62 protein-coding genes (1 of these 62 only partly in view) are annotated in these 55455 nt (G+C 58.5%); 29 read left to right on the top strand and 33 right to left on the bottom strand.

Features of this window, described 5'->3' with window-relative positions; translation table 11 throughout:
- Positions 1 to 266 (bottom strand): SAM-dependent methyltransferase (locus B2A78_RS20995; RefSeq protein WP_240502620.1); only part of this gene is annotated, 266 nt, incomplete at its 3' end.
- Positions 267 to 303: 37 nt separating this feature from the next.
- Here B2A78_RS20995 and B2A78_RS21000 point away from each other — a divergent pair.
- The 4 genes from B2A78_RS21000 to B2A78_RS21015 all read left to right on the top strand — a co-directional run bounded on the left by B2A78_RS21000 (position 304) and on the right by B2A78_RS21015 (position 4666).
- On the top strand, positions 304 to 2199 hold the full coding sequence (locus B2A78_RS21000; RefSeq protein WP_240502621.1) for a penicillin-binding protein activator: 1896 nt from the start codon (positions 304 to 306) through the stop codon (positions 2197 to 2199).
- Between the two features lie 10 nt (positions 2200 to 2209).
- Entirely contained in the window at positions 2210 to 2572 is a 363-nt protein-coding gene (locus B2A78_RS21005) for a YraN family protein (protein WP_077732014.1), read from the top strand.
- Between the two features lie 113 nt (positions 2573 to 2685).
- Positions 2686 to 3273 (top strand): phosphoheptose isomerase, encoded by a 588-nt coding sequence (locus B2A78_RS21010; RefSeq protein ID WP_077732015.1) that lies wholly within the window; start codon positions 2686 to 2688, stop codon positions 3271 to 3273.
- A gap of 4 nt (positions 3274 to 3277) precedes the next feature.
- On the top strand, positions 3278 to 4666 hold the full coding sequence (locus tag B2A78_RS21015) for an FAD-linked oxidase C-terminal domain-containing protein (protein ID WP_077732016.1): 1389 nt from the start codon (positions 3278 to 3280) through the stop codon (positions 4664 to 4666).
- A gap of 10 nt (positions 4667 to 4676) precedes the next feature.
- Here B2A78_RS21015 and nadC read toward each other — a convergent pair whose 3' ends face one another.
- The 16 genes from nadC to B2A78_RS21095 all read right to left on the bottom strand — a co-directional run bounded on the left by nadC (position 4677) and on the right by B2A78_RS21095 (position 18879).
- Positions 4677 to 5507, bottom strand: a complete 831-nt coding sequence (nadC, locus tag B2A78_RS21020; RefSeq protein ID WP_077732017.1) for a carboxylating nicotinate-nucleotide diphosphorylase — start codon at positions 5505 to 5507, stop codon at positions 4677 to 4679.
- 22 nt (positions 5508 to 5529) lie between these two features.
- Positions 5530 to 5907, bottom strand: a complete 378-nt coding sequence (locus B2A78_RS21025) for a DUF1499 domain-containing protein (RefSeq protein WP_168175505.1) — start codon at positions 5905 to 5907, stop codon at positions 5530 to 5532.
- A 49-nt stretch (positions 5908 to 5956) separates the two neighbouring features.
- Positions 5957 to 7063: a substrate-binding domain-containing protein gene (locus B2A78_RS21030; protein ID WP_240502622.1), complete on the bottom strand. Its 1107-nt coding sequence runs from the start codon at positions 7061 to 7063 to the stop codon at positions 5957 to 5959.
- Between the two features lie 163 nt (positions 7064 to 7226).
- Positions 7227 to 8258, bottom strand: coding sequence for an OmpA family protein (locus B2A78_RS21035; RefSeq protein ID WP_077732019.1), 1032 nt, complete (start codon positions 8256 to 8258; stop codon positions 7227 to 7229).
- A gap of 128 nt (positions 8259 to 8386) precedes the next feature.
- Positions 8387 to 9352, bottom strand: coding sequence for a substrate-binding domain-containing protein (locus tag B2A78_RS21040; protein WP_156881161.1), 966 nt, complete (start codon positions 9350 to 9352; stop codon positions 8387 to 8389).
- A gap of 77 nt (positions 9353 to 9429) precedes the next feature.
- On the bottom strand, positions 9430 to 10755 hold the full coding sequence (gene phoR / locus B2A78_RS21045) for a phosphate regulon sensor histidine kinase PhoR (protein ID WP_077732021.1): 1326 nt from the start codon (positions 10753 to 10755) through the stop codon (positions 9430 to 9432).
- A gap of 200 nt (positions 10756 to 10955) precedes the next feature.
- Positions 10956 to 11648, bottom strand: coding sequence for a phosphate regulon transcriptional regulator PhoB (gene phoB, locus B2A78_RS21050; protein ID WP_077732022.1), 693 nt, complete (start codon positions 11646 to 11648; stop codon positions 10956 to 10958).
- Positions 11649 to 11789: 141 nt separating this feature from the next.
- Positions 11790 to 12332, bottom strand: a complete 543-nt coding sequence (locus B2A78_RS21055) for a disulfide bond formation protein B (protein WP_077732023.1) — start codon at positions 12330 to 12332, stop codon at positions 11790 to 11792.
- Between the two features lie 75 nt (positions 12333 to 12407).
- Positions 12408 to 12617, bottom strand: a complete 210-nt coding sequence (locus B2A78_RS21060; RefSeq protein ID WP_077732024.1) for a dodecin — start codon at positions 12615 to 12617, stop codon at positions 12408 to 12410.
- Positions 12618 to 12653: 36 nt separating this feature from the next.
- Positions 12654 to 13700: a formate dehydrogenase subunit gamma gene (locus B2A78_RS21065; RefSeq protein WP_077732025.1), complete on the bottom strand. Its 1047-nt coding sequence runs from the start codon at positions 13698 to 13700 to the stop codon at positions 12654 to 12656.
- A 1-nt stretch (position 13701) separates the two neighbouring features.
- Complete coding sequence (locus B2A78_RS21070) at positions 13702 to 13884, bottom strand: hypothetical protein (protein ID WP_077732026.1); 183 nt, start codon at positions 13882 to 13884, stop codon at positions 13702 to 13704.
- Between the two features lie 5 nt (positions 13885 to 13889).
- Positions 13890 to 14507: a formate dehydrogenase FDH3 subunit beta gene (fdh3B, locus tag B2A78_RS21075; protein WP_077732027.1), complete on the bottom strand. Its 618-nt coding sequence runs from the start codon at positions 14505 to 14507 to the stop codon at positions 13890 to 13892.
- A 414-nt stretch (positions 14508 to 14921) separates the two neighbouring features.
- On the bottom strand, positions 14922 to 15491 hold the full coding sequence (locus B2A78_RS21080; RefSeq protein ID WP_077732028.1) for a Uma2 family endonuclease: 570 nt from the start codon (positions 15489 to 15491) through the stop codon (positions 14922 to 14924).
- Between the two features lies 1 nt (position 15492).
- A complete protein-coding gene (locus B2A78_RS21085; protein WP_077732029.1) occupies positions 15493 to 15723 on the bottom strand; it encodes a hypothetical protein in 231 nt (76 codons plus the stop codon).
- Positions 15692 to 15982 carry a BrnT family toxin gene (locus B2A78_RS21090; RefSeq protein ID WP_077732030.1) on the bottom strand — a complete coding sequence of 97 codons (291 nt, stop codon included), beginning with the start codon at positions 15980 to 15982 and terminating at the stop codon, positions 15692 to 15694. Before B2A78_RS21090 ends, B2A78_RS21085 begins: the two co-directional genes overlap by 32 nt.
- Positions 15979 to 18879, bottom strand: a complete 2901-nt coding sequence (locus B2A78_RS21095; protein ID WP_077732031.1) for a formate dehydrogenase subunit alpha — start codon at positions 18877 to 18879, stop codon at positions 15979 to 15981. The genes B2A78_RS21090 and B2A78_RS21095 overlap by 4 nt, the downstream gene beginning before the upstream one ends.
- A 705-nt stretch (positions 18880 to 19584) precedes the next feature.
- Between B2A78_RS21095 and B2A78_RS21100 the strand changes: the two genes are divergently transcribed.
- From B2A78_RS21100 to B2A78_RS21120, 5 genes are read left to right on the top strand one after another with little or no spacing between them, the layout of a single operon-like run.
- On the top strand, positions 19585 to 19896 hold the full coding sequence (locus B2A78_RS21100) for a nucleotidyltransferase family protein (RefSeq protein WP_077732032.1): 312 nt from the start codon (positions 19585 to 19587) through the stop codon (positions 19894 to 19896).
- Positions 19871 to 20251 carry a HepT-like ribonuclease domain-containing protein gene (locus B2A78_RS21105; RefSeq protein WP_077732033.1) on the top strand — a complete coding sequence of 127 codons (381 nt, stop codon included), beginning with the start codon at positions 19871 to 19873 and terminating at the stop codon, positions 20249 to 20251. Before B2A78_RS21100 ends, B2A78_RS21105 begins: the two co-directional genes overlap by 26 nt.
- Positions 20248 to 20472, top strand: a complete 225-nt coding sequence (locus tag B2A78_RS21110; protein WP_077732034.1) for a DUF4007 family protein — start codon at positions 20248 to 20250, stop codon at positions 20470 to 20472. The genes B2A78_RS21105 and B2A78_RS21110 overlap by 4 nt, the downstream gene beginning before the upstream one ends.
- A gap of 51 nt (positions 20473 to 20523) precedes the next feature.
- Positions 20524 to 20907, top strand: a complete 384-nt coding sequence (locus B2A78_RS21115) for an HIT family protein (RefSeq protein WP_077732035.1) — start codon at positions 20524 to 20526, stop codon at positions 20905 to 20907.
- Between the two features lies 1 nt (position 20908).
- The gene (locus B2A78_RS21120) at positions 20909 to 21886 is read left to right on the top strand and encodes an HNH endonuclease (protein WP_077732036.1); all 978 of its coding nucleotides are present in this window, start codon (positions 20909 to 20911) and stop codon (positions 21884 to 21886) included.
- Between the two features lie 122 nt (positions 21887 to 22008).
- Here B2A78_RS21120 and B2A78_RS21125 read toward each other — a convergent pair whose 3' ends face one another.
- From B2A78_RS21125 to B2A78_RS21135, 3 genes are all read right to left on the bottom strand, one after another.
- On the bottom strand, positions 22009 to 22386 hold the full coding sequence (locus tag B2A78_RS21125; protein WP_077732037.1) for a type II toxin-antitoxin system VapC family toxin: 378 nt from the start codon (positions 22384 to 22386) through the stop codon (positions 22009 to 22011).
- Positions 22383 to 22628 (bottom strand): type II toxin-antitoxin system Phd/YefM family antitoxin, encoded by a 246-nt coding sequence (locus B2A78_RS21130; RefSeq protein WP_077732038.1) that lies wholly within the window; start codon positions 22626 to 22628, stop codon positions 22383 to 22385. The genes B2A78_RS21125 and B2A78_RS21130 overlap by 4 nt, the downstream gene beginning before the upstream one ends.
- A gap of 94 nt (positions 22629 to 22722) precedes the next feature.
- A complete protein-coding gene (locus tag B2A78_RS21135) occupies positions 22723 to 25278 on the bottom strand; it encodes a DNA phosphorothioation-associated putative methyltransferase (protein ID WP_143735261.1) in 2556 nt (851 codons plus the stop codon).
- Positions 25279 to 25405: 127 nt separating this feature from the next.
- Here B2A78_RS21135 and B2A78_RS21140 point away from each other — a divergent pair, with 127 nt between their 5' ends.
- The 4 genes from B2A78_RS21140 to B2A78_RS21155 are packed head-to-tail and all read left to right on the top strand — an operon-like array spanning position 25406 to position 28624.
- A complete protein-coding gene (locus B2A78_RS21140; RefSeq protein WP_143735262.1) occupies positions 25406 to 25828 on the top strand; it encodes a DUF3306 domain-containing protein in 423 nt (140 codons plus the stop codon).
- Positions 25829 to 25842: 14 nt separating this feature from the next.
- On the top strand, positions 25843 to 27492 hold the full coding sequence (locus B2A78_RS21145) for a 4Fe-4S binding protein (RefSeq protein ID WP_077732040.1): 1650 nt from the start codon (positions 25843 to 25845) through the stop codon (positions 27490 to 27492).
- Complete coding sequence (locus B2A78_RS21150) at positions 27489 to 28100, top strand: molecular chaperone TorD family protein (RefSeq protein WP_077732041.1); 612 nt, start codon at positions 27489 to 27491, stop codon at positions 28098 to 28100. Before B2A78_RS21145 ends, B2A78_RS21150 begins: the two co-directional genes overlap by 4 nt.
- Positions 28097 to 28624 carry a CAP domain-containing protein gene (locus B2A78_RS21155; RefSeq protein WP_077732042.1) on the top strand — a complete coding sequence of 176 codons (528 nt, stop codon included), beginning with the start codon at positions 28097 to 28099 and terminating at the stop codon, positions 28622 to 28624. Before B2A78_RS21150 ends, B2A78_RS21155 begins: the two co-directional genes overlap by 4 nt.
- A gap of 136 nt (positions 28625 to 28760) precedes the next feature.
- On the opposite strand, the gene B2A78_RS21160 is transcribed toward B2A78_RS21155, so the two are convergent.
- From B2A78_RS21160 to B2A78_RS21185, 6 genes are all read right to left on the bottom strand, one after another.
- On the bottom strand, positions 28761 to 29201 hold the full coding sequence (locus B2A78_RS21160) for a molybdenum cofactor biosynthesis protein MoaE (RefSeq protein WP_077732043.1): 441 nt from the start codon (positions 29199 to 29201) through the stop codon (positions 28761 to 28763).
- Between the two features lies 1 nt (position 29202).
- On the bottom strand, positions 29203 to 29436 hold the full coding sequence (moaD, locus tag B2A78_RS21165; RefSeq protein WP_077732044.1) for a molybdopterin converting factor subunit 1: 234 nt from the start codon (positions 29434 to 29436) through the stop codon (positions 29203 to 29205).
- Positions 29437 to 29616: 180 nt separating this feature from the next.
- Positions 29617 to 30237: an amino acid kinase gene (locus B2A78_RS21170; RefSeq protein ID WP_168175506.1), complete on the bottom strand. Its 621-nt coding sequence runs from the start codon at positions 30235 to 30237 to the stop codon at positions 29617 to 29619.
- Complete coding sequence (gene pabB / locus B2A78_RS21175) at positions 30215 to 31621, bottom strand: aminodeoxychorismate synthase component I (protein WP_077732045.1); 1407 nt, start codon at positions 31619 to 31621, stop codon at positions 30215 to 30217. Before pabB ends, B2A78_RS21170 begins: the two co-directional genes overlap by 23 nt.
- Complete coding sequence (locus B2A78_RS21180; RefSeq protein ID WP_077732046.1) at positions 31618 to 32676, bottom strand: hydantoinase/oxoprolinase family protein; 1059 nt, start codon at positions 32674 to 32676, stop codon at positions 31618 to 31620. Before B2A78_RS21180 ends, pabB begins: the two co-directional genes overlap by 4 nt.
- A 1-nt stretch (position 32677) precedes the next feature.
- Complete coding sequence (locus tag B2A78_RS21185) at positions 32678 to 33676, bottom strand: ATP-grasp domain-containing protein (protein WP_077732047.1); 999 nt, start codon at positions 33674 to 33676, stop codon at positions 32678 to 32680.
- 11 nt (positions 33677 to 33687) lie between these two features.
- Here B2A78_RS21185 and B2A78_RS21190 point away from each other — a divergent pair, with 11 nt between their 5' ends.
- A complete protein-coding gene (locus B2A78_RS21190) occupies positions 33688 to 34407 on the top strand; it encodes a HisA/HisF-related TIM barrel protein (protein WP_077732048.1) in 720 nt (239 codons plus the stop codon).
- An 82-nt stretch (positions 34408 to 34489) separates the two neighbouring features.
- Here the strand turns inward: B2A78_RS21190 and fae are convergent, their stop codons facing one another.
- The 6 genes from fae to B2A78_RS21220 all read right to left on the bottom strand — a co-directional run bounded on the left by fae (position 34490) and on the right by B2A78_RS21220 (position 40137).
- Positions 34490 to 35002 (bottom strand): formaldehyde-activating enzyme, encoded by a 513-nt coding sequence (fae, locus tag B2A78_RS21195; protein ID WP_077732049.1) that lies wholly within the window; start codon positions 35000 to 35002, stop codon positions 34490 to 34492.
- A gap of 107 nt (positions 35003 to 35109) precedes the next feature.
- Positions 35110 to 35997: a triphosphoribosyl-dephospho-CoA synthase gene (locus B2A78_RS21200; RefSeq protein WP_077732085.1), complete on the bottom strand. Its 888-nt coding sequence runs from the start codon at positions 35995 to 35997 to the stop codon at positions 35110 to 35112.
- Positions 35998 to 36008: 11 nt separating this feature from the next.
- A complete protein-coding gene (locus B2A78_RS21205; protein WP_240502624.1) occupies positions 36009 to 36923 on the bottom strand; it encodes a RimK family alpha-L-glutamate ligase in 915 nt (304 codons plus the stop codon).
- Position 36924: 1 nt separating this feature from the next.
- Positions 36925 to 37920 (bottom strand): methenyltetrahydromethanopterin cyclohydrolase, encoded by a 996-nt coding sequence (gene mch, locus B2A78_RS21210; RefSeq protein WP_077732051.1) that lies wholly within the window; start codon positions 37918 to 37920, stop codon positions 36925 to 36927.
- Between the two features lie 42 nt (positions 37921 to 37962).
- Positions 37963 to 39078, bottom strand: coding sequence for an ATP-grasp domain-containing protein (locus tag B2A78_RS21215; RefSeq protein ID WP_143735264.1), 1116 nt, complete (start codon positions 39076 to 39078; stop codon positions 37963 to 37965).
- Positions 39079 to 39123: 45 nt separating this feature from the next.
- The gene (locus B2A78_RS21220) at positions 39124 to 40137 is read right to left on the bottom strand and encodes a beta-ribofuranosylaminobenzene 5'-phosphate synthase family protein (RefSeq protein ID WP_077732053.1); all 1014 of its coding nucleotides are present in this window, start codon (positions 40135 to 40137) and stop codon (positions 39124 to 39126) included.
- A gap of 408 nt (positions 40138 to 40545) precedes the next feature.
- On the opposite strand from B2A78_RS21220, the gene B2A78_RS21225 reads away from it, so the two are divergent.
- Positions 40546 to 41010, top strand: coding sequence for a hypothetical protein (locus B2A78_RS21225; RefSeq protein ID WP_077732054.1), 465 nt, complete (start codon positions 40546 to 40548; stop codon positions 41008 to 41010).
- On the opposite strand, the gene B2A78_RS21230 is transcribed toward B2A78_RS21225, so the two are convergent.
- Positions 41007 to 41198 (bottom strand): hypothetical protein, encoded by a 192-nt coding sequence (locus B2A78_RS21230; protein ID WP_143735265.1) that lies wholly within the window; start codon positions 41196 to 41198, stop codon positions 41007 to 41009. The two genes, B2A78_RS21225 and B2A78_RS21230, sit on opposite strands and share 4 nt — an antisense overlap.
- A 63-nt stretch (positions 41199 to 41261) precedes the next feature.
- On the opposite strand from B2A78_RS21230, the gene B2A78_RS21235 reads away from it, so the two are divergent.
- The 14 genes from B2A78_RS21235 to fhcD all read left to right on the top strand — a co-directional run.
- Positions 41262 to 43058, top strand: a complete 1797-nt coding sequence (locus B2A78_RS21235; protein WP_143735266.1) for an SBBP repeat-containing protein — start codon at positions 41262 to 41264, stop codon at positions 43056 to 43058.
- A gap of 27 nt (positions 43059 to 43085) precedes the next feature.
- Entirely contained in the window at positions 43086 to 45407 is a 2322-nt protein-coding gene (locus B2A78_RS21240) for an Ig-like domain-containing protein (protein WP_077732057.1), read from the top strand.
- An 11-nt stretch (positions 45408 to 45418) separates the two neighbouring features.
- On the top strand, positions 45419 to 46114 hold the full coding sequence (locus B2A78_RS21245) for a hypothetical protein (RefSeq protein WP_077732058.1): 696 nt from the start codon (positions 45419 to 45421) through the stop codon (positions 46112 to 46114).
- A complete protein-coding gene (locus B2A78_RS21250; protein ID WP_077732059.1) occupies positions 46111 to 46515 on the top strand; it encodes a hypothetical protein in 405 nt (134 codons plus the stop codon). The genes B2A78_RS21245 and B2A78_RS21250 overlap by 4 nt, the downstream gene beginning before the upstream one ends.
- A gap of 9 nt (positions 46516 to 46524) precedes the next feature.
- Complete coding sequence (locus B2A78_RS21255; protein ID WP_077732060.1) at positions 46525 to 47373, top strand: hypothetical protein; 849 nt, start codon at positions 46525 to 46527, stop codon at positions 47371 to 47373.
- Positions 47374 to 47382: 9 nt separating this feature from the next.
- Positions 47383 to 48063: a carboxypeptidase-like regulatory domain-containing protein gene (locus B2A78_RS21260; protein WP_077732061.1), complete on the top strand. Its 681-nt coding sequence runs from the start codon at positions 47383 to 47385 to the stop codon at positions 48061 to 48063.
- A complete protein-coding gene (locus tag B2A78_RS21265; protein ID WP_077732062.1) occupies positions 48060 to 48377 on the top strand; it encodes a hypothetical protein in 318 nt (105 codons plus the stop codon). Before B2A78_RS21260 ends, B2A78_RS21265 begins: the two co-directional genes overlap by 4 nt.
- Before the next feature lie 37 nt (positions 48378 to 48414).
- The gene (locus B2A78_RS21270) at positions 48415 to 50277 is read left to right on the top strand and encodes a hypothetical protein (RefSeq protein WP_143735267.1); all 1863 of its coding nucleotides are present in this window, start codon (positions 48415 to 48417) and stop codon (positions 50275 to 50277) included.
- Positions 50278 to 50296: 19 nt separating this feature from the next.
- A complete protein-coding gene (locus B2A78_RS21275; protein ID WP_077732064.1) occupies positions 50297 to 50665 on the top strand; it encodes a hypothetical protein in 369 nt (122 codons plus the stop codon).
- A gap of 61 nt (positions 50666 to 50726) precedes the next feature.
- Positions 50727 to 51272 (top strand): hypothetical protein, encoded by a 546-nt coding sequence (locus B2A78_RS21280; protein ID WP_077732065.1) that lies wholly within the window; start codon positions 50727 to 50729, stop codon positions 51270 to 51272.
- A gap of 130 nt (positions 51273 to 51402) precedes the next feature.
- Positions 51403 to 51627, top strand: a complete 225-nt coding sequence (locus B2A78_RS21285; protein WP_077732066.1) for a hypothetical protein — start codon at positions 51403 to 51405, stop codon at positions 51625 to 51627.
- A gap of 167 nt (positions 51628 to 51794) precedes the next feature.
- The gene (locus tag B2A78_RS21290) at positions 51795 to 53078 is read left to right on the top strand and encodes a formylmethanofuran dehydrogenase subunit B (protein ID WP_077732067.1); all 1284 of its coding nucleotides are present in this window, start codon (positions 51795 to 51797) and stop codon (positions 53076 to 53078) included.
- A 601-nt stretch (positions 53079 to 53679) separates the two neighbouring features.
- Positions 53680 to 55350, top strand: a complete 1671-nt coding sequence (locus tag B2A78_RS21295; RefSeq protein WP_077732068.1) for a formylmethanofuran dehydrogenase subunit A — start codon at positions 53680 to 53682, stop codon at positions 55348 to 55350.
- An 84-nt stretch (positions 55351 to 55434) separates the two neighbouring features.
- On the top strand, positions 55435 to 55455 hold the beginning of the coding sequence (gene fhcD / locus B2A78_RS21300; RefSeq protein ID WP_077732069.1) for a formylmethanofuran--tetrahydromethanopterin N-formyltransferase. The gene runs 876 nt beyond the window's last position; only the first 21 of its 897 coding nucleotides appear in the window; the start codon lies at positions 55435 to 55437; the stop codon falls past the right edge of the window.

The raw sequence follows: 55455 nt of genomic DNA on the forward strand, positions 1-55455 counted from the left end.
CCGGCATCCGAGATAAGGGCAATGGACTCGCCCCGCTGCAAGCGTTCGACCAGCCGCAGCGAAGCGACATCCTCGTTATGCTCGTGGAATGCCGCGGTCGGCGTGGAAATCCCGTAGTGGTCCAGAAGCGGCCGGCTATGCCGGGTGTCTTCGCAAGCGATGAGATCGACTTGCTGCAGAACGTCGATGGCGCGGAACGTAATATCCCTTAGATTGCCGATGGGCGTCGCTACTAGGTATAGTATGCCGGGTTCTGTTTGCCTCACTATCAAACTCCTCGCTTTCTCGAACGGAATCCCGCCTATGTCTCTATTGATCCGCCTCTGTCTCGCTCTCCTCATACTGATGGCAGCCGCTTGCGCCCGCGACACCACCAGACGCGGAGCCATGAATGCGCGCGCCGCGCAGGCCGAAAGCCTGCTCCAGAGCGGCGACTATGCAGGAGCGATGAGATTATTTCAGCAGCTCGCGGAAACGTCGGGCGATCCCGATTACTACCGGCTTCGAGCCGCCGATTCGGCTCTCCGGGCGGGCGATGGAAGAACGGCGAAACGGCTGGCCGATGCCGTCGCTCCCGACGAACTGGAGACCGTGGACCGGTACGATTACACGCTTCTGCAAAGCAGGCTGGATCTCAACGTGGGCCGAGCACGGGAGGCCTTGGCCAAGCTCGATAGCCTGCCCTCAGGCCGGCTGGAGCCGTCGCAAAAGGTGCATTATCACACACTGCGCGCCTCGGCTTATAACCAACTGGGCAACATGCTGGAAAGCGCCAGGGAGCGTGTCAGGCTCGGCCAACTTCTCACGCGTCCCGACGCTGTGCAGAAAAATAATGAGGCCATTTATGACGCGCTGAACCGGATTCCCGAAAAAGTCCTGACCGCCATGCAACCTCCCCCGCCCGATATATTGGGCGGCTGGATGAATTTGACCCAGATCGTCAAGTCCACGCCTCCGGCCGGATTGAACACGGAATTGGCCAAGTGGCGGATTCGCTTTCCCGGACATCCCGCCGACGGGGCATTCCTGCAAGGGCTATTGAGCCAGCGTCAAAGCCCGCCTCCGGGCCTGGCTCAAACGGGAACGACACCGCCTACGGCAGCCGCGCCCGGCTCCGGAGCGTTCATTGGCGTAATGCTGCCTCTGTCAGGTTCCTATGCTCCCGCTGCCCAGGCCCTGCGCACGGGCATGCTTGCCGCCTACTATGCGGATACCAATACCGCAAAGCCGCCTTTGCGGTTCGTCGACACCCAGTCGGGAGACATCTATCAGCTCTACCGGAAATTCGCCGATGGAGGCGCGAAAGTGATCGTCGGCCCCTTGATCAAGGACGACGTGGCCGTCTTGGCCAAAGCTGGGGATTTGCCCGTCCCCGTCCTAGGACTCAACCAAACGCCGGAGGTCAGCAATGACCGGGTCTATCAGTTCGGCCTCACCCCGGAGCACGAGGTCGAGCAAGCAGCCGGGAGCGCCTGGTTCGACGGTCGTCAGAGTGCACTGGTGCTGGCGCCGGCGAATCAGTTCGGCCAGCGCATGATCAAGCACTTTGCGGCCTATTGGAACCAGCTCGGGGGGAACATTCGTGCGATCAAGACCTATCCGTATCACGGCGAGGATTTCACCGCCTCGGTAAAAGAACTGATTTCCGCGGCACCTTCTGCCACGCATGCCCAGCTTTCCTTCCCGACCGTTCCGTCGGTCACCAAACAAGGCGCGGATTTCATCTTTCTCATCAGCGACGCCCGCGATGCTCATCTGATTCTGCCTCAAATCGCCTTTCACAATGGCGAGCATCTCCCGGTCTACGCTACCTCTCACGTGTACGGCGGCAGGGCCGACTCGGAAGCCGATCGAGATTTGAACGGACTGATTTTCTGCGACATTCCGTGGTTACTCGATCCGGCCGAAAGTGGTCCACTGTCCCATCAAGCGCTGAGCAAGCAGATTCAACAAACGCCGTCGGATTACGTGAGACTTGTCGCGCTGGGGATCGATGCTTACCGTTTGCTTCCGGAACTCGAACGATTCAAGACAGAACCGCAGTTTCGGTACACCGGCGCGACCGGCACGCTCTCGCTGGGCACCGGCAACCGCATTCAGCGCCAGCTCCATTGCGCCCAATTTGAAGACGGAGTTCCGCAACCACGGGGAATCGCACCGCTTCTGAAACCGGGCGATAGTGCTCCGGGGCTCCGGTAAAGGCGCTGAAATGACCACCCTTGGCCAGGCCAAAGGGCGTATCGCCGAGGAAGAAGCGCTGACTTTTTTGCAGACCCATGGCCTGCGGCTGATAGAGCGCAATTACCGCTGCCGATACGGTGAAATCGATCTGATTATGGAAGACGGGTGCGCCATCGTGTTTGTGGAGGTCCGCTATAGGGGAAGTATCCAGTTCGGCGGTGCACTGGAGAGCGTGGATCGGCGCAAGCAAGCAAAGCTGTTGGCAAGCGCCGCCCACTTTCTTCGGGAAAAGCGGATGGATCGGCCGGCTCGTTTCGATGTGGCGGCGCTGGCCCCCGCAAACGGCGGGCTTGCTGTAAAATGGGTGAAAGATGCTTTTCAGGCGACTTAGAGCCTATCCCAGTAGGCCGTTCGCCCTGAGCTTGTCGAAGGGTTTCTTGAGCCTACTGGGATAGGCTCTTAACCGATTTTAAGGTTTTCGCTACGCAACCTTGATAGCAGGGCATGAATTTACAAGAACGAGTCTTTCGTCAATTCGAGACCAGCGTTGAAGCAAGCCGCGAATCGCTGGCCAGGCTCGGAGAGATCATCGAAATTGCCGGAGTCAGGCTGGCTCAGTGTTTACTCAGCGACGGCAAAATTCTTTGTTGCGGCAACGGCGGATCGGCAGCGCAAGCGCAGCATTTTTCTTCCGAGATGCTGAATCGCTTCGAGCGGGAGCGCCCCGGCCTGCCCGCTATCGCGCTCACTTGCGACACATCGACCTTGACCTCGATTGCCAACGATTATCGGTTCGACGACGTTTTCGCCAAGCAAATCAGAGCCTTGGGCCACAGCAACGATCTTCTCGTCGTCTACACCACCAGCGGCAATTCCTCCAGTATTTTGAGCGCGGTTACTGCCGCCCATGATCGGGACATGTCGGTGCTGGCCCTGAGCGGCCGGGACGGCGGAGCGCTGTCGCCCTTGCTGCTGGAAACCGATATCGAGATCCGCGTACCCTCGGAGACCACGGCCCGAATACAGGAAGTCCACCTGCTGATCACGCACTGCCTGTGCGATTTGATAGACCACCAATTGTTCGGGGACTGATTTCTTGGCTTTACCCAGCGCCTTTTTGAACCGGTTGGCGCAAATTTTCCCACCCGGCTCGCTTTACACGGACCCCGCCGATTGCTGGGCTTACGGCTACGACAACAGCCGCCGTCAAGCTCTGGCGGAAGCGGTCGTTTTCCCGACCAGCCACACCCAGACGGTCGAACTGGCCCGCTTGTGCAACGAGCATCGGGTGCCTTTGACCGCGCGCGGCCGCGGCACCGGCACGACCGGCGCGACAGTGCCTTTACGGGGTGGAGTTGTGGCTTCGTTCGAGCGGATGAACCAGATTGTGGAATTCTCGCCGGGCAACCGCTACATCGTCGTCGAACCGGGCCTGACCAATCAGGCGCTACAGGACTTTCTCAAACCGCACGGCTTCTTCTGGCCGCCCGACCCGACCAGCGCCGCCTTTTGCAGTGTAGGCGGGAATCTCGCCTACAACTCCGCCGGCCCACGCGCGGTGAAATACGGCACTCCCCGCGAAAACACCCTCGCCTTGCGAGCTGTGACCGGTTTGGGGACGGAGATCCGTACCGGCGTCTTCACCACCAAGGGCGTCGTCGGGTACGATCTGACCCGGCTGCTATTGGGCTCGGAGGGAACGCTTGCGCTGATTACCGAGGCGACGCTCAAGCTGACGCCGTTGCCCGAAGCCAAACGCACCATGCGGGCGATCTATGCCGATTTGGACCATGCTACGGAAGCCATCACCCGAATCATGGCTCAACCTGCGGTTCCTTGCGCCCTCGAATTCATCGATGGAAACGCAATCGAACTGATTCGCCGTTACTCTCGCGCCGACTTGCCGGAGCGCGCCGGTGCTTTACTAATGGTCGAAGTGGACGGATTTGCCGAGGGAATGGCGGTACAGATCGAGAGCGTGCGGCGCGCTGCTCAAAACGAGGGGCTTCTGGAGTTTCGCGTTGCGGCGACCGCCGATGAAGTCGAAGCCTTATGGCAAACGCGCAAGGCACTGTCGCCGGCGCTGCGGAAGGTCGCGCCGAAGAAAATCAACGAAGACGTGGTAGTGCCCGTCACCGAGTTGCCTTTGCTGATCGCCGGACTAAACGAGCTGTCGCAGCGGTATGACTTGGCGATCGTCAACTTCGGCCATGCGGGAAACGGGAATATTCACGTCAACCTGCTGTTCGATCCCGCCAAACCCGGCGAAACCGAAAAGGCTCACGAGTGCCTGGGGGAGATTTTTTCGCTGGTGCTACGGCTGCGCGGTACCTTGTCCGGGGAGCACGGCGTCGGCCTCGAAAAGCGGGATTACGTTGACCGGGAAATCGACGCCGGCGCCCTGGAATTGATGCGCGCCGTCAAACGTCAGTTTGATCCGAACGGCATTTTGAATCCCGACAAAACCTTGCCTTTGGCCGACTGACTCGCAGAGCTCAGGCGGTAATCGAGATTCGCATCGACAAATCGGTTGCTCGAACGTTCTTGGTCAGGGCACCGACCGAAATGTAATCCACCCCGGTCTCGGCGATCTGCCGGATGGTATCCAAGGTCACGTTGCCCGATACCTCGAGCTTGGCGCGGCTTGCGGTTTCGGTAACCGCTTCCCGCATCATCGCAATCGTGAAATTATCCAGAAGAATCCGCTCGGCGCCGGCCGCCAAGGCTTGCTGCAATTCATCGAGATTTTCCACTTCGACTTCGATCGGCACGTTAGCGCCCAAGGCTTTCGCGGCGTGCACGGCTTTTTCGATGGACCCGCAAGCCAGGATATGGTTTTCCTTGATCAAAATGCCGTCGTAGAGTCCCATCCGATGGTTATCACAGCCGCCGCAGCGGACGGCGTATTTCTGTGCCTTCCTGAGGCCGGGAATGGTCTTGCGAGTGTCGAGGACCTTCGCCTTGGTGCCGTCCACGGCTTTGGCATAAGCACGCGCCAAGGTCGCGGTGCCCGACAGAGTCTGTAGAAGATTGAGCGCCGAGCGTTCGCCGGTCAGGAGCGCTCGGGCGGGGCCTTGCATCGCGCACAGCTCGGCGCCCGCCTCGACTTGTTCGCCCTCCGTCACCAGCCAGTCGATTTGAACCGAACCGCCGAGCCGGGCGAAAACGGCGGCGAACCAGGCCTGCCCGCACAGCACCATGGACTCGCGGGTGATCACGCGCGCTCTCGCCGTTGCGTGCTTCGGAACAATCGAAGCGGTCAAGTCGCCTGAACCGACATCCTCTTCCAAGAAACGGTCGATTTCGCTTAAATCCAACGGATACATCGTCACTTCCACCGCGTCGCGGTTATCGCCACAAGCCCTCACGCTTCAGCGCTTCGCGCAAGCGCTCGACCCGCCGGCGGTTGACGCCCAAATCCCAATAGCCGACCCGCGACGCGGAGCGAACGTGCATGAGGTGCTCCTCCGGAATAAGCTGGAATTCCACGTCGTCCACGAATCGGAAAAGACGGCTCGTGGCCTCGGCGCGGAGATACCATCGCTCGTTGTCCTCCTCGACAACCCGGGTGCGGGGTTCCGCCCCCAATACGCGCTTCAGGGCCGCCCAAGCTTCGTCAGGCGCTATGTCCACGCGAAAGGGACTCGCGTAATGATCCTGATCCCGAGAGAGACTGGACACACAATTGGGACTATCCGGACAATCTGAAATTCTCGACGAAGCCATGGAACCTCCTCGACTCAGTGCTAACGCCGTCAAGGCGAACAGCACGACCTTAGCGAGCCACGCGCTGCGCATCCGGCAAGCTTCGGCTTGCGGCGACCGTGTCGATCGGTGCCGACATCGGCTTTCGCTTCTTCACATCTGCTGCGTAGAGTTTACGTTCTTCCGCGGACATCGGGACCAATCCCAGCTGAGCAAGATAGCCTTTCTCGCCCCACGCTTTGTCATTCGTAAACTCGGCGAGATATTGTTGCAGCCCCTTCACTTTGCCGACATGATCCGCCTTGAAATAGAGGAACAAGGGTCTGGCGATGGGGTAACGGTTTGCCGCAATGCTCTCGACACTCGGGACGGCTCCGTCGATACGAGCGGCATTTAGCCGATCGGTATTGCCCGCATATTGTTTGTACGACACAAACCCCAACAGCCCGGGGTTCTTGGCCAACATGGCCGCTATCGCATTTCCGCTTTCTTCGATATAGGCGCCATCGCTGCGGGCGGTGAAGCAGACTTCCTTATACTTGGCCTTCTGCGTTTCCTTCCAAGCGGCAATGAAGGGAAAACTCTCGCACCCAGCCTTCGAGACGGCCTCTTCGAACAGTTCACGTATGCCGGAACCGATCGGCGGAGCGACGACTTCGATCTTCGTATCGGGCAGCGACGGATTGATGTCTTTCCAGGTCTTATAGGGATTCGGGACCAGCGTGTCGCAATTCTTGCATTTAGGATCAGGCACCTTTTTTCCTAAAGCCAAAAACAACTCTTTCCGGGTGATATCCAGCGCCGGCACCTTCTTGGAGTGCGCGAGCACTAGGCCGCTATATCCGATCTTTACCTCGACGATGTTCTTTATGCCGGATGCCTGACAGGCTTCGAATTCCGATTTTTTCATCGGCCTCGAAGCATTGACGATATCGGGAGATTCGCCGGTTTCGGGCTCGCAAAACAACTGAATTCCACCGCCGGTACTGTTCGACTCGACCCATGGCCGTTTGATCTTGCCGGACTTGCTGATTCGGTCGGCCACTGCATCGGCAAACGGCCTAACAACATTCGAGCCGTTAATATGCACAAAGCCGCGCATTTCGGCAGCGGATGCAGCCTGCATCATCAGAGGCGCTGCAAACAATGCAGCGAAAAAATTAACACGCTTATTCACAATTTACCTGCGGACGGGTTGCACGAGGAACGAACCAGCACAATAGCCTAGTTCCACGACATTTTAGTATTAAAACGAGCAGAAAAAACCCGCTCCGGGGAGCGGGTTTTTGATTGACGGCGGTTGCTATCAGGCAACCATGCCGCTTGATATTGCGGTGTATTTATTCACCCATAAAGACCAGCTGAACGCGGCGGTTCTGCTCGCGACCGGCTTCCGTGCTGTTGTCGGCGATCGGATAGTCCTCGCCGTAACCTTTCGCATACAGTCGGTTCTTCAAGCCTGCGGACTTCAGGTAATCTGCCACCGATTGAGCACGGCGCTGCGAAAGCTTCAGATTGTACTGAGAGCTTCCTTCGCTGCTGGCGTGTCCCTGGACTTCTATATCGCGCATTTCGTTTGAAGCAACGAGCTGCTCAACAACACCGTCCAGAATGCTTTTCGCGTTCTCGGTGAGCTCGTCCGAGTTATATTTGAAGTTGACGCCCTTAAGCTCGATTCTGATCGGACAGCCTTGGTCGTCGACTTTCGAGTCAGCCATGGTGCCGGGGCACTTGTCGTCGCAATCGTTCACGCCGTCACGGTCAGAGTCGCGGGCAGCACAATCGTCTGCGGGCGCGGGAGTAGGTTCTGCTTCTGCCACGGCTCTCGGTTTCTCGCCGAAGGGAACAACAAAGCCGAGATTGACGACCATGTCGTGGAAATCGTCTTCGTTCCGGTATACGCCGCCATTTCCTTCGTAGACGTAGCGATAACGGACATCGCCGCGGAGCAGGAAGTTGTCGTGCAACTCATAAGTCGCACCGACGCCAGCCTCGCCGATGAACGATGCGCCGCTTCTGCCGGCTGCGCTGGTATTCATGCCACCGGCGCCGATAACCGCATACGGCGAGAACACATCGCGCATGAAGTAATACTGCAGGTCCACGGTGCCGCCGGTAAGATCGCCGTTATAGCCCTTGCCATTCAGGTGTTGCCAAAAACCTCTGACCTCGGCATTGAAATATTCGTTGATGATCTTACCGATTCCCAAGCCAGCGCCCCAATCGTCTTTCGCATTACGGTCGCCGCCCGGATTGAAGTATGTGCCGAACGGGGCGACATACCACCGATCATCCATAAAATGCTCCTCGGCCTGCACTGCTGTCGCCGCGACGCTTGCTATGCCCAAAGCAATTAGAATTTTTTTCAACATATCCATCTCCCTGTAGTTGGAATACCAACAAGATTTGAAAACTTACAACAGGCACAATCTTAGTCGCGGATCAGCCGCGGCGCAACTGAATTGAAGGAAAATGCTCAATTCAATAGTTCGGCCCAACCTCAGGGTTGCCCTGTGCCAATCAATTTCTGTTCCTTTTTTGCAACATCCGGGGTAACCGGGATGTATCCGTAGCGGCTGGCAATTTGCTGACCTTCCGCCGACAGCACAAATCGGACGAAGTCCGCTTGCACACCCGCTAGCGGTCTATTCGGGCTCTTATTGACATATATATGGAGAAACCGCGTCAGCGGGTAAGCACCGCTAACGGCATTGCGCTCGCTCGGCGCAACAAAAGGCATATTCGCGTCTACCGCCAGCGGTACTGGCTTCACGGATACAGTTGTCGAGTCGCCTCGGCCGTAACCGATGGCATTCAAGGATTCACTCACGGCACCGGCGACCGATCCGGAATCGGGCCGCACCTGAACGAATTCACCCAGTGCGCCTCCGCACAGGACTTGCTCGCTAAAATAATCGTACACATCGTCGGCGGATCCGATCGCAAATACCTGTAACGGCCGGGTTCGCCATTCCCCGATCAAGCCCAACGCTCCCCAGGTCGCCAGGTACTGAGCACCTCGACACATCGGCGAACGCGAGAAAACTGAGCCGGCCTGGGCCAGCGTCATGCCTCGGATCGGATTATCCCGGTGTACGAAAATCGTTACCGCATCGAGAGCGACTCGAATCGGGGTTGGCTTGTAACCGAGTTTTCGCGAAAAACCATCGATTGCCTCGCGGTTCAGCCGATAGCCGACGTAAATCGCATCGCCGCGCGCCTCGTCGAATGCGCCCGGTGAAGCGAGCGAGCGGGCCGGGCGCAAGCGAAGCGTAGCCCCGGCATGATCTCGCTGAAACGCGCTGGTCCAATCCCGGATCAGCCTGCCGAGGTCACTCGCCCCGAGCTCGTCGCTGCCGGCATCCCCGCTGATGGTCTCCGCCCCTTCGGATGATCCGTAGACGGCACCGGCGCCTCCAGCCAAAAGCACCGCAGCGAGAAAGAGGTGAATTCCCTGCCGTATCAAACCCGAAAACCGACGGCTCGGCTGCCCACGCGAGCCGAGACGGACGGAACCGGCAACTCGTCTATCCGCTCTGGATATCACATTCTTTGCGCGAGCTTGGCATCGGTGCGGGAGTCGACCCGCACGATTCGATCTTCGGGGAAACTACAGCTGAAGCAACTGCCCCGCCCGAGCGTGCTCGCAATTTTGAGCTCTCCGCCGTGCCGGGACAGCGCATGCTTGACGATAGCCAATCCAAGCCCGGACCCGCCTTTATTCTTACATCCGTCAACGGCAACCCGGTAAAACCGTTCGGTAAGCCGCGGCAGATGGTGTTGCGCGATGCCCGGCCCGGTGTCCTCGACGTCCAGCCTAGCTCCCTTGCCCTCGCAGCGCCAACGCACGGTAACCCGGCCCGTGGCTGGCGTATATTTCACCGCATTGACGATCAGGTTTGAAAACGCGCTGCGCAATTCCTGCTCGGCGCCCAGCAAATGGGCGTCGGTTTCGAGGACCAGCTCGATGGCGGGGTGTTCGTCGGCCAAGAGCTTGACCTCGTCGCAAATGTCTTGCAGCATCGCCGGAACGTTTATCCGCTTTTGCACCGTCTGATGCGCCGCCGACTCCAATCGCGTCAGTGCAAGAAGGCCGTCGACCAAGCTTTCCATCCGGGCCGTCTGTTCCTCCATGCGCTGAAACACTTTCAGATGCGATTCCGGCAGAGATCCATCCACCTGGCCCAAGGTTTCAAGATAACCTTTCAAGACCGTCAGCGGCGTGCGCAGTTCGTGGGACACGTTCGCCACGAAATCGCTGCGCACGCGCTCCATAAATCGCAGTTGAGTCACATCCTGCGCGACCAGAAGGCGCAAATCTTCTCCATAAGGCACGATGCGAATTTCAAGCTGCATGTTTTCGGTGAGGGGCGATGGAATGCTGACCGTAGCACGATAATCGGCAGTCTGGAGGTATTGGCTGAGCTTCGGATGGCGCAGCAGATTGCCGATCTGCTGGCCGATATCGCCACGGCGCAGCCCCAGCAGGCGCTCGGCCGCTTCGTTGAACCAATCGATTTCATCCCGAGGCCCCAGCACCACGGTTGCATCCGGTAATGCCGCCGTCGCCGTGCGGAAACGCTCGAGCATCCGGATGAGCTGCTTTTTGCGACGCTTGTTGCGTCGCCTCAAGCGATAGATGAGGTAATAGATTTCTTCCCAGACGCCGTTGCCCTGAGGCGGCTGGCCGGATCTGCCGCTGCGCAGCCAAACCAGCAGCCGATTTGCATAAAAAAGCTGTCTCGCCAGATAGGCCAGCAGACAAACCCAGAGCACGACGGCGAAACTGTTCAGGACCTTACCGAGGAAAGTGCCAACTAACAGTGTTAAAAAGAGAAAGGAAAATTCTGATCGCCAGGGGCTCGACATGAATCAGGTTTGGTCAGGGGTTGTAAAAAAACCGTCGCGAGCGGTTCGAGTCCGCGCCGACAAATCGGCAGGAATGCCGATTTGCACGGCAGTTGCCGCCCACAGGGTGCCGGACACGGAGGTCCGGCGTGAAAAGCGCAGGCGTACAAAGGGGTACGTTGAGCATCGCAGGTGCGGACTCGAACCGCGCAGTAGGTTTTTCACAAGTTCTCAGAAAAACGGTATCCGAAACCGCGCACCGTCTGGATAACCTCCTCGCGGTCATGTTCGGCCAGGATCTTGCGCAGGCGCCGGATGTGGACATCGACGGTGCGTTCCTCGATGAATGAACTTCGTCCCCAAACCTGGTCGAGCAACTGGCTACGGCTGTAGACCTTGTCGGGATGGGTGAGGAAGAATTCCAATAATCGGTACTCAGTCGGACTCAGAATAACGTGGCTGTCGGCAATGCTAACCCTATGTTCGTCGACATCCAACGCGATCCCGCCAATCTCGATTCTTCCGCCCTTGCCGTACTTGTTGCTACGCCGAAGAACCGCCTTGATCCGCGCTATCAATTCGCGCGGCGAGAACGGCTTGGTGACATAATCGTCGGCCCCGACATCCAACCCCCGGATTTTATCTTCTTCCTCGCCGCGAGCGGTGATCATGATGATGGGAATTTCGCTATATTGTTTGTCTTTCTTGAGACGGCGAGCCCATTCGACGCCGCTCAAGCCGGGCAACATCCAGTCCAATAAAATCAGATCGGGAACCGACTCATTCAAGGCCGATTGCGCCTGGTGGGTATCCGCAACGGCCCTGACGGCGAACTCGGCCTGTTCCAGGACCAAACCAAGCATTTCACGAATCGCATCTTCATCTTCGACAACGAGCACGTTTATCACGGACATTCTCGATACTCACTCCTTCGGATAATCGTTCAATGTACGTTGCAAATGTGACCTTTCCGTGACATGTGTATCGGCAAAGCCACAACTGTCGAATCTCGCCATCATTATCTAATGATGCCTTAATGCTTCGCGTTAACGCCTTCAGCGAAACGGCAGTTCGCTCTTAGTCGAAAAATATCGTTGATCTCCACGCACAGCCGAACTGTTCCAGAATTGGGTAAGGCTGAGCAGCGCCAAGATGAAGAAGCTGATCAACACCCAGGCGGGCATACTGAGCCCGAGCAGCGTCCAATCGACTTTGGCGCAGTCTCCGGTCCCGTTCAGCATCGCCTTGAGGGTCTCGGTCAAGGGAAAATACTGGAACATGTATTCCAATCCCGGACCGCAGGCCGGCACTTCCTCCGGCGGCAAATGCTGCAGCCAGACATGCCGGGCCGAAACCGTTCCGCCCAGCACGGCCATGACGAACCCAAGAATCGCGTAGACCTTGACCCCAGTCCTCTTCGGATTATGCAGAACCGCAACCAGCATCACCAATGCGACGGCGAAAACCATGATGCGCTGGGACACACATAGCGGACAGGGCTCCAGCCCGCCGGAAAATTGGAAATAAAGAGCGGCCGCGAGCAGCCCCATGCAAAACAGAAAACCAACGAGAAAATAGAATCTGGGCTTGAAAACCATGTGAATTCCCGAAAATTAGAAAGCCTTCGACCACGAAGGGCGATTTTGGACGTCCATACGAATGTAGCGGTTGACTCAGTCTTCGAGCCGAAATCCGACCTTCAAGACCACTTGATAATGGGCGATTTTGCCGTTGGCAATCTGACCCCGCGTTTCGACAACTTGGAACCAGTCCAGGTTCTTGACCGTTTTCGATGCTTTTTCTATGGCATTTCGGGTGGCCTCGTCCGTTCCGTGCGGCGAAGTCCCGACGATTTCGATCAGTTTATAGACACGGTCCGTCATAGCCATCACTCCTTCAGGTAAGAAAATAAAGAGACATCACGAGGCGATGTGGCTCGTCTCCGGAAGGGGCGGCCTGTCGGGAACCGAAGAGCCGGATTCGTCCGCGGCGAGTTGCTCGCACCACAAATCATGATGCTGAATCGCCCAGCTCTTGTCGACTCTTCCGCGCACTATGCCTTCGAGTGCTCCTTCCGTCCCGATCGTGCCTATATAGATGTGTCCCAAGGCTCCCGCCATCAGAACCAAAGCGAAAACGACATGAATCAGATGCGACAGTTGCAATAGCCAACGTTCCTGGCCGAAATTGGGAAAATCCAGCAGCAAACCGCTTACGCTCACCACCAGCCCGCCGCTCGCCAAAAGCCAGAACCACATTTTTTCGCCGGCATTCATGCGTCCGGCGGACGGATGACGATCGCCGACCATGCCTCCGAAGGCCCTGAGCCAGTCGATATCGATCCGGCTCGGAAGATTGTCCCTGACCCACGCGACAAACATGAGCAACAAACCGACGATGAACAAGGGGCCGATGAAGTTGTGCAGCAGCTTGGCAATCTCGGCGTAGACGGAAAAGGCCTTATGCCCCACGAGCGGAATCAGCAGCGCTCGACCATAGAGCAAACTCAAACCGGTAATCGCCAGAAAAATGAACAGCAGCGCCGTGTACCAATGCAGAACCCGCTCGGCGAGCGTCCAGCGCACCAGGGTTTCGCCGGATCGGGGCTGGCTGAGCTTTACCTGTCCGCGCCAGAGATAAAACGCTCCGAGCGCGAAAACCACAACTCCCAAGAGAACGCCGCCGTAGCTCGCTATGGGGCCGTTCCGGAGCCGCCGCCAATTCTGGCCGCCGCCCTGGATCAGAACGTTCGTCTCCTGTCCCTTGACCGCGGTGTAGCCCTGAACGCCTTCCCGCACCTGCCGCCAATAGTCGGATCTGGGATTCACCACCGATTCAGCCTTGTGCAGTTCGTGTCTCTCGCCTTCATGGGCTCGCAGCGTTCCGGAGATCGCCAGCAGAACCAGCATGAGCGCGAAAGCCGACAAAATCCGCCAAAACGACGCTTTTTGAACTTGAGTCATCATGCTAACGGTCGCTCTGTACGGTCTTGAAGCGCAATCTCAACTGTTCCCGCCGGTAGCCCGCATCGCCCACATGGCGGTCTTCCTTGCCTTTATATTCATGAGCCCGGTGCAGAGTCACGTCCGGATCTTCGTAACAGCCTTGCAGGATTGGAATGATCAGCAAGAACAGGCCAAGCCGTCTCATGCTGCCTACCCTTCCTTGTAAGCGGTCTCCCAGCCCCAGGGCTTGCCCTGCGGCTGGCGCTGCAAATCCGGATTGTCGTTGCCGGCGCGGCGAACCACCCGTTCGCGGAAGATGTCTGCCACCATGTCGGCGTCGCCCGCGAGCAGCGCCTTGGTGGAACACATTTCGGCGCAGAGGGGAAGCTTGCCCTCGGCTAGACGATTCCGGCCGTATTTCTTGAACTCTTCCTCGGAATGATCCTGTTCCGGACCGCCGGCGCAAAACGTGCACTTGTCCATCTTGCCGCGCGCGCCGAAAGCGCCGTCCTGCGGGTATTGCGGAGCACCGAACGGACAGGCGTAGAAGCAGTAGCCGCAACCGATGCACAGGTCCTTGTCGTGCAGCACGACGCCGTCCTCGGTGGTGTAAAAACAGTCCACCGGACAGACCGCCTGGCAAGGCGCATCGGAACAATGCATGCACGCGACGGAAATGGTTTTCTCTCCAGGCAATCCGTCGTCCAGCGTGATCACCCGCCGACGATTGACGCCCCAAGGGACTTCGTGCTCATTTTTACACGCGGTGACGCAGGCGTTGCATTCGATGCAGCGCTCTTCGTCGCAAAGAAACTTCATTCGGGCCATGGTTCAAATACGTTTGGAACAATTAAATCCGACAGTTCAAATGACCTTGAATCGCCCCTATCCTGGCAATGTGGTTAAGCTGTCAGCCGGCAGGGAATATCGGAATGACAGGCTTAGAATTCGGCCGCCAATAACATCCTGTTCTACTTGAAAACGATTGTAGGGTGAGTTAGGCGCGCTGCCACGAACCATTCCATGACAACGGGACTCTCTGCGCGCCGTAACCCACCGGTTCCGAGGCCTTGCGTGGTGGGTTACGGCGCGCGAAAGCACCACAGGAACTTTACTGGTTCCGTGCGATGCGCGCCTAACCCACCTTACAACACGAATCGGAACATTGTTTTCAGCCATACCCGCAACTTAAAGGCATTGACCTTTTACTTTACCCCTTCAAAACCCGTCCCGTCGGAGTCCTCACGTCCATAGCTCCGCCAACGAAAAAGTGATGGCGTCAAACGGCCGCATCGATACAGGGTCTTCGTCTTTCAGCGTAGCCAGCAGCACCCAAAAGCCCTCGCGCAACTCGAACGCTTCCAGGGTCCGCTCGAGCGGGTCGACCAGCCAGGCATGAGCCACGCCGTAGCGGGCGTACAAAGGCAGCTTGATGGCGCGATCTTTTTTCTCGGTGCCGGGCGAGAGGATTTCGCACACCCAATCGGGCACCACTTCGAAGCGATGGTCTCTCGGAATCTCCGGCATCCGCTCGCGCCGCCAGCCGGCCAGATCGGGCACGGCGACCTCGGTATCTCGGACGAAGTGGACCTCGGGTTCCGGAAGAATCTGCCAACGACCGGAGCCGCTTCGAGTTTTGCAAAAAGGAGGGACGAGTGAGCAGAGCAATCCACCCTTCACCAGATGCTGTGGGCCTGTGGGGCGGGTTTCGGTATACAACCGAGCGCCGAGCACTTCCCCGACCAGATTTTCCGGCAAGGCGAGCAGACATTCATACGACGTCGGCACAGCAGCGCTGTGACCCTGAGTCATGTCAATCTACTTCTGGTTTGGTCGGACGCTCCGAACGCTTGGCAATCTCGATTAAGAGGCGCAACGCTTCGTTTACGGCATCGGCATTTGGGAACGCCTCCGCTACATCAGGTTCCAAGCGAACCACGTCACCAAACGCTTTTCGTTTCGGCCCGAACCGTCTTACTCGTAAACTCTTCAGGTCGTACTCCGACCGAAGTTCATCGTTCAGTTCCGTATCCACCTTGCTCATACGCTTTTCGCTCCGCTTTGGTTGCCTCTCTCGCACTAATCAAGCGAATACTATCCTCTCGTTCCGTATAGGACACCAATAACAAACGCCCGTTTTGAGTTTCCCCCACGAGGATATAACGATGTTCGTCTTCGGAATGGTCTGGATCGTAAAAGTCGATAAATAAAGGATCGCTGAAAGCCGTGCAGGCTTCTTCAAATGAGACACCGTGCTTCGCTTTATTGGTGGCAGCTTTCTCTTCATCCCATTCAAACTTCATTTCTCAGTCACTAAATCCGGCTCTATCCGGCACAGCGAAACCTTGGTCTCCTGCATCGCCGTTACCGAATCGTAGCCGTAGGTGAACACGATGTTGCAGGATTCGCCCAGCACATACGGCGCGCTGCCTTCCGGGTATTTCGGCCGCAAGTCCTGCCCCTCGTAGTGCCCGCCGAAATGGAAAGGCATGAAGACCACGCCCGGTCGGACCCGCTCGGTGACGAAAGCCATGACTCTAATCCTTCCGCCTTCGGGGCCGGCGACCCACACCTGTTCGCCGTGCCGCACCCCGGCATTGTTGGCGTCGCGCGGGTTGATTTCGACAAACATCTCCTGCTGCAACTCTGCCAGCCAGGGATTGGAGCGGGTTTCGTCGCCGCCGCCCTCGTATTCGACCAAGCGTCCCGAAGTCATGATCAACGGAAAATCCTTGCTGAAATCCTGCTGCTGGATCGAGACGTAACGGGTGGGCAGACGCCAGTAGCGCTTGCGGTCCTGGTAGGTCGGGTATTTCTCCGCCAGATCGCGGCGCGGCGTGTACAAAGGCTCGCGATGGATCGGCACCGGATCGGGGAAGTTCCACACGATGCAGCGGGCCTTGGCATTGCCGTAAGGCGCACAGCCGTACTTGATCGCGACCCGGATGATGCCGCCTGAAGGATCGGTCTTCCAGTTCTTGCCCTCGGCCAGTTTCTTTTCCTGCTCGGTCAAATCCTTCCACCAGCCCAGTTTCTTCAGCAGCTCGGCGCTGAATTCGGGATAGCCGTCCCGGATATCCGCTCCCTTGTTCGAGGAGCCTTCCGCCAAAAGGTTCTTGCCCTGGTATTCCGTGCCGAAACGGGCGCGGAACGGCGAACCGCCCTCCGCCACCGTCTTGCTGGTGTCGTAGAGGATATGCGAACCGGGATGCTTCATTTCCGGCGTACCCCAGCACGGCCAGGGCAGGCCGTAATACTCGCCGTCACAAGGGCCGCCCTGCCCCTTCAAGGTCGTGGTGTGGAAAGTGTGCCAGTTCTCCTGATGGGCCTTGAGCCGCTCCGGGCTTTGGCCGGTATAACCCGCCGCCCAGGCGCCCCGGTTGATCTCCCGCAGGATGTCCTCGATCAGCGGCGTGTCGTTCTCGACTTGGATGTTCCTGGTCAACTCCTTTTCGAACCCGAACTTGCGGGCGAACTGGTACATGACCATGTGGTCCGGCCGCGACTCGAACAGGGGCTCGATGATCTGGCTGCGCCATTGAATCGACCGGTTGGACGAGGTCAAGGAACCGTAAGTCTCGAACTGGGTGCAGGCCGGAAGCAGGTAGACGTTGTCCGTGCGGTCGTGCATCACGGCGGTGACCGTCGGATACGGATCGATTACGGCCAAAACGTCCAGTTTTTCCATCGCGGCTTTCATCTCGGGGCCGCGCACCTGGCTGTTGGGCGCATGGCCCCAGAACACCATGGCCTTGATGGGATTCCGCTGCGAGATGTTCTCGCCCGCTTCCAATACGCCGTCGATCCAGCGGGAAACCGGGATGCCGTTGTTGAACATCGGCTTGATCTTCTTCCCCGCACCGTCGTCATACTCGCTTTGGTCGAAGCGGGCGGCGAGCCAGTCGAAATCGATGTCCCACACTTTCGCCCAGTGCCGCCAGGCATCCTCGCTCAAACCGTAATAAGCCGGCAGACTGTCGGCGTTCGGGCCTACGTCAGTCGCCCCTTGCACGTTATCGTGCCCGCGAAACACGTTGGTGCCGCCGCCTTCTAGCCCCATGTTGCCGAGCGCGAGCTGAAAGATGCAGTACGCGCGGGTATTGTTGTTGCCGATCGTGTGCTGCGTCCCGCCCATGCACCAGATGAAGGTGCCGGGCCGGTTTTGCGCCATGATCCGCGCGGCCTTATGAGCGAGTTCTTCCGGCACTCCGGTAACCCGCTCGACTTCTGCCGGCGTCCATTTCGCCACTTCCTTGCGGATTTCGTCCATCCCGAACACCCGCTGCTCGATGAACGTCTTGTCCTCCCAACCGTTTTGGAAAATGTGCCACAACAGGCCCCAAATGAACGGCACGTCGGTTCCGGGCCGAATGCGGATGTGCAAGTCGGCATGGGCGGCGGTGCGGGTGAAGCGCGGATCGACCACGATCAGCGGCGCGCCGCGCTCCTTGGCGCGGAAGATATGCTGCATCGACACCGGATGCGCCTCCGCCGGATTGCCGCCGATGATGAAAATCGACTTGGCGTTGTGGATGTCGTTGTAGGAATTGGTCATCGCCCCGTAGCCCCAGGTATTGGCGACGCCGGCGACCGTGGTCGAGTGGCAGATGCGGGCCTGGTGGTCGATATTGTTGGAGCCCCACAAGGCGGCGAATTTCCGAAAGAGATAAGCCTGCTCGTTGTTGTGCTTGGACGATCCGAGCCAATAGACGGAATCGGGACCGTATTGCTCGCGGATGGCAAGAAGTTTGTCGCCCAGCTCGTCTATGGCCCGATCCCAGCCGATGCGCTGCCACTTGCCGTCGACCAGCTTCATCGGATATTTGAGCCGTCGCTCGCCATGGCCGTGCTCCCGCACCGACGCCCCTTTCGCACAATGCGCCCCCAGGTTGAACGGATGGTCGAAAGCCGGCTCCTGGCCGATCCACACGCCGTTCCGCACCTCGGCAATGACCCCGCAGCCCACCGAGCAATGGGTGCAGACGCTTTTGACCTTCTTGATTTCCCCTGACGGCTGCGCGGGAGCGCCCGTCGCATCGACCTTTTTCATCATCGATAGAGGCACGGCTCCCGCCAAGGCCGCGCCGCCCACGGACAGCCCCGACCGCCGCAGAAACTCGCGGCGGTCAATGCCGTGCCCCGAGGTTTGCGACTTGGAAGACGAATCGTTTTCGGAAGCGGGCCGCTTGAACAGTTTCATGATCGAATTTTAATTCTTAGAGGAAATTGGACGAAGCAAACCGGGCTCAAAACCGCGCTGCATCATAATAGGCGCGGACGTGCTCGGTCTCCCGATAGCCTTTTTTGGCGGAGTCGACCGCCGGTTTCCCAGGAGCCTCAATCTCCCCGCCGCAAGCGCTGCGCTGCGACACAAACGCACCAAACAGCCCCCCGACCAAAGCCGTCATTCTCCGAATGAAACTTCGCCGCGGTTTCGATGCGGGAATAGGGTTCGAATCGCTCATGAACAAGCCTCAAGGAAAGCTGTAAACGTGTGCCAATTAAACAATCTGCGGCACACCGGGTCAAATTCCGAGCGTGCTTGTCAAGTATTTTCGCCGCTGTTGCAGACCGAATCCCGATTGATCTCGGTTCGACGAGGACGATGTGCAGTTTCCGTCCGGCCCGCCGAAAGGCGAATACAAGTTTCTGCCCCGCCATTCCTCCATGGTAGAAGATGAAGGTTTGCCGCCGACGAGTAACGGAAGTTCTGATACGGCGTGCTTCCGCTCGTGTTGTCGTCCTGAAGTTGTGAATGTCCCACATCTGCGGTATACGCTTGTTTTATATCGAAACAGGGATCTCCTATGCCCAAGACCGCTAAAATTTTCATGAATGGAGCCGTGGACCGAGTGCCGCTGGAGGTTGTTGGAGTATTCGCGTTTACGCTGTACGGGATAGGCAAATGACCGTTCATATACAAATTCCCCAAAAGGCTCTGCAATCCCTCTGTCGGCGTTACCACGTGCAGCGGCTCGCCCTGTTCGGCTCGGTGCTGCGCGAGGACTTCGGGCCAGAAAGCGATGTAGACGTATTGGTGGAATTCGAGCCGGGACACACGCCGGGCTTGGGTTTCGTTCGGTTACAGCGCAATCTCTCCGATCTGTTGGGGCGCCCCGTGGACCTACACACCTACCGGAGTCTGAGCCGTTACTTCCGCGATGAAGTGGCAAGAGAAGCCGAGGTGCAGTATGAGCGTAGAACGCAAACGCCCTAAGCTCGACGACACGGCCCGCATACGTCATATGCTCGATGCAGCACGCCGGGCCTGCGAGTTGGCCCAAGGCAAGGAGGTGGGCCGTCTCGACCCCGACTGCGAGACCGCCCTGGCCTTAACGCGGCTTTTGGAGATCCTGGGCGAGGCGGCCAAACACGTGACCCAGGAAACCCAAGCCAAGCATCCGGTCGTGCCTTGGCGAGACATAGCCGACACTCGCAACCGTATCATCCGCGAGTATTTTGATGTCGACTACGACATCGTCGAAGCCCTGATCCGCGTCGACCTGCCGCCCCTGATCAAACAGCTCCAGGTCGTTTTGGGGACATTGCAGGCAGATCCGAAGCAACTATGACCGGTACCACAAAGATGATCCCGCTTAACCCGGATAGATATACCCTCGGACGCCATGAAACCATTCCCGTGCGCTTCGGTTCGCTGACTAAACGCTATCAAGCCTGGTGCGAGAACCCAAACGTGCTCGAAGACAAGGCCAAGGTTCGGCTCGGGGTCGGCAGGGATATGGCCTCGGTCGTCAAGTATTGGCTGATTGTTGCGCAGGCGGTTCAGTCCTAGCGGAAACTTTAAGTGGCAATAGTTGCCACCGAAGCGTTTGAGTAAAAATCCATGAGCGAAGACTGCCCTTTCTGCCAATTGTCGCCTGAACGCATAATCGTAGGTGACGATCTCTGTGTCGTAATCCGGGATGCTTATCCCGTTTCCCCCGGCCACACGCTAATAATGCCACGGCGTCATGTGGGCTCATTCTTCGAAACCTCTGCCGACGAGCGCGCGCGCCTGTTGCAGTTCCTCGACTTGGCTAAGAAAGACGTTTTAGGTCACTTCCAACCCGACGGTTTCAACATCGGCATCAACGACGGGCCTGCTGCCGGCCAAACCGTCCTCCACCTGCACGTCCACCTCATCCCCCGCTACCTAGGGGACCAAGCCGACCCGCGCGGTGGTGTGCGCTGGATACTGCCGGACAAGGCAGCGTATTGGAAAAAGTGATATGGAACTAGAAGACTACTACCGCCAGTTTGCCCAGTTAAAGCGTGCCCCGAACCGAATCTTTCCGGAAACTACGCGCCACAAAGCGCCGCACAAACCACTTTTGCTCTTGGCCATCATGGAGATGATCGCGCGAGGAGAGATTACTTCCCGCTTCATCAGCATTGCCGATGAAATTACCGAGCTGAATGACTTATTTTCCGCTTACTGGCGGGCGCTGATGCCTATTACCCAAACCAGCAGTATCGCTTTTCCATTCTCCCGCCTGCACAGTGAGCCATTTTGGGAATTGGTACCTTTGCCAGGAAGGCAAATCAGCCGCGAGGCTATCAATGGCGTCTCTAGCGTTTCGCAGTTACGTCAGTTGGCTTTGGGGGCTAACTTGGATGAAGACTTATTTCGCTACATGACGTACGCGGAGAGTCGCACCAAGCTGACTGACGCCCTCCTGCGTGCCTGTTTGTCGGATCAAGGCCAAACCATCCTGATGGCGGAGCTTGGTGTGCAACACCAAGCCTTTCGATACAGCTTGGAGCTGGAGGCCAAAGCGCACAAAATCAAAGAGCCATCCACGGAAGTGCCCTATGCCGACGCCGTACGGGATCAAGGATTCCGAAGAGTGATCGTGAACTGTTATGACCATCGCTGCGCGCTGTGTGGCGTGCGTATCGTGACGCCAGACGGCCATACTGCGGTGGAAGCCGCGCATATCAAACCGTGGAGTCAGTTCAAGGACGATGATGTACAAAACGGGATGGCGTTATGCCGCCTCTGCCATTGGGCTTTCGATGAAGGCCTAATGAGCGTAGACGGTGACTACAGAGTTTTAACGTCCCGGCAAATGACTGCTGCCCCGAACGCCGCCGGTTTCCTCATAACTTTGGCGGGTCGTCCTATCATTGGGCCAAAGGACCAAGCCCTATGGCCGGACCTTGGCCGCTTGTCCTGGCATCGGCACTATGTTGCGGTTGGGTTGTGACGTGGGGCTGAGCACCGAGGAATTGCAGAGCAAGAGCCGCTCTGATGATGGCGGTTTTCAAGGACGGAGAAATTCGTTTGTCTCCGTAGTATCGGAAATCGAAAACGACCGAGCCGGCCGACCTATATAAGAACGACCAGTTCAGAGTAGCCTGCCAAGGCCCGATCCGCGGTCATGAACCGCAAGGGTTCGGTAATCGCTTGGGCGATGAGTATCCTGTCAAACGGATCGCGATGGAGATTGGGAAGTTTCCGCACGGCATTGGCATGCTCCCAGGTGACGGGCAATGGGAGAAAGCCCGCCTCGATCAGACGATCCGGCAGACAACGCTGATCGATCTTGAGCTTTCCCAAAGCTGATTTGATGCTGATTTCCCATATCGAAGCCGCACTTGCATAAACCGCCTCTGCCCGATCGATCTCGGCACGCGCCGTATTGGATAAGGCAGCATCATCGGCCAATACCCACAGAAGCACATGAGTGTCGAGCAGCAATCTCACTGGCCGCTACCTTCAAAAGCAGCGGCGATCTCATCGGGCAAGGGGGCATCGAAGTCTTCGGCAATTTCGATCTCGCCTTTCATCACGCCGAAACGGATGGTTTTTCGAGTCTCGGTGCGATAAGGGACAAGCTTAGCGGCAGGCTTGCCGGCCTTCGCGATCACGATTTCCTCGCCGGCCATTGCCGCATCCACCAGCTTGGAGAAATGGGTTTTCGCTTCGTGAATGTTGACGTGGTGCATGCTGTGCTCCCGGCAGGTGGACTAACCTTAGTCTAGCTGGAGGCATAGTACCACGGAAAGGTACTCAGGACAGCGCTACGAATCTGACACTTCGTCACTCAAAAATTCTAGGCACCCTTTTTCCTCCAACCACTCTCATCTCGTACGCTTCCCCCGCCGGACTCTGCGAATAGCTGACGTGCACCGGCTTGTCCGGGCCATAGTAGTACAGCCGGTCGTAGGGAAGGTTCGCCATGATCCAGCGGGCGACTTCTTCCGTGTTTTCGTCCCGCACCAAAAAGTCCGCCGCCGCGCCGAGCCGAGGACAGATCGGTCTACCTTTCCGGTTCAGTTCGTGGGCGGCGTGCTGGTCCAATTCCGGGGCGATTCGGGCCGGAATCTCTTTGGCGAGTTCCGGCGAGCAGAAACCGTAAGTGAGTTCGATCATCCCGAAATAGCCGATCACCGGGTCGAGAATGTTGACGGCGAGATCGTACAGCGCGGAATAGCTGTCGGGTTCCTTGGGCAGGTTGGGTAAGCCGGTGCGGGCTTGAGTCTCGCCGCATTCGATCAGTTGGCGGTAGGTGAAATAACGTCCGCAAGGGGCGTTTAAATTGGGAATGCTGCCGCTGCGGACGAGGCGGAAGCCGTCGATGGTCCAGCGGGCGGCTTCGAGGCGACCGTGAAATTCCGCGGGGCTGGGGCCGTAGCCGCTGAAGTCGACTACTCCCAGGTTTTCCAGCGCTTCGTCGAAAGCCAGCTGCTCGGCGTAATTGGGGAACTCTTCGTTGATGAAGCGGGATTTCCGGTAAAGATAAGGCGGTTCGTACGGCTCGCCGTAATCGAAGATGTCGAGCTCCTGGGTGCGAAGGTTGATCTTTATCCGTTGCAGCATTCGCGGCAGCGGTTTGCCGGAAAAATCGTCGAAACTCATCAGGGTGAGCTTGCCGGAACGGATATGAATCTTGATGAGATCGGCGCTGCTCACGTCGCCGTAGAGAAGAACGCCGCAGCCGACATAGGCGCGCAGGATGGCGGGCAGTTGCACCACCAGCCGCGTGGGAAGTTGCAGCGATTCGCCCTCCTCCAGCCAGCCGATGCCTTGCTCGGCGGCTTCCCGGCAGGCTCGTTCGATGGTCTCCGGGCTGGCCGCGGCGAACAGGAGTTCCCGGCCCGATTCGAGGGCGGTCCGGTAGTCGCCGAAAAAGGCTTTGATGTCCTTTTGCAAGCGGGTTTCGAGATGGCGGTAGGGTTTCCGCTTTTCGAACTGCCACAAGGCAAAGTAGACGCGAAGGTCGTCGATGCGGGATCGCCGGGCCTGTTCCAGGATGGCATCGGCGTTTTCCTTGCGGGACTTGACGAAGCGCAAGGCCGCCGGCAGCGAGCCGAACTGGGCGGCGACGGCGCCCGAATGTGGAAACTCGCTGCGATCGGGGTCGCGGCCGAGCTTCAGGCAGCTTTCCCACAGCGAATCCAGGAGCTCGCGATGTTCTTCATACTTGGCTTCCGCCTTGCCGATTTTTGCCGGCTTTGCCGGGCGGGAGAGATGGGAGAGTCGCAGGATGTTCCGCCGATTCTCCAGCCGTCCGACCATGAAACGCTGCTCGGCGTCCTTGTCCTTGAAGACGTAAAAGATGCCGGGGCCGACCGGCAAAGGCTCTTCGTCCAATACTTCGGCGATGAAGGCGCGGAGTTCGCACTGGGTATAGTATTTCTGAAAGGTATTTCGCGAAGTCAGAATGCCGTCGCCGTAAGACGTGCCGCGCACGGCGTCCGGGTTGGCCAGCATGGCCGAAACCACCAGCAGTTCCTCCGCCAGCCGATAGGCGCCTTGCAGGGCTTCGACGCGCTCGCCCATGTCCTCGATGACGTTGATCACGAACCCCAGGTTGACGATATGGGCGTTCCGCCGGGTTTCCTCGGGCGCGTAATAGGGGTCCCAACCGGCGGCTTCGATGCCGTTTTCCCTGAGTCCGCGCACGTCATCCCCCCGTCCGCAGCCGTAGTCGAACACTGTTTTCGAACCGTCCAGAAAGCCGAACCGGGCGAGGGTTTGGATCGGCGCGGAGAATCCGTAGCGGGTGAGCGCAGTGAGGTGGCGGGCGATGCCGCCAATCCCCCCTAGCCCCCCTTTTCCAAAGGGGGGAATAGAGGTAAGGAGACCAGGGGAATCCGATTCGTCGTTGCCGATAGGTACCAGATCATGTCCGGCCACCCGATAACCGCGCTGCGCCAGCAGCATTTCCCAGGCTTGCTTGAACCCGATGCGACAAGGGTCGTCGAACAGGCCGATTTGCTCGGCAGCTGAGGTCAAAGCCTCGAACATTTCCCGTTGCGGATGGCTTGCGGGCAGAAGCAGTTCCTTGCGATGCAATATCGGCGGGTTGAGGGAGTTCTCGTAGGTGCGGAAGCGGACGGTGTGCTTTTCGAGGTCGACCGTCCAGTAGCGGCGGAGAACCGGAAAACCTTGCTCGAAAAATTCCGGATAATCGAGCAGCGAAACGCCGTTCTGCTCCCGGTTCAGCTTGACGACGTTGTAGTCCTCGCCCGGATGGATCTGAGCAACGTGGCCTGCGGCGTGAACCGCGTCGCGCGATTCCGGCTCCAATGTGTCCAGCAGGCTTACGTGGAAATAAACGTTCCGGGCGACGGATTTGCCGAACAGCGGCATTAAGCGAACTCCCAAGAAATAACGTGGCCCAATGCGGTTGGGCTGGAAAACGACCTATTCAGAACCAAGGCTACGGTGGTAATGTTCACGGTTCCAGCTTCTTGCGCTCGTCGCAAGGAACAAACACATGTCTCCATCGCCAGTCGCGAAAACCGAATTAATCCCAGTTGCCGAAATGCAGGAACATGATTCTTTCTTCAAGCGTTGGGCCAGAAACAAGCTGAGCGCTAAAGAGCATAACGAACCGGCCGAGCCACCGAAAGTCGTTCAAGATGGGCTGGCGGCGGGGTCGGAGAGCGAATTGTTCGACCTACAGGCCCTGCGCGAATTGTTTCGACGGCCGGAATTTGCCGTGCGCGACGGGCTGGACGACTACGACGGCGACTACACCGTTTTCGAGCCCCGCGGCGAACTCATGACCTCCGACATGCGATGGGCCTTGGAACGCGCTCGGGAGTCCTTGTCCGATACAGCCTGTTCGCCGGAATCGCCAGCCGCCCCGGTCATGGCGCATAGTGCTCCGGACAGCGACACCGAATCCCCGAGCTGATTTCACCCTCCCGAATGCTCCAATCACCCGATAGTTGCCGGCCTAGTCCCCGGCAAGCATCCAAACAAGCAGCATCCGCTTACGAGACCGAACCGACTACATGGGTATCGTACCGGTCGAACGGACGCCTGCTGATCATCGGAGACAGCGATGCCGTTGTCCCGGTAACGGAACGCCTTCCGGCCATGCTGCGCCGCTTTGTCCTGTTTACCGATGCCCCGTCTCGTACGCTGGCCGACTCATTGAAAAGCCGGGAGATTCCCTATCTCGGGCAATGCTCGGACATAAACATCGAAGGCCATTTCGGAGCTTTTCGGGTGAACGCGCGCTGCGGCGGGATACGCATCGATGCCCGAACTGTCCTGCTGCCGCCGGAAACCGCTTTCGATCTGATCCTGGATCTGCAAAACCCACCGGCTATCGATCTGCCCGTCCCGCCGATCGGCTATTTCGCACCGGGCAGAGACGCGGAAAAGCGGGAACAGGCCCTGAATGCGCTGGCCGAAATGGTCGGCGAGTTCGACAAGCCCAAGTTTTTCGAATATAGGCCCGAACTCTGCGCTCACGGCGCGAGCCGCATCGAGGGCTGCAGATCATGTCTTGATGCCTGCGGAACCGGGGCTATCGAATCCCGCGGCGATCGCGTCTCGGTCGATCCCTATCGCTGCCAGGGCTGCGGCGAGTGCGCCACGGTTTGTCCCTCGGGAGCGATGAATTACCTGTATCCGCGCCGGATAGACAGTTTGAAGTGCTTGCGGCTCATGCTGGACGCTTTTTTCGAGGCGGGCGGCGACCGACCCGAACTCTTGTTGCACGACAGCAGCGCGGGCGCGACCTGGACAGCCGAGTACGAATCCGAACTGCCGGAGAATGTTCTGCCCTATGAGTTGGAAGCTCTGGGAGCGAGCGGCATGGACTTTTGGCTGTCCGCCTTGGCTTACGGCTTCGAGCGCGTGACTTTATTGGCGGCCGGAAAACTGACCGAGCCGACCCGGCGAGTTCTGGCCGAGCAAATCGGTTACGCCGGCGAAATCCTGTCCGGCATGGGTTATCCGTCCGATTCGATACGCCTGATTTGCGCGGAGGATTGGCCAAGTGCTCTTGAACCGCTCCCTGCTTCGCCATGCCGGACACACGCCCGTTTCGCCGCGGACGATGACAAGCGCACCGTCATCCGCCTCGCGATCGAGCATCTATACCGGCAAGCGCCGTCGCAGCCGGAATCGACAGTCCTGTCCGCCGGAGCGCCGTTCGGCGAGATTCGGGTGGATAAGGAAAAATGCACGCTGTGCCTCGCCTGCGTCTCGGTCTGCCCGGAACGCGCCTTGGCCGACGGACACGACGTCCCGCAACTCAAGTTTATCGAAGCCAATTGCGTCCAATGTGGATTGTGCGAGAAAGCCTGCCCGGAACACGCCATCTCGCTGGCGCCGCGTTATCTCTTCGATCAGCAGGAGGCGCGGCGTGTGCGCCTGCTGCATGAGGAGGCGGTATTCCGCTGCGTCGAGTGCGGAAAGCCCTTCGCGACCGCCGCCATGATCAAGACCATCACCCAGCGCTTGCAGCACCACCCGATGTTTCAGGGGCCGAATCTCCGTCGGCTTCTGATGTGCGACGACTGCCGGGTCAAGCCCCATTTCGAACACCTGTCGCAAAAACCATGAACGACACCACGCTCTCGCCCCTTCCGGAAGAGGATCTGTGGCGGGCGGAAACCTACGGCCTGCTGGCCCGGCTTCTGGCTGCCGCACCGGATAGGGAACTGCTGGAACGGATCGCCGCCATTCCATGCGAGGAGAGTCCCAACGACCCGCCGCTGGCGCGAGCCTGGAAACGGCTGGCGGCTGCCGCTCGCGATGCCGGCGAAATCGAGCTCGCCGAGGAATATCAAGCGGCGTTCATAGGCCCGACCCGCGGCGAGTTGCTACCCTATGCTTCCTGGTATCTCACCGGCTTTCTCATGGAAAAGCCTCTGGCCGCCTTGCGCGACGAGCTTCGGAGCTTAGGTTTAGAACGGCAGGCATCGGCGAAAGAACCCGAGGATCATGTCGCCGCGCTGTGCGAAGCGATGAGCCTTCTGATTATCGAGGCAGACGGACGCGAGGCGGATTTTTTCGCTAAACACTTGGCGCCTTGGATCATGCGCTTCTTCAGCGATCTGAAAGAAGCCCGGTCCGCTCGTTTCTATCGAGCCGTAGGCGAACTGGGAACGGCTTTTCTGAACATCGAACAACAGTATTTGGAGATGGCGCAGCCCAAAAAACCGATATGACACGACTCGTCCTTAGCCTGATTTTGACCGCTGGTTTGGTACTGCCCGTCTTCGCCCGCGAAGCTCCAACAGCCCGATGCCCTTCCGCCGACACCATCAGGCGCGAAATCCTCGAGGAACTAAAAGCCGTTCGTGCCAAGCCGAGATACTGCGGCCGGAAGCGATTTCGACCCGCCAAGCAGCCGCTGCGGTGGAATCAAAAGCTGTTCGAAGCGGCGAAAAAACAGGCCGAGGAGATGAGCCGCAACGACCGACTCTCGCACAGAGGCCGGGATGGACGAAAGGCGGGGGACCGCATTACCCGAGCCGGCTATGACTGGGAGGTTTATGGCGAAAACATCGCCCAGGGGCAGCGCACGGTGGGGGAAGTCATGCGGAGTTGGCTCGACAGCACCGGGCATTGTTCCGCCATCATGGAGGCTGATTTCGACGAAGTCGGTGTCGCCTGTGCGAGCAGCGGCGGCGGAGGCTCGCCTTATTGGGCGATGGTCTTGGCCGCTCCGCTGTCGAATTCCGGCCGGTAGAGCGTTTTCCGATTCAGTGTAAGGGATCCGGATATGTAGGTCGGGAATCCTTTCCCGACATGACGCGGCTGGAAAAACATGACTGGGCGTCGACAAAGGATTGCCGACCTACGATCCGCGCATCCGGCGGAACTCGTCAATAGCCGCTGGTATTCTTTTCCACCCAGCGCTCGCCTTCCTTCAGGGTTTCCTTTTTCCAAAACGGCGCGCGGCTTTTCAGCTCTTCCATGATGTAGCGGCAGGCGTCGAAGGCCGCGCCGCGATGGGAGGACCACACCGCGACCAGCACGATGGGCTGATCGGGAAGTATCTCGCCTACACGGTGAATGACGAGCGCATCCAAAAAACACCAGCGGGTCTGGGCTTCTTCGACGATTTTCTCGAGCTGCCGCTCGGTCATGCCGGGATAATGGTCGAGAAACATGTGCCGGACTGTCTCATTTTCGTTGAAGTCGCGCATGGTGCCGACAAATGAGCAGGTCGCACCGTATTTTCCGGTGTGGCCCAGTGTTTCCGTTTGATAGCGCTGTAGTTCCGAGTAAGGGTCGATTCCGGTCGGGCGCAGCTCGATCAGCACTTCAGCCCCCGGTCACCGGCGGAAAAAAAGCCACTTCGTCGCCGTCCTTGACCGGCGCGTCCGGATCGGCATAGTCCATATTCACCGCACAGAGGATACGATCCGGCAGATATTGGCCTTCGCTCACCGCTTTCCACACGTCGCTTACCGTATCGATGTCTTCCGCGGCAAGACTGTCGTCCACTCGCCCCATTTTTTCCCGGAGGCTTCCGAAATAACGCACTCTAATCGACATGCGATTTAATCTCTGTCTTCACCAAAAACCATCCAAGAGCCGCCATCGTGTTACTGAGCGCAAAGAAAGTAGATCCCTAACGGAACACGCTGGTCTTCGTTCGCTCGGCACATTCCGGCTGTTCCGCGTGCACACTTTCCACGGGCATTCATTTTTACTTCGATCAAACCCGGAACTTTTTTATCCGGCGGAGCGATTAACGCGCGTAAAGACATGGGATGGCTCTCGCAGACCTGCCCGCACGCGCGGGTGATCTTGCCGGTGACCGAGCCAGACTGCGAACGCGGCCTTGGCGGAAAAGCGCTCGAAAGCGGCATCGACCAGGCCTTGTGCGACAAGTCCGCCGTACGAAGTATCGTCTGAAAAGATCGCCACCGATTTGACCAGGAGCAAATTCGCGGCATTCAAACGTCCGGCCAGCCAAGCCGCGAGGCTGTCCGAAGTGACCTCCCAAGATGCGGGAATGCCCGGATCGTTCATCAGGGACAAACCGGGCAGCCAAATCGTGGAGCGGCCGGATTCCACCAAAGTTCGAAGCGCAGGGACATCGCTCGCGATTCCGAGCTTCGGGCACAATCCGCTCAACATCAAACCGTATTGCCCCATGGCCAAGAGCGCCATGGCGTGAGCCGCCTCGTCGCCGAACGCCCAGCGTTGCTGCGCCGACCGGACCTGGTCGGCGAAAGGCCCGCCTCCCGGCACGATGACGAGGTTCGCATCGACCAAAGCATCCAGCCAGAACGGGAGAGTATCCGAGTCGGCCAGGCTGCCGCCCAGCTTAACGACCCATGTGATCGGCACCGGTCCTCTGGACTTGGAATTGCTCGAGCAGATGCAAGAGGGCGGTAGCTTTGTCGTAGCACTCCTGGTACTCCTGGTCCAGGACTGAATCGGCCACGATACCGCCGCCGGCCCAGAAGCGGATCGTACCGTCCGAGTGCACCAAGGTACGGATGGCGATGTTGCTGTCCATGTTGCCGTCGAAGCCGACATAGCCGATCGAGCCGCAATAGACGCCCCGCCGATGCGGTTCGAGCTCCTCGATAATTTCCATGGAACGAATCTTCGGCGCTCCCGTAATGGAACCACCGGGGAAACAGCCGCGCAAGAGATCCACGGCGCTATGTCCTTCGGACAATCGACCGCGGACTGTGCTCACCAAATGATGCACGGTAGCGTAGCTTTCGATCTCGAACAGACTAGGCACATGGACAGAGCCCGGCTCGCAGTTCTTGCCGATGTCGTTGCGCAGCAGATCCACGATCATCAGGTTTTCCGCGCGGTCCTTGACGCTGTCCCGAAGTTCCTGCGCCTTGGCGGCGTCCGCGTGCGGGTCCTGCGACCGAGGGCGGGTGCCCTTGATCGGCTTGGTTTCAACGATGCCGTTGGTCACTTTGAGAAAGCGCTCCGGCGAGGAACTCAGCACCTGAACCTGCGGGAAGTTGAGATAGGCGCTGAACGGCGCGGGATTGTAAGGCCGCAAGAGTTGGTAGGCCGCCCAGGGATGTCCTATGCAATAGGCCGAAAAGCGCTGCGCCAGATTGACCTGATAGCAGTCGCCCTCGCGAATGTAATGCTGAATGCGTCCGAAAGCCTTTGCATAATAGGCTCGGCTCATATTCGAGACGACGTCGCTGAGCAGATAGAAGTCGGCCTGCTGCCATCCGATGGTCTGGATTTGGCTGAAGGCCTGAACCAAGTGGGGCCAGCGTACCGCGAGGGCGGGATCGCGCCCTTGTGCGACCAGCCAGGTACGGCGCGCCCAGTGATCCACGACGACCGCCCAATCGTAGATGCCGACGACCATTTCCGGGATGTTCTCCGCATCCAGGGCCTTGTCGGGCAGTTTCTCCAGCCTCCTCGCCAGATCGTAGCCGAAGTATCCGATAGCGCCGCCGCAGAAAGGCAGGCCCGGAAGCTGCGGAGCCTTTTCGCCGAGATATTGCTTGACCAGGGTAAACGGGTCATCCGGCGACAGTGTGATAGAGCCCTGCGATCGAATCTCGGTGAGCGGCCCGCGCGTGACCAGCGTCGCGACGGGATCCGCCGCGATGATGTCGTAACGTCCCTGTCGGCTATGCGGAAACCCGCTATCCAGAAAAACCGCCCAGCGCCGCTCCGCCCAAGGCAGAAACAAAGCGGCGCTGTCCTCGAAATAAGGCAGCTCTTCGATTCTCGGCGTCATGTCCGCCCCACCTCCCGCAATGCCAGACAAGCTACGGCTGCGGCTGGGGCGCAATCCGAAGCGTGAAAATCGTTTTGCGACGTCAACATTGAAAACAGTTCGCTGAAGTCCTTATAAGGAAAACCCGATCGTGCCGCCAATTCTCGCACCAGAAATCGTCCCACGCCAGCACCGATCAAAGGCGCATCGTCGCCGATCAAGCCGCGCGAAAGCTGGCGATCCAGAGCCGAACGAAGCTTCGCGAGTTGCCGCTCGCGGAAGAACCGGGCCGCCTGCCGCCATTGCTTCAACGATGCCGACTCCGCATCCCGCCCGAACAAGCGAGCTAGACGCCGGGCGCTTCCCTGGACGGTTTTTTCGCCGCTATCGGCCGCCGGCATCTGATCGGCGTGCTCGGGCAATTCTCCGCACATCCGGTAGACGTCGGCAGTGGTCGCGAAATGTTCGGCCATGAGACCGATCCACTCGCCCTCGAAGGGCGCCCGATCAGCAAGTGCCATCGCCGGGGTACGGACTATCCCGGTATAAATCAGCTCATCGTAACGCATTCGTTCATAATCGGTATAGCCTCGGGTTTCGACCCGGTGGCCGCAAATCAACGCAATATCGGTGGTCGTGCTCCCGATATCCACGAACATGGCATCGCGCAGATTTTCCGCCACCCAGAGCGCGCTCGCCAGCCAGTTGGCCGAAGCGATTTTTGGAACACTTTCCGGGGTGATGGCATTGGCATCGAGAAACCCGTCGTGTCCGGCAAACACCTGCACCGAATTCTGCCGACAGCGCTGAATCATCGCTTCGACCAAGGCAATCACGCCTTGCTCCCGGTTTTCGAAAAAATCCACCAACTCGCCGGTCATGGTCATCGCATGGCGGCAGCCCGGTCTCGGCGAAATGGCTTCCAGGATTCGGCTCATGGCGCCATGCAGTCGATCCAAGCCCAGCCACAAGGGACAGGGCTCCTGAATGACCGCGACGATTTCGCCGGCGCCGTTCAACGCCGCCGCTTTGAGATGGGCTCCACCGATGTCCCAGCCGATCATTTCAATGCTCATTTCACGTCTCCAAACCAATCTCGACGGGCTTTGCCGATTCCGCGTCGAATTCGGGCAAGATTCCGCTCCGCCACAATTCCAGAACCAGCGCGGCCGGATTAATGCCTAAGGATTGCCGCAGCCCGGCGTAGGACGTGGTCAGTCGCGGATTGATCTCGAGCACCCTCGGCCCCTGTTCGCACTGCATCAAATCGACCCCGGCATAGCCCCATAACTCCGGCACGGCCTCCGCGATCCAATCAGCCAAGGCTCGATACGCGGCAAGACCCGACCGGATGGCGCCGACCTCGCAGCCGCGCAAGGCAAAACCGCCCCGCGACCTGACGATCCGTTGCCGGTTACAGCTCAGCAGCCGCGCTTTCCCGTGAGCAAACAGTGCGGACAGGCTAAGCGATTCGCCTTCGATCAAAGGCTGAACGACATACCGGGCAAGGTCGTCGGTTTCGGCCGCCCAAGTCTTCCAGACCCCCTCGGTTTCGATGATGCGGGCGCCTTCGCAACCAACGCCGTCGTCCGGTTTCACGACCCAAGGGAATGGCAGATGATTCGATTCGCTCAGAGCGTAGGTCGAAACGGCAGGCACGCCTTTATTTTCCAGGCGATTCACGGTTGCCAGCTTGCTCGCGGAAAGGCTGACGGCGTCGGACGGACTGGTCAACAGCGTCTTGCCGGCCACCTCGACCCGGCGGCAAAGATGTTCCAGAATTCCGCCTGTTTCAGGGGCAATCGGCCATACCGCGTCGCAACGCTCGATCTGATCCACAAGGTGGCACTCAAGCTCGTCTTTCCGATCGACAAAGACCCACGAGGCTCCGGAAAACTTCCGGCCCGAAAGGGGGAGCCGTGCATCCCTGAGCACGACCGTCCGGACATCCGGCAAGTCGGACAAATCCCTGAGGAGCGCCGTAAGCATCAACTCCCCTTCCTGCGCCAACGAGCGTGGAATCGCTTCGCCGAGCATCCCGCCGCCGGTAATATATTCGAAAACCAGTATCTTCATTCCTGCATCAAATGGACATCATCCCCGTCGTCGACATCATGGGCGGTGTCGCCGTGCACGCCAGGGAAGGCCGGCGCGAGCAATACCGTCCGCTGCAAAGCATGTTGTGTTCGACTCCCAAACCGGAGGCCGTCATACGCGGTTTGCTCAGCTTGTATCCGTTCAAAAGGGTCTATATCGCCGATCTCGATGCGCTCATGGGCAAAGACCCCCAAACTAATTTGGCGGTCGAGCTGGAGCACTGCTTTCCGAAGGTCGAATTCTGGATGGATCGAGGACTGCCACGCCTCAGCGAACTGGAGTCTTTTCCAGTTAAAAAGCACGCCCGATCGGTCGTCGGCAGCGAATCGCTTTCCGAGGAATCTTTGCCGCTTCTGGCCCGTTCATATCCGGACTTCATCTTGTCGCTGGACTTTCTCGGCGACCGCTTGTTAGGGGCTGAGCAACTGCTGTACAGCCCGGAACTTTGGCCGGAAACCGTGATCTTGATGAGTCTCTCCCATGTGGGCAGTACGGCGGGTCCCGACTTCGACCGTTTGGCGTCGTTCAGACGCAAACATCCCCACCGACGCTTCATCGTAGCCGGCGGCGTGCGGGACGAACAAGATCTGATACGGCTTAAATCCATGGAAACGGCCGGCGTGTTGCTAGCCAGCGCCCTGCATTCCGGCACTATTGACTCGCGGCTGATCGGGCGTGTGATCGAGGATTCGGAGGAGGCGGTGACTTGAGGAAAGTCCGAGAATTCGTGACTTACGGACGAAAAAAAAACGTTGCCCCGGTGCCGGGGCAACGTTTTTTCGACAAGCGCGATTATTTGTGCGCTGCGAAGGGGTGCTCGATCTGACCCTTCTGAGCCACAACTTCGGCTGCCTTCGGCTCGCCGGCAACGGCGCGCTTGATCGCCAGCTTGGTGGCTTCGTAGTTGTAGTCCTGGATTTTCGCGTCGTCTTCAGCCAGCCAGTGGATGAATACGCCTACGCAGACGAAAATGTCGTCGGCTTCGTCGGCAGGAATGGTGCCGTCTTCGACGCAATCGGCCACAGCCATGGCAACGCCGCGCTGTGCAGGCCCGAACATCTGGGTAGCCTGCTTGCCGTTCTTGATGGTGACTTTGTTGAACATAACGGTGTTCGGCTTGGCCATCAGGTTCGGCGCGACTACGGCCAACAAGCTGCTGAATCCGTCTTTGTTATTGGTGATGCAGTTGGCGAAAGCCGTCTCTGCGGCGCTGCCGCGCGGTCCCATGATCAGGTCGATGTGGGCGATTTCGTTGCCGCCGCCGCACAGAGCCTCACCCACCAACATCTTATTGATTTTCCCCATTGCTAACTCCTCTTTGGTAAAAGAAAAAACTTTCGAAGTAACGACACTGCCATATCCTCCTCCCCAAGCGAAGCATAAAAAATCCCTGTTGTTGTGCCGACGTGCCTCTACGCTTCCAGAAAACAGCCCGTCTTTCGCTTGCGCTGGCCCAGCAACGCTTCCAGGCGCACGGCCAGCAAACACGCTACTGTGAGATCGGCCGTCGTACCCGGATTGATTCCGCCGGACTTGAACTCCGCATCCACTTCTCGGAGGAGCGGCATGACTTGTTCCGGTCTATCGGAAACGGATAACGCCTTATCGATCTGCGCCATTCGGCTGGCAACTATCCCTGTATATCGAGCGCCGAACTTACGCTCGATGTGGCTGTCGGGAATATGCTTGAGTAAGCCTACGAACACCGCCACTGCCGACCATTCTTTATCGCCCCACTGGGACAATTTCCTATGATAACGTGGAATCGCGAAATCAAAAACATCTGCAAAAGAATTAGTGTATTGATAAGCGATGCGATCACGATGTTCCGCAAAACGCATGGCTTCGAGCAAAGTTACCTCCGGCGCGTCGCGAACATCCTGATCCGGAGACTCGCCGAGGCCGCCCGGCTGCGCCAGCCGTATGGCCTTGTAAGTCCAGTCCGCGTCGGCTTGCGTCGTCGCACCGAGAACCCGCCGGAGCGCATCCCTGAGCGTTTCGCCTTCGCGAATCTCCTGAACCGCCAGAAACAGGGGCGCGGCCAGCAGGATGATGCCGAGATTGGTATTGCAGGGGACGACCTCGCGAGTCGCCCGAGTCGCGTGATAGATCTTCTCGCCCAGGGAAAGATCGGAGTCGCACAAGAAAGGCCCGCTGGCCGCGGCGCTACGCCGGAAGTCCTCCACGGTCATATCGTGCGCCTCGGAATAAATGCTGACGTTCCCCGGCTTGAAGGCGCGAAGCTCCGTCTCGCAGGCATCGAGGTAAGCGGACAATAAAGCGTCCCGTTGAATAGGCATCGGAACCGACGTCACCGAACCCGGATTTCCCCGTGAGGCTCGGGGTGACAAAGCGACAGGAAGTCGTCGACCAACAAATCGGCGATCGATACTTTACTGACGCTCTGCAAGCCCTTCCACGCCGGAATGCTGTTGACCTCGAGCACGCTGTACCGACCGTGGTGATCGCGGATGATGTCCACCCCCGCGTAGCCCATGTCCAAAACCTTTACCGCATCCTCCGCCAATCGGCACAGCAGCAGATCGTCGAGACGCACCGGTTCGCAGCGAGCGCCCTGAGCGACGTTGTTCAGCCAGCTCACACCGCATCGCCGCATGGCGGCCACCGCCTTGCCCCTGATGACGAATACGCGGAAGTCGTGGGGCTGTTCACCGCAACTCACGAAACGTTGTAGGTAGAAAACGCCGCTGCTATCGCTCAGCCCCGCCAGGTCCTCCGGCTTTTCATATCGCTGCAAGCCCTGTCCCTGGGAGCCGAACAAAGGTTTGGACACGAGCTGATGGCCCGCGCGCAACTCCCGCTCGGCCAGATCGAGTGCCTCTTCGCGGCTGCCCAGCACCCAGGTGGGCGGCGTCGGTATGCCGGCGCACTGCAACATGAAACTGGTCATGGCCTTGTCCACGGTGCGCTCGACCGCCCGACCGTCGTTGTATACCGGAATCCCGAGCAGCTTCAATGCGTGCAGCACGTCGAGGTAGAAAACGACCTGATCCAGCGACCCGCCCGGCACGCCACGCACGAAAACGCCGTCGGGAAGGCCGTCCTCGAAGCTCGGCAGGAGCACCGGCAAACCGCCGGACTCGAGATTCAGCCGGCAGGCAGTCAAGGACACATAGGAATAGCCATACCCTTTCGCTGCCAATGCCTCGCGAAGTCGTGCGCCGTGCCAGCCCGGATCGTCGGTGATGATCGCGATGCGGCCCAAATTATTCTCCGAAGGACCGTTCCAGGAGCGCTTCGTCGAGCTTGCCGGCATGGAAGCTGCGGCCGGACTCGACTGCCGTGACAATGACGCTGGCTGGGCTGAACAGCATCGGATCGACCTTGAAAAAATCGTACTTGTAATCCTTGAACACCTCGGCAAACGGCCTGCCGTAATCGCGGGAAACCGAACTCGGCAGTTCGTTGGCCAGCATTTCGGCCGCTTCGTCGCTGCCCTTCACGAACAGATGCACGGTACCGCCGAACAGAATGGCGTCGTTGGTGCGCCCCATGGCTTTGACGAAATTGGGATGAGGCGGCGGAACCGGAGCGGTTCCGGTACCGTCGATGATGTTTCCCAGAGGAAAATGAAGCGAATGGGCCTTGTGCAGGGCGACCTCCAGTACGCGGCCGACGACCTGCATGCCGCCGGCGAGGCTGGAAGTGGGCGTCAGAATGACGTTGACCCCGCTCGTATCCACTTTGCAGGCCTTGGCGATTTTCTCGATCACATCGACCGGAGGAACCTTGTCGACCTCCATCACGATGGCCGTCTCCTTGCCGTGGTCGCGATAGCCCAGTTCCTTATAAAGCTCTTCGACGGGCTCTTCGTTGCCGTCCTTGACCTTGGTCGCCATCGCACGCGCCGGGCCCGAACCGAGCGCGTAAAAGGCGCTTTTGCCCTCTCCGTGGGACAGGCTCCAGCCGGCATACTGACTGCCCAGACAGGAAATTACCGGATTCGTGGAATGAACGTTCACGGTCAGAGGCCAGCGACTGAAGGTTGAAGAGTGAGTAAGCGTGACGCTCCCAAGTCCACCCATGCAGATTTCCGCGATCAAGCGCCCCGCCTCCAGACCGCCCACCGCTTCGATACCGGCGTCGATGATGGTGCAGCCGTTTCCCAGCTTGTCGATCTTGAGCCGCAGCTTGTCGGCATTGGCGATCATATACTTGACGATGGGAAGCGCGTGCGCGTTAACGCTGACAGTGTGTTGCATGGTTACCCTCTTGCCCGGTTCATTGAAGAAAAGGTGATTGTACTAGCCGTACAGTCGTTCGTGCAGCTCGGTTGTCCGCAGCTCGATCAAACGTTCGACGTCGGGACAGTCGGCCCCCTCCGCGCGAACGGTGCACACCGGTTGACCAACGTCGATCAGCGTGCGCGGCACCGGCGTATCCGTACACCAGTCCGGCCAACACATGGTTTCGGACACGTCGAGCTCCCGCGATGCGAAAAAAACCTTGAAGGCCCGGGCGACGCCGCCGGTGTCCGCAGCACCCGGAATTCCCCCTCGGCACGCCCGAATATGTTCGGCCAATAACCCGCGTGAAAAATCCTCATCGTACAAGGCCATGGTGGCGCTCGGCCTAGGGTTGATTTCCAGAACCCGGCACACCTCGCCATCGAGCATGAAATCCAGGCTGTTCAGCCCCTTGAGCGGAACCGCTCGGATCAGGCGAGCGACGTACGCCTGCACTTGCCGCCTCTGCTCCGGCCTCAGATCGGCTCGATTGATGGCGCCGGCAAACAAAAACGGCTGATCGACATGACAATCAGCCGTCCACAGCGTGTTGAAACCGATGATCCGCGCATTTTCGCCGTTCGCCAGAAACAGGGCGGACATGGCCTTGCCGGGAAGCCTGCGCTGGTAATAGCCGCTCGAATCCGGTTCCGCTCGGGCACAAAAACGCACACCCTTGCCGCCTTCGCTACGAGCGGACTTCAACAGCCAGTTCTCCGGATCGGGCGGCCACGTTCGGCTGGATTCCGGGTAAGGAATATCGAGCTGCCGGAGCAGATCGAAGAAGGCATCTGGCGTTTTCAATAAACGGAGAATTTCCGGCGAATTGCCGTAGAGCGTCCGCCCTTGCGCAAGTCCTTCCAAAATGCCGGGATCGGCATCCAAACCGCTACTGTAAACCAGAGCGTATCCGAGCTCCGCCGGAGCAAGCCGCTCGGCGGCTCGCAAGACGCTTTCCCGCTCGAAACCTATGTCGGCGCCGTTGACGGCTTCGCAGCGCTCGGAACAGGCGCGTGTTTCCCGATCGGCGAAAAGATCGATCGAGACCGGCCGAATTCCGGCACGCGCCGCCGATTGCGCCAGCATTCGCGCCGAGCAGCCGATCAGCAGCAGGCGTTCCGATAGGTCGCGCAAACTTTCCAATGATCGCTCAATGGCTTCGCCGCCGACGCGCCGCGGCTATAAACGCAACGTCTTTTCGCGCGACGCATTCGTTCGCTCCAACATAACATCCGCGCCTTTGTTGCGGGGGGTGGCCAGCAGAAACCGGAGACCCGCCGTACCGGCGAACTGCCGCCGCGCCGCGGTGACCAGCGTTTCCCCGCGCGTCGTGTTCTCAACCAGGCAAAAACCGGTCGGCCCCCAGGAGCTCTGACCGATGCCGACGGCGCCCTGAGCTTCGAGAAAAGCCAAGGCCTTGGCGACGCCGGCGCTGGTGAAGCGTCCGCCCTGAGCAGGTGCGAAATAATCGCCCACCGAACGTTGCAACTCCGCGATCACCTCGCCGAAACCTCGGATGTCGCGCTCGACTAATGCGGGCAAGCCTTTCATGAGCAGCAAATGACAGAGATGCGCGGCTTCCTTGGCGGGAAAAACCGGCAAGGCGCGGAAAGCCTCGATCTCGTCCTTGCCGTGCAAGCCCAGATCCCGCTCGTCCAACACCAGAATGAGACGCCAGTCCGCGGGAAATTCCAGGCGAGCGACGACCGGCGGGATGACCGTGTTTTCGCCGCGCCCGCCGTCGACCACCAGGCCGCCCTGCTCGAATACGGCGATACCGATGCCGGAGCGTGCGCCCCGCTCGACAATGGGAGCGAGATTGCGCACCGACAGGTCGAGACCGTAAAGCCGGGACAGAGCCATACCTACGGCCAGTTCGAGCTGCGTGCCGGAGCCGAGTCCGATGTGCCCCGGTATGGCATCCTCGATCCGAATCTCGACCGCGAAATCCTGCTCCAGCGCGGAGACGAACTTGTTGACGGCAGCGATGGCCCGATCCGCGCCGGGTCCGTGCGCGGTCAGCCGATCCGAAGGCATCATCGATAGTCTCGTCGCGATTTCGTTGACACCGACGCCGATACTGCCGAAACGCCGCCCCAAGGACCCGCCCAGATCGAGAAAGCCCATGTGCAAACGCGCCGGAGCGATAACTCGCGCACGAAGCTTGTGGTGGGATGAGGAATTGACTGACATTGGCTAGAACGACTTCCGGAGAGCCGCGGATATTTCCGCTCGAGAAGTAACTGCAAAGGGACATGCTATTGCATGGTCTCCGGTTTGTCGACCTTGGAGCTTATGGAACCAGATCGATCACGCATGAACAGTGCGGGATTAACGCCGACATACGACAGCAATGCCTTTGATAACGGAATGGCATGGATTCTCACATAGAGTTCATAGAGGCGGCTGATTCAGCTCGGACGGAAGGGCGCTGCCGCCGGACAAGATAGGCCGGAAATTGCAGCTATACTTCCGGCTACTGAAAAAAGCAACTCTTCAGGAATAAGAACAACTTGCGGTGAGGACTTCGCTTGTACCGCGCCGCAGCTAGCGCACCTTTCATGAAGGTTAGCCATCGACCATCACTTCGGGGGAAAAGGAATGAGCCTATTTTTGAAAGGTCTGGGACTTGTCTCGGGTTTATTGGCTTGCGCCGCCTGCATCGCGGCTGATCCGCGGCCGGATGGCAATGAGACGACGAGCGGCAGGGCCGTCGAATCCGCGGCATCGTCGCACCAGGGTCTCGATTCCGGCCTGATTCTGAGAAGCTACGGAAAGTTGCCCATGGCCTTCGAGAAGAACCATGGCCAAGCCGACGATGCGGTCGACTTCGTCGCGCGGGGAGCCGGCTACCGAGTGTTATTGATGCATTCGGAAGCGGTCGTCGATTTGGCAGGTAGCCCACTCGAACCTGCACTCGACACACTCCGCATGCGCTTTGTCGGAGCACGCCGGGATGCCGCGGTAGCAGGCATCGACCCACTCCCCGGCAAGACCAGCTATTTCAGGGGCTCCGACTCTTCCAGGCATCTCAGCGGCATCGAAAGTTTTGCCCAGGTCCGCTAGCCGCAATCTATCCTGGCATCGACCTCGTCTATTACGGCAACCAGCGGCATCTGGAATATGACCTGGTTGTCTCGCCGGGCGGCGATCCGGCACAGATCAGGATCGCTTTTGAAGGTCCCGAGCGTATCGAGATCGATGACGACGGAAATCTGGTGCTTCACACCGGAAGCAGGCAATTGATCTTTCAACGGCCGTTCGTCTACCAGCTTGCAGAAGGAGAGAAACGAGCGGTCGAAGGACAGTACGTCCGTATGGCAGAAAACCAAGTTGGCTTTAGTGTCGCCGCCTACGATACGCGAACACCTCTGGTCATTGACCCGGTGCTGAGCTATTCGACCTACATCGGAGGAACCTCGGACGACGCCGGCACTGCCATTGCCGTTGATGCGGCAGGGTACGCCTACGTTGCGGGGTATACGTATTCTTCCAACTTTCCGCTCAAGAATCCTTACGACCGGTCGTTGGGCAACAGCGATAGGGATGTCTTCGTTACCAAGATCGACCCGACGGGATCGGCCCTGGTGTATTCCACCTATCTGGGGGGACGAAACACCTTGGATTGGGCGACGGGTATCGCCGTCGACGAAGCCGGAAACGCTTACGTCACCGGCCGGACCACCGGCAGCGATTATCCCGTGACAAGCGGCGCCTACCAATCGGGCGTGACGGGCGGAGGCGCATTCGTCACCAAATTGAACGCAAGCGGCACCGGGCTCGTATATTCGACTTATGTCCTTGGCGCAACCGGCACCCGCATCGCCGTCGACGCCTCTGGCGCCGCTTACCTCACCGGCAGCGCCACTCCGGATTTCACTACGACTCCGGACGCCTTTCAGCCGACCAGCGACAACACGGGCGGCACCGACGCCTTTGTCGCCAAGCTCAATCCGAACGGCACCGGGATGGTTTACGCGACCTTTCTCGGCGGCAACGGCACCGATGCGGGCAAAGGCATCGCCGTCGATGTTAGCGGCGATGCTTATGTCGCGGGCTCGACGACGTCGGATAACTTTCCTACCACGAATGCTTTGCAGGCAACGCGTCAGGGCAGACAGGACGGTTTCGTAACCAAGCTGAATGCCTCGGGCACGGCGCTCGCTTTCTCCACCTACCTCGGCGGTTCCATGGACGACTCGGCGAACGCCATCGCGGTCGATACCCAAGGTAGCGCCTACGTGGCGGGAGAAACCTACTCCAGCAACTTCCCCGTCAAGAACGCCTTTCAGCCCACCAAGTCCGGGTACCTTCTCACCAACTCGAGCCTGGGTAATGCTTTCGTCGCAAAGCTCTTGCCGGGGGGAGACGGATTCGCCTATGCGTCGTTTCTCGGGGGCGAAATCTGTACCCGCTATTGCTATTCGGTATTCAACGCCTTCCAGATACGCGGAGACGTCGCCTATGGCATAGCCATTGATGATGTGGGGCATGCGTATGTGACGGGACTTGCCAGCACGTACACATTTCCGCTGATCGATTCGCTTCAGCCCGGCAAACAACAGGACAGTGAAGATTCTCTTTTCGTATCGAAAATCGGCTTGGCCGGGAATGTCCTTCTTTACTCCGCGTTCGTCAGAACCGGCCCCACACCGGGAGGCGATGTGGATGACGGCCTGCCCTCCGGAGCCGGTAACGCGATTGCCGTCGACAGCACTGGCAACGCCTACGTAGCGACGGAAGACGCTGGCGGTTTTGAGACGACTACCGGCGCTTTTCAAACGGCGAACAAAGGTGGTGAGGATGCGGTCGTGTTCAAGCTCAGTGCGTCCTCGGTTGGGATGACTCTCAGCTCATCGGCGAACCCGGCAAGTTCGCGAACATCGACGACACTGACCGCGACTGTTTCCGACCCGAACCTGGCCGGCAATGTCTTTTTCATGGACGGCTCGTCGCAATTGGGTAGCGCCCCTCTGAACGGCGGCTCCGCGACTCTCACGACGACGCTGTCGGCCGGGATCCACCGGCTCACCGCCGTGTTCCGCAGCAACCCGATCACCGCAGACTCGGCCTTGCTTCACCTGGTCGTCAATACGGGCCTCGTCTGCAACTGAAGCGATTGAACAGGAACGGGAGAAACCATGTCTCGCCTCATCTATCGTATGGTGTTCTGGCTCGCCGCTGCGGTGCCCCTGACGGCGGTCGCCGGCAAAAACATCGCCCCCACTGTCAGCCTCACCGCACCGCTCAATAGCGCGAGCTTCACTGCCCCGGCCACGATCACACTGTCGGCCACCGCCACCGCCACCGCCACCGACGGCAGCATCGCCAAGGTCGACTTCTATCAAGGCACGACGCTGATCGGCACGGCTACCGGCACGCCCTACACATACGCGTGGTCCAATGTACCCGCAGCCAGCTATACGCTTAGGGTCATAGCCACCGATAACCTGGGTGCTTCCGCTATCTCCGAGCCGGTCGTCATCACTGTCAACCGGCCGCCACTAGTGGCGCTTACCGCGCCGGCCTACTGCGGCGCATTCGACATCTCGACCGGCCTCGACCTGAACGCCGACGCCGTAGACCCCGACGGCCACGTGGTCCGGGTCGACTACTATGCGGATGACGTCCTCGTGGGCTCGGTCGACAACCCCTCATCTTATCTGGAGGCCGGCAACGCCTACTGGTTTCATTGGGCCGGCATGTCCGCCGGCACTTATACCCTCACTGCCCGTGCCATAGACAACCGCGGCGCGGTCGCGACCTCCGAACCGGTCATCCTCACCATTGCCCCGGCCAATCAGCCGCCATCGGCATACCTCACTGCCCCGGCGAATGGCGCGGTTTTCGGGACCACCGAACCAATCTCCGTCTCGGCGGAAGCCCAGGACAGCGACGGCAGCATCGCCAAGGTGGAGTTCTACCGTGGTACAACGCTCATCGGCACCGACACCGCGCCACCTTACTCTGCCATCTGGAGCGGCGCCAAATCGGCCGGGCAATATGCATTGTCGGCCCGCGCTACCGATAACCGCGGGGCGCTGACCGTATCGGCGGTCGTGTCCATTACCGTCAGCGCCAACGCGCCGCCTACCGTCAGCCTCACCTCCCCAGCCAACGGCGCGAGTTTCACCGCACCAGCTACGATTAATCTCGCTGCCAACGCCGCCGACTCCGACGGCAGCATTGCACAGGTCGAGTTTTTCAGCGGCTCGACCTGGCTTGCCACGGTCACCACTGGACCCTATGCCTACACTTGGTCCGATGTGCCTGCCGGGAGCTACTCCCTGACAGCAAAAGCCACGGACAACCTCGGCGCGACGGCTACTTCCGCGGCGGCAAGCATCACGGTAGCCGCCCCACCGCCCAACACCCCGCCCACGGTGAGCCTCACCAGCCCCGCGGCGGGCGCCAGCTTCCAGGCACCGGCGACGATCACTCTCAACGCCAGCGCCGCCGACGTTGACGGCAACATCGCCAAGGTCGACTTCTACCAGGGTACGACGATCCTAAGCACAGCCACCAGCGCGCCTTACACGTTCAACTGGACCAATGTCGCTGCGGGCAGCTATACCCTTACCGCCGTGGCCACCGACAACCTGGGCGCAAGCACGACCTCGGCACCGGTGAGCATACTGGTGAATGCGCTCGGGCTCACTATCATGAGCCCCGCCGACGGCGCCACTGTTGCGGGAGATCACGTGACGGTGAGCGGCCGATTCCTCGCGCCCCTCCATTCCGGCATCAGCGTCAATGGCGTAGTAGCCACCCTTGTGGACGGTGATTTCTACGCCTATGACGTGCCGATTGCCACGGAGACTCAAACCCTCACCGCGACGTTAACGACGCTCGACGGACAGACGGTCAGCCAGTCGATCTCGGTCGCCGGCGCACCGGCGCCGGGCGTACTGATACATGCCGAGCCGCAGAGCGGCCTGTCGCCGCTCAAGGTGGATTTCAGCGTGACGAACAACACGGCGAGCCCGGTGCAGAAGGTGGAGGTCGATTGGGATGGAAACGGCACCATCGATTTCACCGCGAGCGTGAACTTCAACCTTACATATTCGACGCCGTGGACCTATCGGACGGCCGTCAAAGTGACATTGGAGGATGGTTCGGTCTTCACCCAGAGCTTCCCGATCGTGGTGCAGGATCCGGAGCAAATGGATCAAATGTTCCAGTCCCTGTGGACCGGCATGAACAGCGCCCTGATCGCCGGGGACAAGATAACGGCGCTGAACTATCTGAGTCCTCCGGCGCGAGCGAAGTACGGACCGGTGTTTGATGTGCTTATGCCGCATATGGCCGAAATCATCGGCAGCTATACCGAGCCCCAGTTAGGAAGCTATGCCGAAGGCATGGCTGAGTACGCGATCGGCCGCACGATCGATGGCGTGAACCACGTCTTCCTGATCTATTTCCTGCAAGATCCCAGCGGGATCTGGCGCCTGGATTCCATGTGAGGTAAAGCCCGATGAAAACCCTTTTCATGACCTGTCGCTTGCTTCTTGTCCTCACGTCGCTATCACTGCCGGCCTGCGCCAAGACCTATTCGGCCAAGCCGATTACCGCAACCGTGGTCGACGCCGAGACTTGGGAGCCGCTCGAAGGCGTTAATGTCGTGGCGGAGTGGATATTGCACTATCCCACTTGGCGGAGTGATGGCTCCCTGGAAGTTGCCGAAGCGGTGACCGATAAAAAAGGGCAGTTTCATATTCCCGGCTGGGGACCGAAAGCGGTTCCCAGTCATTTGCCGCATGGCACGAGACTGGGAAATATAGACCCAGGGCTTTACTTTTTTAAGAGTGGCTATCGGGTTCGCGCCCTAGACAACAGTCGTCGGCAGCCGGAACGGCTTCTGCCCAGGAACGACATCCCCGTGCGCTATTCCGACTGGGATGGCAAGCTCATCTGGCTGGAGAAGTTCAAGGGCAGCCTGCAAGACTACGCGAGCATGGTCAAGTCCGCTTCCGGTTTTCATTTCCAGGACTGCAAATGGGTGAAGTTCAGGCGGTGGCTGATGGCGATGTTCCGGGAAGCGGACAGGCTGAATGCGGCCGGAGTGAGCGGAGTGCGCAACAGCACCATCGATTACCGATGGTGGTCCTCAAGACGCGATAAGAACGAATGTGGCCGCTTGGAAGAAATCTTCTCGGAATATCTGAAATGAAACGGCAGACGATACCCGCTTTGGCCTTGGCGGCGCTGGTGAATGCTTGGCAGACACACGCGTATGAGATTCCGGCCCACGGCGAATTGTCGAGCGCAGCATCCGACAAATCCATGCTGGCCGACCAGTCCGTACTGCGGAATCTTGGGCTTGACGCCACCCAGAAATTTCCCGCGACCCAAGGTGACGATTCGGAGGAGTTCGTGAATTGTAAGCACGGTGAATCTTATCTGATAGGGGAACTCATCGCCTGTGGCGCCCAGTTCGAGGACGTGCCGAACGACCGCAGTACGAACCACTTCTTCGATCCGGCTCATAAATCAACGCTTTTTCCGGATGGCGCGCCGCTCACCGTTCTGCCATTTCCTACGGGGAGAGGATGGCGTTTGGATTTCATGTGAGGACTGGTCATGAAAAATTTCCTGCTTCCCATCTTGACTGCGCTGCTGTTGCCCCTGCAGGCCTGCGCGACGAAATACTCGGCGGAGCCTATTCAGGCGCGGGTGGTCGACGCCGAAACGAAACAGCCGCTAGAAGACGTGAACGTGGTGGCGAACTGGCAACTGGAAGGGGGCCTTGAAGGCGGCACCAACCTGGGACAGATGATGGTAATGGAAACCGTCACGGATAGTGCCGGGCAATTCAGTTTCCCGGCCTGGGGGCCGAAGGCGATACCGAGCGGATATCCGTTGGAGTACCAGAACGCCCGGTTGAAAGATACGGATCCCCAATTGCTGTTGTTCAAAAGCGGCTATAAGTATCTAGCCCTCTATAACCGCAAGACAGCGGAGCAAATGCGCGGCAAAGGGCCTTCCGTCAGAACGTCCGATTGGAACGGGAAGACTATCGAGATGCGAAAGTTTAAGGGAAATCTTGAAGAATACGCGGGAGAGCTTTCTTATCTAAATATCCTCTTGGAGAATGTGGCGGTTCTTTATCCTACAGAGCTTCCTCAGAACCCCTGCAAATGGAAAAGAATTCCATTGGTGATACTGGCTACTGGCAAGCAAAATGAAGTCTTTAAGGCTAACCATATCCGTTTCCGGACTTTGGGGTTATATGACCGGTTGCTTTCGAACGAAAAGTACTATTCAGAAAAAGGGTGCGGATCGGTCAAGGCATTTTTCAGGGAGTATGAAAAATGGAGCTCAAATGGCGAATTTTTTCGAACCGGCACACTAACGGCCTACATATCCTGGATGGGACTTTATGAAACTTGGGCTTGCTGCCCCTACGGGCAAGATTTCCTCGATGAATGAGATAGCAAAATGAGCAAGTTCCGATTCCTGTTACTGGCGTTCGTGCTGATTTCTTTGCTGGGCTGCGGCGCGCCTTTCTACATCGCCGACCCGATCGAGGCGCGGGTGGTGGATGCCGAGACGAATCAGCCACTGGAAGGCGCGAACGTGGTAGCGAACTGGCAATTGGTGGTCGGCAGCCTCGATGGTGAGCGTGATAGAGGCCAGCTCGAAGTAAAGGAAACCGTCACGGACCAGGCCGGCCGCTTCCACTTCGAAGGCTTCACTAAGCTCAATCCGATGCTGTACGAACTGCGCGATCAAGACCCTCGAATCATCATCTTCAAGCCGGGCTACGAGTGGAAGATGATCACAAACAACTATCCAGGGGCTGGGACGAAAACGCCAGGCATTCATCGCAAATCGTGGGTGAGCGGGCGAACTATAAAGTTAGCGAAAGCGGATCCCGTTGTTACTCACACAATGATCAAGATTTTCTACGGTGGATTGTATTCATATTTGGTAGATATTGTGGAAGATTGCGAGTGGAAAAAAATACCGCTCATGATCTTGGCCATGGATGCTGAAAAAAAACGCCTCAAGGCAATTGATCCACAGGCCGATATTGAAGTTTGGTCAATTGGTCTCCTTGATCAATATAAAGGAAGATGCGGATCGGCGGAGGAGTTTTTCAAGGAGTATGCCAAATGACAATAAAATCGTTCTTCTTTATATTTATAGCCGCTATATTGGCATGGGTGATTCCGGCCTGTGGATACGAAGTAGGGACGCATACGACAATGGCAGCTTATGCAGCACAAGATTCGATTCTAAGCAAACTTTCGACGCTAAAACAGCTTGGGCTGAAAGGCGTAGACCTCTACGATGAGAGCCAAAAATTCCCTAATTCAGACACGTTGTTAGGCTTTGGCGTTAGCAACCTGATGACCATTAGCGCACTGATACAGCATGGTGCCGCTTTCGAAGACAATCGCCGCGATATCCAGGCGCTCTATCACTTTTAATCCAGTAAATGGGCAAGGCTTGACGGTGGACGGCTGGATGCCGGGTGCGCCCTCTCCGAATTGGGCGTTGGAGGATATCCAGGATTTCAGCACGGACCAGCCGTTTTCTTACAAGAAAGGGCGGCAGTATTTTTATAACGCGCTGACCAAGCCTGACAAGGCGGAGCGGGGCAAGAACTGGGGCTTGACCTTCCAGACGCTGGGGCACGTTATCCACCATTTACAGCACATGGCCCAACCCCAGCATGTGCGCAACGAACCGCATTGCGATGGACTGATTTGCGCATTTCCCGGCTATTTCCTGGGCCTGTGGAATCCAAGCCTCTACGAGAAGTGGACGCTGAGAAATCCCCCGGCCAATATGTGGTTCACCACTTATGCTCCGGTATATTCCGCCGACGATACCGGCAATTTCACCACGCCGCGCCAGTTCTGGACAACTACTGAAGGAAACGGCACTAGGGGAAACGGCATCGCCGAATACACTAATCGAGGATTTTTTTCCTCCGGGACGCTTTTCAGCTCGGAGGCACTTCCTTCTCCGACATTGTCTTCCTTGATGAAGGGACAGCCCCTTGATGTCGTAACTGTGTGCGCAGAGGCCGAGGCGCAAGGGCGGCCTCCTTGCCCTCCCGCCATCTCGGGTGAGATTACCTTCTTTGCAAACACGGTCACAGATAGTCTCCGGCCCAGCGAAACCAGGGACAATCCACGGGCAGCGAGCTATTCGCTATTCGATCCAGAACTAGAAAAGAAAGGAGTGGCTCCTGTCTTTGCGCTGAACCGCTTTGACTTGGATTCTGCCCACGAGTTCCTCATCCCCCGCGCTGTCGCCTATTCCGCCGGCCTGATCAACTACTTCTTCCGCGGCAAGATGGAAATCTCCCTATCCGACGAGGGCGTCTACGGCGTCGTGGATCACTCGGTCGAGAAAGCGAAGAACACGGACGGCTTCCGCAAGATCAAGCTTAAGTTGAGAAACGTCACGCCCGCCGTCACTGGAGTGGAACCCATGGGAGCGCCGGGCAAGCTCCAGGCCGTGGCCAAGTTTCACCGCAACAGCTGCTATCAGCCGGACCTGTCGGGGGAATACGGCGCCGAGGATGAAAATAATGCCAGGATTAACGACTGGAAACAGTGCCGCTCGGAGAACGAAGACATCGTCGTCTCGGAGGAGACCGACGTGCCCGCCGGCATCAATGCCGACGCGCAGCCGGTTACGTTCCTCTTCCCGACTCCCATCCCCATCAACGCCACGGACCTCTACCTGCAAGTCGTCTATCGCGGCCCGTTAGGGCAGGAGGAAGACGCGGTGGCGGTCGCCACCAAGGACATCGCCGAACCCGACTTCCAAATCGGCAGTTACAATACCATGGAGCAATATTTATGGGGAGGGTTGCCTTTTGGGTTATACCCTTTCAAGCAGTACTATTGTGACCAGATCCTCAAGGTCGATTATGATACCTGCAAGTACCGGTATCGATTCTCCGCTTACTTTCGTTTTGTACCCCCGACGAATTTCGATCCCGCCAACCCGGTTGAGACGTATGCCGCGACGGCAGCGATCGAAGGCGTTCTGGTGAGCCGGTATGGACGGCTCGCGGTGCTGACCGACCCAGGGTCTTTTTCCGCCTATTGGATGAAAATCTTTCCGGAAGGGTATCCGGCAGGGTCCACTCCGGATCTCAGTTCAGAACCCTCTCTTCATACGTATACATACACTGCGACAATCAACCAACTCGATCCGGAAACCAATACTATGGATTCCACCCCGTACCGCGAGAAACGGGGAATCTATGGCGCTCAGGCTATATACGAAACATTAAGCGACACTAACCTCTCCGAACCCCCACCGCTAATAAACCCGCTCGATCCCGTGCCTGCGCGGGTAAATTATTGATCCATGCGGGATCCCATTCATGAAACCCGGACTCGAGCCGCCCCTGATTACCCTGGTGCTCGCGCTACTCCCGCTATTCCACGACGCTGCCGGACGTGAAAATCGCAAATCCGGAAAAGCATTTTGCCGAGAAAAGCAGGTCGAGAAAGAGTTCGAGGCGAAGCGGAAAGCCCTGTATACAATCCAGAATGCCCTGCAAACCCTCAAGAACACCCAGCCCAACCAATACGTTGCCGATTATCAAAATTATCTGAAGAGCTTGGAGCGGCTCGCGCACGGAAAACGGGGCCAAAAAGATAAAGGGGGCAGACCCCTTTGTAAATTCGCGCGCGAGTACTTCTACCAGGCGCTCACCTCGCCGCCGTTGCCGGACCGGGAGGACAACTGAAGCAAGCTGTTTCAGACTTCGGGCGGCATCCGGCAGCCCGCTTCCGTGTGAAGGAGCGTCCATGGAACTACCCCGCATCATTTTGTACTTATATCTTCTTCTCACCGCACTATCGTTGCCGGCCTGCGCCAAGACCTATTCGGCCAAGCCGATTACAGCGACCGTGGTCGACGCCGAGACCTGGGAGCCCTTGGAGGGCGTCAACGTGGTGGCGGACTGGGTACTGTACGCCCCTGCGTGGCGAAGTACCGGAGAGTTGGAAATAATAGAAGCGGTCACGGACGAGCAAGGTCAGTTCCATATCCCCGGCTGGGGACCGAAAGCGGTTCCCAGCCACTTGCCGTATGGCACGAGACTGGGAAACGAGGATCCAGCGCTGCAATTCTTCAAGGGTGGCTATCGGATTCGCGTCTTGGTCAATAGTCGGCAGCCGGAACGGCTCCGGCCCGAGAACGACATCCCCGTGCGCTATTCCGACTGGGACGGCAAGGTCATCAAGCTGGAAAAGTTCAAGGGCACTTTGGAGGATTACGGGAAATATATTCATGACCCAATGCAATATATGGGTAGTGGAATTCCCTGCCCAAGGAAAAAAATGCCGCGTTGATCAAGGAACGAGAACGTCTCGATAGCTTGGGTATCCATAACACCAATCTTCCTTCCCTACAGGCCATGGAAAACTACTTCAGCTTTGAAAATTGTGGTTCCGCCAGGGAATTCTTCCGGGAGTACCTGCAATGAGCAGACTAACTTCCAAGCTGTTTGGAGTTCTGTCGGCGGCTGTCTTGGGCGCATCGGCTTTCGCCTATGAAATGCCGACTCACCGTGTGCTATCTGAGCAGGCGGCAGCAAAGTCCAGACTGAGCCAACCCGATGTCCTGGCTGATCTGGGGCTCACCAAACCCATCACTGATCCCACCCAAACCTTTCCGATCGATTACGGCTCGTGCCGCCGAAAATAGCAGACGATTACGGGGCCCAAGTATTAGCTGGCCCGAAGTTGAAAGTTGAGGCCGAAAGACCTATTCTTGCGCGATTTGGTGCAACACCTGCGCCTGTCCGCATATGATCCTTTACCTCTTCGGCGGCTACGCCACCCGACGTCTTGATATCTCTTGAGAGAAATGGCATGACCGAAAGTACCCAAACCCGCGTTTTCGAAAACGTTCCCAGCCCGTTTTGCGGCATAGCCTCGGACGACCTGAAAATCGAAGTCGAGGGCCAGCGGGTCAGAATCCTCGAGAACGGTGACGCCGTAACGATTCCCGGCTTCGAGCAAGCGATCGCCGATACCGTTCCACGCATCGCCGGAAAGCCGGCTACGCTGGACCAGGCCGTCGCGCGCGCCTCGGAAATATTGAAAAGCACTCGCCTCCCGGTATTCAGCGGCTTCGGCACCGATGTCGACGAAACCCGCGCGGCGCTTTCCTTGATCGACCGTTGCCGAGGCGTGTTCGATCAAATGCGTGCCGAAGGCGGCTTGCGCAACCTCTTGGTGCTGGCCGATTCCGGCTGGATGGCGACGACCTTGGGCGAACTCAAGAATCGGGTGGAGGTTCTGGTCTCGTTCGGTACCGATATCGAACTCAATTTTCCGCGCTTCTTCGAACGCTTCGTCTGGAACAAGGAAACGCTGTTCAACGGTGACACCGGCAAGCGCGAAATCATCTTCATCGGCCGCGCCCCGACCGGCCAGGCGGCCACCGCCCCCGACGGCCGCCCGCCGAAGGTCATCCCCTGTGCCCAGGAGAGCCTGCCGGATGTGGCGGCGGCGCTTTCGGCTCTGGCCAAGGGCGCGAAACTTCAAGCGGAACAGGTCGCCGGCATCCCCGTCTCGGAGCTGCAATCGGTCGTGGATCGGCTGCGCCAAGCCCATTACAGCGTCGTGACCTGGGCCGCGGGACAACTCGCCTTTCCTGACGCCGAACTGACCGTACAGCAGCTGTGCCAGATGGTGGCGACGCTGAATAAAGACACCCGCGCCGCCGTATTGCCACTGGGCGGACAGGACGGCGATCGCACCGCGAGCCAGGTGTGCGCATGGATCAGCGGTTATCCTACGCGCGTCAGCTATGCTCGAGGTTACCCAGAATACGACCCCTACCACAACGGCGCGGCACGACTCCTCGCGAACAGCGAAGCGGATGCCCTGTTCTGGATTTCGAGCCTGAGCTCGACGCCGCCTCCGGCGAGTGACGTACCCACGGTCGTGATCGGCCGCTCGGGAATGCGCTTCGAATCCGAACCCGACGTGTTCATTCCCGTGGGCGTGCCCGGCATCGACTTTGCCGGCCACATGTACCGTTGCGACAATGTCGTCGCCATGCCGCTGTACCAACTCCGCAAGTCCGAGCTATTCAAAGCATCCGATGTGCTTCGAGCGATCGAGCAAGCACTCGGCTCTACCACGTAGCAACAGTCTCCGATAGTTCCTATTCCCTCCCGGCTTGCCCCGCCGCATTCCAGAGCAAACCGGGAGGACAGGCACAGAATCAGCCCGTTCAAACCGCTGTTTGCACCCCGCCCCATACTCTGGCGATACCCTTTTCCGTCCGAACCGATGCCGTCGAGTTGAAAAGTTAAACCGGGTTGCTTATTCTTCCGGGCTATACCAAGCCTACGGAAGAGGCATTGTGTCAGATTGATTCGAGTTTATTGGCCGTCCCTTCCAGAAAATCCTGGGACCGCGTGTTTTTGCATAACTTTGTGAATACGCGGGTCCAACGATGAGAAGTGGCGAATGCTTTGCTGGGACTTGGACATATTTAGCCTCTTCCGGCTAGGAATGGCTCCATAAAGACATTTACATCAGTTCGATGCCAGTACCGCCTTTTCATCCCACCCATCGATCTCCAGCGTCATTGCATGACGACTGCGGCGGCAAGACCGATCCGCTGAGATTGGTGTTTCTGACGACGACCCCGAGGTGCGACCGCCCGGACTGGGTCGGATTCCGGATATAACCGGACCAGCGGTATCACCTTGCGGTAACGATCCACAGGAGAGCTTGTTTCATGCTGATTAAACTCACGGGCGGCACTGTCTACGATCCCGCGCACAACATCGATGGCCAGGTGCTGGACATTTACATCCGCGACGGCCGGATCGTTCCTCACTCCGATATTCAAGGCATGGCGCCCGATCAGGAATACGATTGCCGCGGCAAAGTGATCATGGCCGGAGCCATCGACATGCACACGCATATCGGCGGCGGCAAAGTGACGATCGCCCGCAACCTCCTGCCGGAGGATCACCGCGCCGATCCATCGCCCCGTTCGGGATTAAAACGCGCCGGCTGCGGCCATGCCACGCCCTCCACGCTGACCACCGGTTATCGCTATGCGGAAATGGGCTATACCGCCGGCTTCGAACCGGCGGTGCTCCCCATCAACGCCCGCCAAGCGCACATGGAAATGGCCGACGTACCGCTGATGGACGTAGGCGGCTATGCCATGCTCGGCAGCGATGATTTCTATCTGCGCCTACTCTCGTCCGGCGCCGACCAGCAGGTCATCAACGATTACGTGGCCTGGACTCTGCACTCCAGCCAATGCATCGGCATCAAGGTGGTCAATCCCGGCGGAATCAGCGCGTTCAAATTCAACCAGCGCAAGCTGGATCTGGACGATCAGCATAGCTATTACGGCGTCACGCCGCGCCAGGTTTTGCAGAAACTGGCCAGGGCGGTACACGAATTGGGCGTACCTCACCCTCTGCACGTGCACGGCTGCAATCTAGGGGTGCCGGGCAATCTGGAAACGACGCTGAACACGATCACCGGCATCGAAGGCTTGCCGATGCATCTAACTCATATCCAGTTCCATAGTTATGGCACCGAGGGCGACCGCAAGTTTTCTTCGGGCGCGGCACAGATCGCGGAGGCCATCAACAAGAACCGCAACATCACGGCGGATGTAGGGCAAATTCTGTTCGGCCAGACCGTCACCGCGTCGGGCGACTCCATGCGCCAGTTCGTCAATTCCCATCATGCCCATCCGAACAAATGGGTGTGCATGGACATCGAATGCGACGCCGGCTGCGGGGTGGTACCATTCAAGTACAGGGACCAGAATTTCGTCAATGCCCTGCAATGGTGTATCGGGCTCGAAATCTTCCTGCTGGTGGACGATCCCTGGCGCATTTTCCTCACCACCGATCACCCCAACGGTGCGCCATTCACCACCTATCCCCATTTGATCCGGCTGCTGATGGACAAGAGCTTCCGCAACGACATGCTCTCGACCATCAACGCCGATGCCGCCGCGCTGAGCACGCTCGGCTCCATCGACCGCGAGTACAGTTTGTACGAGATCGCGATCATGACCCGCGCCGGAGCCGCCAGGCTTCTCGGCCTCAGCGACCGCGGCCATTTGGGCGCGGGAGCCGCCGGGGACATTACCGTATACACCGAACAGGAGGACAAGGAGGCGATGTTCACCAAGCCCGATTATGTCTTCAAGGACGGTGAACTGGTCGTCCGCAACGGCGAAGTGGTCAATGTCGTCTGGGGCAATGTGCACACCGTCAAGCCGGAGTTCGAGCGCGCGGGTATCGAAGGGCGACTGCGGGACTATTTCGATCGCTACCACACCATGAAGATGGACAACTTCATCATCCGCGACTGGGAAATCGAGAACGATGGACGCAGCAAGATTCTCGTTCATCCCTGCCAAGGTCAGGCCTAACAAGAATGGCGCGAGCATTCTCCCCCGTTGAGACGCAAAGCACCCGAATTCTGCAAATAAAACAAAAGAGCCGTGAGGAACTGCATGAACATTAACGGCGTCCAG

The organism is Methylocaldum sp. 14B, from assembly GCF_002005105.1.
In the GTDB taxonomy this organism is placed as follows: Bacteria; Pseudomonadota; Gammaproteobacteria; order Methylococcales; family Methylococcaceae; genus Methylocaldum.

Bases quoted from the DNA above. Each gene is read 5' to 3' on its own strand.
- B2A78_RS21000 (WP_240502621.1), top strand. From the start codon at position 304: ATGTCTCTATTGATCCGCCTCTGTCTCGCTCTCCTCATACTGATGGCA.
- B2A78_RS21005 (WP_077732014.1), top strand. From the start codon at position 2,210: ATGACCACCCTTGGCCAGGCCAAAGGGCGTATCGCCGAGGAAGAAGCG.
- B2A78_RS21010 (WP_077732015.1), top strand. From the start codon at position 2,686: ATGAATTTACAAGAACGAGTCTTTCGTCAATTCGAGACCAGCGTTGAA.
- nadC (WP_077732017.1), bottom strand. From the start codon at position 5,507: ATGTATCCGTTGGATTTAAGCGAAATCGACCGTTTCTTGGAAGAGGAT.
- B2A78_RS21025 (WP_168175505.1), bottom strand. From the start codon at position 5,907: ATGGCTTCGTCGAGAATTTCAGATTGTCCGGATAGTCCCAATTGTGTG.
- B2A78_RS21035 (WP_077732019.1), bottom strand. From the start codon at position 8,258: ATGTTGAAAAAAATTCTAATTGCTTTGGGCATAGCAAGCGTCGCGGCG.
- phoR (WP_077732021.1), bottom strand. From the start codon at position 10,755: ATGTCGAGCCCCTGGCGATCAGAATTTTCCTTTCTCTTTTTAACACTG.
- phoB (WP_077732022.1), bottom strand. From the start codon at position 11,648: ATGTCCGTGATAAACGTGCTCGTTGTCGAAGATGAAGATGCGATTCGT.
- B2A78_RS21055 (WP_077732023.1), bottom strand. From the start codon at position 12,332: ATGGTTTTCAAGCCCAGATTCTATTTTCTCGTTGGTTTTCTGTTTTGC.
- B2A78_RS21060 (WP_077732024.1), bottom strand. From the start codon at position 12,617: ATGACGGACCGTGTCTATAAACTGATCGAAATCGTCGGGACTTCGCCG.
- B2A78_RS21065 (WP_077732025.1), bottom strand. From the start codon at position 13,700: ATGATGACTCAAGTTCAAAAAGCGTCGTTTTGGCGGATTTTGTCGGCT.
- B2A78_RS21070 (WP_077732026.1), bottom strand. From the start codon at position 13,884: ATGAGACGGCTTGGCCTGTTCTTGCTGATCATTCCAATCCTGCAAGGC.
- fdh3B (WP_077732027.1), bottom strand. From the start codon at position 14,507: ATGGCCCGAATGAAGTTTCTTTGCGACGAAGAGCGCTGCATCGAATGC.
- B2A78_RS21080 (WP_077732028.1), bottom strand. From the start codon at position 15,491: ATGACTCAGGGTCACAGCGCTGCTGTGCCGACGTCGTATGAATGTCTG.
- B2A78_RS21085 (WP_077732029.1), bottom strand. From the start codon at position 15,723: ATGAGCAAGGTGGATACGGAACTGAACGATGAACTTCGGTCGGAGTAC.
- B2A78_RS21090 (WP_077732030.1), bottom strand. From the start codon at position 15,982: ATGAAGTTTGAATGGGATGAAGAGAAAGCTGCCACCAATAAAGCGAAG.
- B2A78_RS21095 (WP_077732031.1), bottom strand. From the start codon at position 18,879: ATGAAACTGTTCAAGCGGCCCGCTTCCGAAAACGATTCGTCTTCCAAG.
- B2A78_RS21100 (WP_077732032.1), top strand. From the start codon at position 19,585: ATGACCGTTCATATACAAATTCCCCAAAAGGCTCTGCAATCCCTCTGT.
- B2A78_RS21105 (WP_077732033.1), top strand. From the start codon at position 19,871: ATGAGCGTAGAACGCAAACGCCCTAAGCTCGACGACACGGCCCGCATA.
- B2A78_RS21110 (WP_077732034.1), top strand. From the start codon at position 20,248: ATGACCGGTACCACAAAGATGATCCCGCTTAACCCGGATAGATATACC.
- B2A78_RS21115 (WP_077732035.1), top strand. From the start codon at position 20,524: ATGAGCGAAGACTGCCCTTTCTGCCAATTGTCGCCTGAACGCATAATC.
- B2A78_RS21120 (WP_077732036.1), top strand. From the start codon at position 20,909: ATGGAACTAGAAGACTACTACCGCCAGTTTGCCCAGTTAAAGCGTGCC.
- B2A78_RS21130 (WP_077732038.1), bottom strand. From the start codon at position 22,628: ATGCACCACGTCAACATTCACGAAGCGAAAACCCATTTCTCCAAGCTG.
- B2A78_RS21135 (WP_143735261.1), bottom strand. From the start codon at position 25,278: ATGCCGCTGTTCGGCAAATCCGTCGCCCGGAACGTTTATTTCCACGTA.
- B2A78_RS21140 (WP_143735262.1), top strand. From the start codon at position 25,406: ATGTCTCCATCGCCAGTCGCGAAAACCGAATTAATCCCAGTTGCCGAA.
- B2A78_RS21145 (WP_077732040.1), top strand. From the start codon at position 25,843: ATGCTCCAATCACCCGATAGTTGCCGGCCTAGTCCCCGGCAAGCATCC.
- B2A78_RS21150 (WP_077732041.1), top strand. From the start codon at position 27,489: ATGAACGACACCACGCTCTCGCCCCTTCCGGAAGAGGATCTGTGGCGG.
- B2A78_RS21155 (WP_077732042.1), top strand. From the start codon at position 28,097: ATGACACGACTCGTCCTTAGCCTGATTTTGACCGCTGGTTTGGTACTG.
- moaD (WP_077732044.1), bottom strand. From the start codon at position 29,436: ATGTCGATTAGAGTGCGTTATTTCGGAAGCCTCCGGGAAAAAATGGGG.
- pabB (WP_077732045.1), bottom strand. From the start codon at position 31,621: ATGACGCCGAGAATCGAAGAGCTGCCTTATTTCGAGGACAGCGCCGCT.
- B2A78_RS21180 (WP_077732046.1), bottom strand. From the start codon at position 32,676: ATGAGCATTGAAATGATCGGCTGGGACATCGGTGGAGCCCATCTCAAA.
- B2A78_RS21185 (WP_077732047.1), bottom strand. From the start codon at position 33,676: ATGAAGATACTGGTTTTCGAATATATTACCGGCGGCGGGATGCTCGGC.
- B2A78_RS21190 (WP_077732048.1), top strand. From the start codon at position 33,688: ATGGACATCATCCCCGTCGTCGACATCATGGGCGGTGTCGCCGTGCAC.
- fae (WP_077732049.1), bottom strand. From the start codon at position 35,002: ATGGGGAAAATCAATAAGATGTTGGTGGGTGAGGCTCTGTGCGGCGGC.
- B2A78_RS21200 (WP_077732085.1), bottom strand. From the start codon at position 35,997: ATGCCTATTCAACGGGACGCTTTATTGTCCGCTTACCTCGATGCCTGC.
- mch (WP_077732051.1), bottom strand. From the start codon at position 37,920: ATGCAACACACTGTCAGCGTTAACGCGCACGCGCTTCCCATCGTCAAG.
- B2A78_RS21220 (WP_077732053.1), bottom strand. From the start codon at position 40,137: ATGTCAGTCAATTCCTCATCCCACCACAAGCTTCGTGCGCGAGTTATC.
- B2A78_RS21225 (WP_077732054.1), top strand. From the start codon at position 40,546: ATGAGCCTATTTTTGAAAGGTCTGGGACTTGTCTCGGGTTTATTGGCT.
- B2A78_RS21235 (WP_143735266.1), top strand. From the start codon at position 41,262: ATGGCAGAAAACCAAGTTGGCTTTAGTGTCGCCGCCTACGATACGCGA.
- B2A78_RS21240 (WP_077732057.1), top strand. From the start codon at position 43,086: ATGTCTCGCCTCATCTATCGTATGGTGTTCTGGCTCGCCGCTGCGGTG.
- B2A78_RS21245 (WP_077732058.1), top strand. From the start codon at position 45,419: ATGAAAACCCTTTTCATGACCTGTCGCTTGCTTCTTGTCCTCACGTCG.
- B2A78_RS21250 (WP_077732059.1), top strand. From the start codon at position 46,111: ATGAAACGGCAGACGATACCCGCTTTGGCCTTGGCGGCGCTGGTGAAT.
- B2A78_RS21255 (WP_077732060.1), top strand. From the start codon at position 46,525: ATGAAAAATTTCCTGCTTCCCATCTTGACTGCGCTGCTGTTGCCCCTG.
- B2A78_RS21260 (WP_077732061.1), top strand. From the start codon at position 47,383: ATGAGCAAGTTCCGATTCCTGTTACTGGCGTTCGTGCTGATTTCTTTG.
- B2A78_RS21265 (WP_077732062.1), top strand. From the start codon at position 48,060: ATGACAATAAAATCGTTCTTCTTTATATTTATAGCCGCTATATTGGCA.
- B2A78_RS21270 (WP_143735267.1), top strand. From the start codon at position 48,415: ATGCCGGGTGCGCCCTCTCCGAATTGGGCGTTGGAGGATATCCAGGAT.
- B2A78_RS21275 (WP_077732064.1), top strand. From the start codon at position 50,297: ATGAAACCCGGACTCGAGCCGCCCCTGATTACCCTGGTGCTCGCGCTA.
- B2A78_RS21280 (WP_077732065.1), top strand. From the start codon at position 50,727: ATGGAACTACCCCGCATCATTTTGTACTTATATCTTCTTCTCACCGCA.
- B2A78_RS21285 (WP_077732066.1), top strand. From the start codon at position 51,403: ATGAGCAGACTAACTTCCAAGCTGTTTGGAGTTCTGTCGGCGGCTGTC.
- B2A78_RS21290 (WP_077732067.1), top strand. From the start codon at position 51,795: ATGACCGAAAGTACCCAAACCCGCGTTTTCGAAAACGTTCCCAGCCCG.
- B2A78_RS21295 (WP_077732068.1), top strand. From the start codon at position 53,680: ATGCTGATTAAACTCACGGGCGGCACTGTCTACGATCCCGCGCACAAC.